Genomic DNA, 56726 nt, shown 5'->3' with positions numbered 1-56726 from the left:
GGGTTCGAGGTCTCCGCCCGGCGCGTGGTGCAGCTGCTCGCCGAGGTTCGTGACGAGCACGGCGTCGAGCTCCCCGAGATCGACCTCGGCGGCGGCCTCGGCATCGCGTACACCTCGGACGACGACCCGCGCGAGCCGCACGAGATCGCCAAGGCGCTCAACGAGATCGTGACGAGGGAGTGCGAGGCCGCGAAGCTGCGCACCCCGCGCATCTCCGTCGAGCCCGGCCGCGCCATCGTCGGCCCGACCGCCTTCACGCTCTACGAGGTCGGCACCATCAAGCCGCTGGAAGGGCTGCGTACGTACGTCTCCGTGGACGGCGGCATGTCCGACAACATCCGCACCGCGCTGTACGACGCCGAATACACCGTCGCCCTGGTCTCCCGCTCCTCCGACGCCGAGCCCATGCTGGTGCGCGTCGTGGGCAAGCACTGCGAAAGTGGTGACATCGTGGTGCGTGACGCGTTCCTGCCGGCCGACCTGGCGCCCGGCGATCTGATCGCCGTGCCCGCGACCGGCGCGTACTGCCGCTCGATGGCGAGCAACTACAACCACGCACTTCGCCCGCCCGTCGTCGCCGTGGGCGACGGCGCCGCGCGGGTGATCGTCCGGCGTGAGACGGAGGAAGATCTCCTGCGTCTCGACGTCGGCTGAAGAAAAAGATGAAATAGATGTCTCACGATCCGGACAATGGACAGAAAGTCCGTTCCGGTGGGTGAGACTTGTTCCACCGTAGATGTAGGAGAAGTGAGGTCGGATGATGCGTACGCGTCCGCTGAAGGTGGCGCTGCTGGGCTGTGGGGTTGTCGGCTCAGAGGTGGCGCGCATCATGACGACGCACGCCGATGACCTCACAGCGAGGATCGGCGCCCCGGTGGAGCTCGCCGGGGTCGCCGTCCGCCGCCCGTCGAAGGTGCGGGACGGGATCGACCCCTCCCTGGTCACCACCGACGCGACCGCGCTGGTCAAGCGCGGCGACATCGACGTCGTGGTGGAGGTCATCGGCGGGATCGAGCCCGCGAGGACGCTCATCACCACCGCGTTCGAGCACGGCGCGTCGGTCGTCTCCGCGAACAAGGCGCTCATCGCCCAGGACGGCGCCGCGCTGCACGCCGCCGCCGTCGAGCACGGCCGCGACCTGTACTACGAGGCCGCCGTCGCCGGTGCCATCCCGCTCATCCGGCCGCTGCGCGAGTCCCTCGCCGGCGACAAGGTGAACCGCGTCCTCGGCATCGTGAACGGGACGACGAACTTCATCCTCGACGCCATGGACACGACGGGCGCGGGCTATCAGGAGGCCCTCGACGAGGCCACCGCGCTGGGCTACGCCGAGGCCGACCCGACCGCCGACGTCGAGGGCTTCGACGCCGCCGCGAAGGCCGCGATCCTCGCCGGCATCGCCTTCCACACGCGTGTACGTCTCGACGACGTGTACCGCGAGGGCATGACCGAGGTCACCGCCGCCGACTTCGCCTCCGCGAAGCGCATGGGCTGCACCATCAAGCTGCTCGCCATCTGCGAGCGGGCGGCCGACGGCGGCTCCGTCACCGCGCGCGTGCACCCCGCGATGATCCCGCTGAGCCACCCGCTGGCCTCGGTCCGCGAGGCGTACAACGCCGTCTTCGTCGAGGCGGAGGCCGCGGGACAGCTGATGTTCTACGGCCCCGGCGCCGGTGGCGCGCCCACCGCGTCCGCCGTCCTCGGCGACCTCGTCGCGGTCTGCCGCAACAAACTCGCCGAGGCCACCGGCCCCGGCGACTCCGCGTACACCCAGCTGCCCGTGGGCGCCATGGGCGAGGTCGTCACGCGGTATCACATCAGCCTCGACGTGGCCGACAAGCCGGGCGTGCTCGCCCAGGTCGCGACGGTCTTCGCCGAGCACGGCGTATCGATCGATACGGTCCGTCAGACGGGCAAGGACGGCGAGGCCTCCCTCGTCGTCGTCACCCACCGCGCGCCCGACGCCGCCCTCACCGGCACCGTCGACGCGTTGCGCAAACTCGACACCGTGCGTGGTGTCGCCAGCATCATGCGGGTTGAAGGGGAGTAAGCAGCAATGACCCACCAGTGGCGCGGAATCATCGAGGAGTACCGGGACCGGCTCCCCGTCTCCGCTACGACACCGGTCGTCACCCTCCGCGAGGGCGGCACGCCCCTCGTGCCCGCGCAGGTGCTCTCCGAGCGCACGGGCTGCGAGGTCCACCTCAAGGTCGAGGGCGCCAACCCCACCGGGTCCTTCAAGGACCGCGGCATGACGATGGCGATCACCAAGGCCAAGGAGGAGGGCGCCAAGGCCGTCATCTGCGCCTCCACCGGCAACACGTCCGCGTCCGCGGCCGCCTACGCCGTACGCGCGGGCATGGTCTGCGCGGTCCTGGTGCCCCAGGGCAAGATCGCGCTCGGCAAGATGGGCCAGGCGCTCGTCTACGGCTCGAAGATCCTCCAGGTCGACGGCAACTTCGACGACTGCCTGAACCTCGCCCGCGGCCTGTCCGAGAACTACCCGGTGGCGCTGGTCAATTCGGTCAACCCGTTCCGCATCGAGGGCCAGAAGACCGCGTCGTTCGAGATCGTCGACGCGCTCGGCGACGCGCCCGACATCCATGTCCTTCCCGTCGGCAACGCCGGCAACATCACCGCCTATTGGAAGGGCTACAAGGAGTACGCGGCCGACTCGGTGTCGACGCACACTCCCCGGATGTGGGGCTTCCAGGCCTCCGGCTCCGCGCCGATCGTGCGCGGCGAGGTGGTCAAGGACCCGTCGACGATCGCCACGGCGATTCGCATCGGCAACCCCGCGTCGTGGGACCACGCCCTCGCCGCGCGCGACGAGTCCGGCGGCTTCATCGACGAGGTGACGGACCGTGAGATCCTGCGCGCCTACAAGCTGTTGGCCTCCCAGGAGGGTGTCTTCGTGGAGCCCGCGTCGGCCGCCTCGGTCGCCGGTCTGCTGAAGGCCGCCGAGCAGGGCAAGGTCGACAAGGGCCAGCGGATCGTCTGCACGGTCACGGGCAACGGCCTCAAGGACCCCGACTGGGCCGTCGCGGGCGCCCCGCAGCCGGTCACCGTCCCGGTCGACGCGGCCACCGCGGCCGAACGCCTCGGCCTGGCGTAACAGCGGGGAAACCCGGCAACTCCGTACAGGGGGTGCACAGGGGGCTTACGACACGCATCGTGCGCCTCCTGTGCGCCCTATGTCGCCACAGAACCTTCCTTCGATAGGCTGTACCCAACCCGCCCCGCCGCATATGCCGCGGTGCCGCCGTCGTTCGCGGCCTTCGGGTGTTCCGTACATGTGGCACGTACTGAAAACACGCAGCCTCAAAAACACGCAGCTCAAGGAGAGTCATCGAGCGATGGCCGGTCCCGCCTTCCGCGCCGCCGCCGTCCGGGTGCGCGTCCCCGCCACCAGCGCCAACCTCGGTCCGGGCTTCGACGCCCTGGGCCTGTCGCTGGGTCTGTACGACGACGTGGTCGTCCGGGTGGCCGACTCCGGGCTGAACATCGACATCGCCGGGGAGGGCAGCGAGAACCTCCCGCGCGACGAGTCGCATCTGCTCGTGCGCTCCCTGCGCACCGCCTTCGACCTGCTGGGCGGTCAGCCGCGCGGACTCGAGATCGTCTGCGCCAACCGCATCCCGCACGGCCGCGGCCTCGGCTCCTCGTCCGCCGCCATCTGCGCCGGCATCGTCGCCGCCCGCGCCGTGACCATAGGCGGGGAGGCCCGGCTCGACGACGCCGCGCTGCTGGAGCTCGCCACCGAGATCGAGGGCCACCCCGACAACGTCGCCGCCTGTCTGCTCGGCGGTTTCACGCTCTCCTGGATGGACGGGGGAGCGGCGCGCGCGATCAGGATGGACCCCGCCGATTCCATCGTTCCGGTGGTTTTCGTCCCCGGAAAGCCCGTCCTCACCGAGACGGCCCGCGGCCTGCTCCCGCGCACCGTCCCGCACGTGGACGCGGCCGCCAACGCGGGCCGGGCGGCCCTGCTCGTCGAGGCCCTGACCAGGCGCCCCGAGCTGCTGCTCCCCGCCACCGAGGACCGGCTGCACCAGGAGTACCGCGCCCCGGCCATGCCGGAGAGCGCCGCCCTGGTCGAGCGGCTGCGCGCCGACGGCGTGCCCGCGGTGATCTCCGGCGCGGGCCCCACGGTCCTCGCGCTGGCCGAAGACAGTGCGGCCGACAAGGTCGCACGCCTGGCGGGCGAGGGCTGGGCGGCCAACCGCCTGGCGCTCGACGTCACAGGAGCGAGCGTGCTGCCGCTTGCGCCCTGAGGCAGACAACGCAGTGAATTCGGGGTGTCCGGATTCGGAGAGGGGGAATGTTTGTTGGATCCGGTAGTGTTAATCTCAAGTCTGCACCCGACCCATCCATGGCGAGGTGCTTTGTGTCCCCGTCCGGGACAACCATTCTTCCGGGAGCCTCCCAATCTGCTTCGTGCCCCGCACTGAGCGGTCCTGAGCACGCTCCGGAACCGGCGTGACCGAGCCGAGTGACACCGCACATCAGTGGCACCGCACCGGGAATCGCCATCACCAATGAATTCTTCCGCCGCCATGGCGGACCACCGCCCCGGCACGGTCCACAGAACAGCAAGGACCGCCGGACAGCACAACCGGTCGCCGAGCCAGACAGGCCGACGTCCGCTCCAGGGAAGGACCCTTCGTGAGCGACACCACCGATCTGATGGGCGTGACTGCCGACACGCCCGCCACGGACGCCTCCGCGGCGCCTGCCACCGGTGCTTCGGCCGGGTCCCGGCGGCGCCGCGGCACCGGCCTCGAGGGCATGGTGCTGGCGGAACTGCAGCAGGTCGCATCGGGCCTTGGGATCAAGGGCACCGGGCGCATGCGCAAGAGCCAGCTGATCGAGGTCATCAAGGAGGCGCAGGCCGGCGGCGGAGCCCCGGCGAAGAGCGCCGCGGCGTCCGGGGACGCTGCTGAGACCAAGCCCAAGCGCCGGGCCACCTCGAAGGCCCGTACCGGCGAGGACGCCGCCGACACCGCCGCCAAGGCGAGCAAGGCGGACAAGGCGGAGAAGGCCGAGGGCGGCAAGGCCGAGAAGGCCCCCGCCCAGCAGCAGATCGACATCCCGGGCCAGCCGGCCAGCGACGACCAGCCGGCCGGCGAGCGCCGCCGGCGCCGGGCCACCGCCGACGCGGGCAGCCCGGAGACGGTCACCGCCGAGGCGAAGGGCGAGGCGAAGGCCGAGGCCAAGGGCGACGCCGAGGCCAAGGGCGGCGAGGGCGACAACAACGCCGAGGGCCGCCGTGACCGCCGTGACCGGCAGGGCCGTGGCCGCGACCGCGACCGCCGCGGCAACAAGGGCGACGACCAGCAGGGCGGCCGCCAGGACCGTCAGCAGGGCGGCGGCCGTCAGGACCGCCAGGACCGCCAGGACCGTCAGCGGGACAACGGTCCGCAGGACGACGACGACTTCGAGGGTGGCCGCCGCGGCCGCCGCGGCCGTTACCGGGACCGTCGGGGCCGTCGCGGCCGCGACGAGGGCTTCGGCAACGAGCCGCAGGTCTCCGAGGACGACGTCCTGATCCCCGTCGCGGGCATCCTCGACATCCTCGACAACTACGCGTTCATCCGTACGTCGGGCTACCTTCCCGGCCCGAACGACGTGTACGTCTCGCTGGCCCAGGTCCGCAAGAACGGTCTGCGCAAGGGTGACCACGTCACCGGTGCGGTCCGTCAGCCCAAGGACGGCGAGCGCCGCGAGAAGTTCAACGCGCTCGTGCGCCTCGACTCGGTCAACGGCATGGCGCCCGAATCCGGGCGCGGGCGACCGGAGTTCAACAAGCTGACGCCCCTTTACCCGCAGGACCGGCTCCGCCTGGAGACCGACCCGGGCGTGCTCACCACCCGCATCATCGACCTCGTCTCGCCCATCGGTAAGGGCCAGCGCGGTCTGATCGTGGCCCCGCCGAAGACCGGCAAGACCATGATCATGCAGGCGATCGCCAACGCGATCACGCACAACAGCCCCGAGTGCCACCTGATGGTCGTCCTCGTCGACGAGCGTCCGGAAGAGGTCACCGACATGCAGCGGTCGGTGAAGGGCGAGGTCATCTCCTCGACCTTCGACCGTCCCGCCGAGGACCACACCACGGTCGCCGAGCTCGCCATCGAGCGTGCCAAGCGTCTGGTGGAGCTGGGCCACGACGTCGTCGTGCTGCTCGACTCGATCACGCGTCTGGGCCGTGCGTACAACCTCGCCGCCCCGGCCTCCGGCCGCATCCTGTCCGGTGGTGTCGACTCGACGGCCCTCTACCCGCCGAAGCGCTTCTTCGGTGCGGCGCGCAACATCGAGGACGGCGGCTCGCTGACCATCCTGGCCACCGCGCTGGTCGAGACCGGCTCGCGCATGGACGAGGTGATCTTCGAGGAGTTCAAGGGCACCGGCAACATGGAGCTCAAGCTCGACCGGAAGCTCTCCGACAAGCGCATCTTCCCGGCGGTGGACGTGGACGCGTCCAGCACCCGCAAGGAGGAGATCCTGCTCGGCAGCGACGAGCTCGCCATCACCTGGAAGCTGCGTCGCGTGCTGCACGCGCTCGACCAGCAGCAGGCGATCGAGCTGCTCCTGGACAAGATGAAGCAGACGAAGTCGAACGCCGAGTTCCTGCTGCAGATCCAGAAGACGACGCCGACGCCGGGCAACGGCAACGACTAGTCGTCCTCAGCAGTCGCAGGGGCCGCCCCCGTCACCTCGGTGACGGGGGCGGCCCTTTTGTGCCGCTCCCACGCCGACCCGGGCGCCGAACGAGACCGAAGCGAGACCTTGGCCACACACATAAGAGATTCTCACGGTCACGGGCAGTAGCCCGGATCCCCGAGAAAGCGCAGGTAGGAAGCCGAAAGGCCGAAAAGAGCGGACACGGGGAGTGACCGGCGCACGCCGGGGCGCGCACGGCCCGCTGTGCAACCCTTCAAGCGGTTTCCACGTCTGACAAGTGAACGACGAACCAAAACCTGGCCCTGAAAGCAGGGGGTAACCGACCGCGAGGACTGAGGAGCACATGGCCGACGAGAGCACGCCGGCGGATCCGACCGATCCGGCCGACACGAAGACCAGGCGCCCGCGCGGCGGTGGCGGCCGACGCCGCAAGCCCCGCAAGCGCAGCAAGGTGCTCGTCGTCACCGCATGGACCGCGGCCTCCGTGGTCGTCCTCGGCGGAGCCGGTCTCGGCTTCGTGTACTTCAAGCTCAACGGCAACATCAAGGGCGTCGACATCAACGCCGCGCTCGGCACGGACCGCCCCATGGACGTCGACAACGGCTCCCAGGACATCCTCGTCCTCGGCTCCGACTCGCGCTCCGGCGACAACTCCAAGTACGGCAAGGACGAGGGCGCGGCCCGCTCGGACACCGCGATGATCGTCCACGTCTACAAGGGCCACAAGACGGCCAGCGTCGTCTCCATACCCCGCGACACCCTGATCACCAGGCCCGAGTGCAAGACCGAGGACGGCAACACCGACCCCGGCGGCCAGCGGCAGATGTTCAACACGGCGTACGAGGTGGGCGGCCCCGCCTGCGCCGTCAAGACCGTCGAGAAGATGTCCGGCATCAGGATGGACCACTACGTCGAGGTCGACTTCACGGGCTTCAAGAAGCTCATCGACACCCTCGGCGGCGTGGACATCACCACGAAGAAGGCCATCCACGACAAGGACAGCCACCTCGACCTGGAGGCCGGCACCCACACCCTCGACGGCGAGCAGGCCCTCGGTCTGGTCCGTACCCGGCACGGCGTCGGCGACGGCAGCGACCTCGGCCGCATCCAGCTCCAGCAGGCGTTCATCAAGGCCCTGCTCGACCAGGTCAAGGACGTCGGCGTCTTCAGCAACCCGAAGAAGCTCTTCGACCTCGCGGACGACGCGACCAGCGCCATCACGACCGACTCGGACCTGAACGACGTGAAGTCCCTCGCGAGCTTCGCCAACGGGCTCAAGGGCATCGGCGCGGGCGACATGAAGATGGTCACGCTGCCCATCCAGTACGACCCGAACGACCCCAACCGCGTGCTGCCCCTCGAAGAGGCCGACCAGCAGGTCTGGGACGCGCTCAAGGCCGACAAGCCCATCCCCAAGTCCGCCACGGAGAAGTCCGCGGGCGACAAGGGCTCCGCGGGCGACGTGGTCAGCAGCCACTAGCGGCCACCGGCAGCCACCGGACGGGTGCGGGGAGTGCGCTCCCCGCCCGCCAGGAATAGATCGGCCCCCACCCCGGTTTTGGGAGATACGGCCGGTCCTGGCAGACTGGTACGTCGGCCCCGGTTCACGTACGAGCAATCCGCGCGTACGACCCGGTGCCCTCCCGAAACTAGGAGACACCTTGAAGCGCGACATCCACCCCGAGTACGTCGAGACGCAGGTCAGCTGCACCTGTGGCGCGTCGTTCACCACCCGCAGCACGATCTCCAGCGGCACCGTCCGTGCCGAGGTCTGCTCCGAGTGCCACCCGTTCTACACGGGCAAGCAGAAGATCCTCGACACCGGTGGCCGCGTGGCCCGCTTCGAGGCCCGCTTCGGCAAGGCTGCAGGCTCCGCCAAGAAGTAGCGAGCCACTGCGCCGGTCATCGGCCGTCCTCGGAAGGGGGCGGCCGGGACCGGCGCTTTTGCCGTCCCGCAGCCAATTCGCGTAGATCCACCGCGTAGAAAACCAGGAGCCCCCGATGTTCGAGGCGGTCGAGGAACTGATCGGCGAGCACGCCGGTCTGGAGCAGAAGCTCGCCGACCCGTCGGTCCACGCCGACCAGGCCAACGCGCGCAAGCTCAACAAGCGCTACGCCGAGCTGACCCCGATCGTCGCGACGTACCGCTCCTGGAAGCAGACCGGGGAGGACATCGAGACGGCCCGCGAGTTGGCCGCCGACGACCCCGACTTCGCCGCCGAGGTCAAGGACCTGGAGCGGCAGCGCGAGGAGATCACCGAGAAGCTGCGGCTGCTGCTCGTGCCCCGGGACCCGTCCGACGACAAGGACGTCATCCTGGAGATCAAGGCGGGCGCGGGCGGCGACGAGTCGGCGCTGTTCGCCGGCGACCTCCTTCGCATGTACCTGCGGTACGCGGAGCGCGTGGGCTGGAAGACCGAGATCATCGACTCCACCGAGTCCGAGCTCGGCGGCTACAAGGACGTCCAGGTCGCCGTGAAGACCAAGGGCGGCCAGGGTGCCACCGAACCGGGCCAGGGCGTCTGGGCCCGGCTGAAGTACGAGGGCGGCGTGCACCGCGTGCAGCGGGTGCCGTCCACCGAGTCCCAGGGGCGCATCCACACCTCCGCGGCCGGTGTCCTGGTGACGCCCGAGGCCGAGGAGATCGACGTCGAGATCCACGCGAACGACCTGCGCATCGACGTCTACCGCTCCTCCGGACCCGGCGGCCAGTCCGTCAACACCACCGACTCCGCGGTGCGCATCACGCACATTCCCACCGGAGTCGTCGCTTCCTGCCAGAACGAGAAGAGCCAGCTGCAGAACAAGGAGCAGGCGATGCGTATCCTGCGCTCCAGGCTCCTCGCGGCGGCCCAGGAGGAGGCGGAGAAGGAGGCCGCGGACGCCCGCCGCAGCCAGGTCCGCACCGTCGACCGCTCCGAGAAGATCCGCACGTACAACTTCCCGGAAAACCGGATCTCGGACCACCGCGTCGGCTTCAAGGCGTACAACTTGGACCAGGTGCTCGACGGCGAACTCGACGCGGTCATCCAGGCCTGTGTCGACGCGGACTCCGCCGCCAAGCTCGCCGCCGCGTAAGCCCACCCCTTCGTACGACCCGTCCCGGAGGACCAGCGTGAACCTGCTGCTCGCGGAAGTGGCCCAGGCCACCCAGCGGCTGGCCGACGCCGGCGTGCCCTCGCCGCGCAACGACGCGGAGGAGCTCGCCGCCTTCGTGCACGGCGTGAAGCGGGGCGAGCTGCACTCCGTCAAGGACGCCGACTTCGACGCCCGCTACTGGGAGACGGTGGCGCGGCGCGAGGCGCGCGAGCCGCTCCAGCACATCACCGGGCGGGCCTTCTTCCGCTATCTGGAGCTCCAGGTCGGGCCCGGTGTCTTCGTGCCCCGCCCCGAGACCGAGTCGGTCGTCGGGTGGGCCATAGACGCCGTGCGCGCCATGGACGTCGTCGAGCCGCTCATCGTCGACCTGTGCACCGGCTCCGGCGCCATCGCGCTCGCCATGGCCCAGGAGGTGCCGCGCTCGCGCGTGCACGCCGTGGAGCTGTCCGAGGACGCCCTGAGGTGGACGCGGAAGAACGTCGAGGGGTCCCGGGTCAAACTCGCCCAGGGCGACGCCAGGGACGCCCTTCCGGAGCTCGAAGGACAGGTCGACCTGGTGATCTCCAATCCGCCGTACATCCCCCTCACCGAGTGGGAGTACGTCGCCCCGGAGGCCCGCGACTACGACCCCGAGCTCGCCCTGTTCTCCGGCGAGGACGGGCTCGACCTGATCCGGGGCATCGAGCGCACGGCGCACCGCCTGCTCCGCCCCGGGGGAGTCGTCGTCATCGAGCACGCCGACACCCAGGGCGGCCAGGTCCCCTGGATCTTCACCGAGGAGCGTGGCTGGGCCGACGCGGCCGACCACCCCGACCTGAACAACCGCCCCCGCTTCGCCACCGCCCGCAAGGCGATGCCGTGAGCAACCAGACGTCACGTCAGCAGTACCTGTACGAGGAGGCCCGCTAAATGGCACGGCGATACGACACCAACGACGCGACCGACCGTACGACCGGTCTGCGCGAGGCCGCGTCCGCCGTCCGCCGTGGCGAGCTGGTCGTGCTGCCCACCGACACCGTCTACGGCATCGGTGCCGACGCCTTCTCGCCGGAGGCCTGCGCCGACCTGCTCGACGCCAAGGGCCGCGGGCGCAACATGCCCACCCCTGTCCTGATCGGCTCGCCGAACACGCTGCACGGCCTGGTCACGGACTTCTCCGAGATGGCCTGGGAGCTCGTCGACGCCTTCTGGCCGGGCGCCCTCACCCTCATCGCCAAGCAGCAGCCGTCCCTGCAGTGGGACCTCGGCGACACCCGCGGCACGGTCGCCATCCGCATGCCGCTGCACCCCGTCGCCATCGAGCTGCTCACCGAGGTCGGCCCGATGGCCGTCTCCTCGGCCAACCTCACCGGCCACCCGGCCCCCGAGGACTGCGACGCCGCCCAGGAGATGCTCGGCGACTCCGTCTCCGTCTACCTGGACGGCGGTCCGACCCCCGGCATCGTCCCGTCGTCGATCGTCGACGTCACGGGCAAGGTGCCGGTGCTGCTCCGCGCCGGCGCGCTCGACGCGGACGAGCTGCGCAAGGTCGTCCCCGACCTCGAGGTGGCGAATTGACAGCCCCTGAGACGGGGCGTGGCATAGCGGGCTTCCCGGGCTCTGCGGGGACCTTCCGCATCCTCCACGTCAGCACCGGCAACGTGTGCCGCTCGCCGATCACCGAGCGGCTGACCAGGCATGCCCTGGCCGACCGCCTCGGCGACCCCGCCACCGGCGGCCTCATCGTGGAGAGCGCGGGCACCTGGGGCCACGAGGGCGCGCCCATGGAGACCAACGCCGAGACGGTCCTCGCCGACTTCGGCGCGGACCCCACCGGCTTCATGGGCCGCGAGCTCCTCGACGACCACGTCATCCGGGCCGACCTCGTCCTCACCGCGACGCGCGACCACCGGGCCCAGGTCATCTCGATGGGGCACTCGGCGGGCCTGCGCACGTTCACCCTCAAGGAGTTCACGCGGCTCGTGCGGGCGATAGACCCGACGACCCTGCCGGACCCCGACGGGGACGGCGTCGTCGAGCGCGCCCGCGCGCTGGTGCGGGCCGCGGCGGCGCTGCGCGGCTGGCTGCTCGCGCCCAGCGTGGAGGCCGACGAGGTGTACGACCCGTACGGGGCGCCCCTGCCGTTCTTCCGCTCCGTGGGCGACGAGATCAACCAGGCGCTCGACCCCGTGGTGACGGCGCTGACCGGGGTGCCCGCACACATGTAGCGGCGGGCCCGCGCGGGCCCGCCGCCACGGGCCTACATTGGATCTGAGGTCACCCCTGCGAGGCCCCGGAGCCCACGATGACGGTCAGCACGGCAGCCAGCCACGCCCCCGCGGCGTACACGGATCTCGACGCGCTGCGCCGACAGGACCCCGAACTCGCCGACGTCCTCGCCGGTGAGGCCGCCCGCCAGTGCGACGGGCTCCAGCTGATCGCGGCCGAGAACTTCACTTCGCCCGCCGTCCTCACCGCCCTCGGCTCCCCGCTCGCCAACAAGTACGCCGAGGGCTACCCCGGCGCGCGCCACCACGGCGGCTGCGAGCTGGTCGACGTCGCCGAGCGCATCGCCGTCGACCGGGCCAGGGCCCTCTTCGGCGCCGAACACGCCAACGTGCAGGCGCACTCCGGGTCCTCCGCGGTCCTCGCCGCGTACGCCGCGCTGCTGCGGCCCGGCGACACGGTCCTCGCGATGGGCCTGCCGCACGGCGGGCACCTCACGCACGGCTCGCCCGCGAACTTCTCCGGCAAGTGGTTCGACTTCGTCGGCTACGGCGTGGACCCCGAGAGCGGCCTCATCGACTACGACCAGGTGCACGCCCTGGCCCGCACCCACCGCCCCAAGGCGGTCGTCTGCGGCTCGATCTCCTATCCGCGCCACATCGACTACGCGGCCTTCCGGGAGATCGCCGACGACGTGGGGGCGTACCTCATCGCCGACGCGGCGCACCCGATGGGGCTGGTCGCCGGGGGAGCGGCGCCCAGCCCCGTGCCGCACGCCGACGTCGTCTGCGCCACCACGCACAAGGTCCTGCGCGGGCCCCGGGGCGGCCTCCTGCTGTGCGGCGCGGACCTCGCGGAGCGCATCGACCGGGCCGTCTTCCCCTTCACCCAGGGCGGCGCCCAGATGCACACCATCGCCGCCAAGGCCGTCGCGTTCGGCGAGGCGGCGACACCGGCGTTCACCGCGTACGCCCATCAGGTGGTCGCGAACGCGCGGCTGCTGGCGGAAGGGCTGGCCGCCGGCGGCTTCGCGATCACGACCGGCGGAACGGACACGCATCTGATTCTGGCCGATCCGGCACCCCTGGGAGTGGACGCGCACACCGCCCGCCGCCGGCTCGCGGCGGCCGGGATCGTCCTCGACGTGTGCGCCCTGCCGCACGGCGAGGCACGCGGCCTGCGCCTTGGTACGGCGGCGGTCACGACCCAGGGCATGACCGGCCCCGACATGGTGCGCGTCGCCGGCCTGCTGGTCGACGCGGTGCGCGAGGAGTCGCACGTACGAGAAGAGGTACGCGAACTGGTGGGAAGATTTCTGCCGTATCCGGGCTAGGACCGGGCAGGTGCGTCGGGAACCGGAGAGCACTCGTGCAACCATCGTCGCTACCCGGAAGTCCCCAACCGTATGCGCGCAAAGCTAGGGTGTGGGGCTGAGATGGCCAGCGAGACCTGTGGGGAAGCCCGTGCGTGAATACCTGCTGACGCTCTGCATCACGGCCGCGGTGACCTATTTGCTGACCGGCCCGGTGCGGAAGTTCGCGATCGTGGCCGGCGCGATGCCGGAAATCCGCGCTCGTGACGTACACCGGGAGCCCACGCCCCGGCTCGGCGGGATCGCGATGTTCTTCGGCCTGTGCGCGGGCCTCCTGGTCGCCGACCACCTGCCCAACCTGAACGCGGTCTTCGAGAACTCCAACGAACCGCGGGCGCTGCTCTCCGGAGCGGCGCTCATCTGGCTGATCGGCGTCCTCGACGACAAGTTCGAGATCGACGCGCTGATCAAGCTCGGCGCCCAGATGATCGCCGCGGGCGTCATGGTCATGCAGGGCCTGACGATCCTGTGGATCCCGGTGCCCGGCGTGGGCACGGTGTCGCTGACCTCGGGCCAGGGCACGCTGCTCACCGTCGCGCTCGTCGTCATCACCATCAACGCCGTCAACTTCGTCGACGGCCTCGACGGCCTCGCGGCGGGCATGGTCTGCATCGCCTCGGCGGCGTCCTTCATGTACGCGTACCGCATCTGGTACGGCTACGGCATCGAGGCCGCGGCCCCCGCCACCCTCTTCGCCGCCATCCTCATGGGCATGTGCCTGGGCTTCCTGCCGCACAACATGCACCCCGCCCGGATCTTCATGGGCGACTCCGGCTCGATGCTCATCGGCCTGATCCTGGCGGCGGGCGCGATCTCCGTCACCGGCCAGGTCGACCCGGCCGCGATGAAGCTGAACTTCGGCACCGGCCGCGATGCCACGCACGCGATGCTGCCGGTCTTCATCCCGCTCCTGATGCCGCTGACGATCATCGCCATCCCCTTCGCCGACCTGGTCCTCGCGATCGTGCGGCGCACCTGGAACGGCAAGTCGCCGTTCGCCGCCGACCGGGGCCACCTGCACCACCGGCTCCTGGAGATCGGCCACTCGCACAGCCGCGCGGTGCTGATCATGTACTTCTGGTCGGCGCTCATCGCCTTCGGCACGGTCGCGTACTCGGTGCACTCGACGAGCATGTGGATCCTGCTGCTCATCGTCGCGCTCAGCGCGGTCGGCCTCGTGCTGCTCCTGCTGCCGCGCTTCAGGCCGCGCATCCCGCGGTGGGCCGAGACCTTCGTGCCGCCGCGCTACCGGCGCAGCCAGGGCGGCACGGTCGCGGCGCGCGGCGGCGCGGGGACGACCTCCGGCGGGGCCGCCGCGGACACCGAGCGGACGGCGGCCGACGGGCGGACGCCGGCCGGTGCCGGGGCTCCGGCGCGCGAGCCGGTCGCCCTGAACCTGCACGGCAGCACCGCGCTGTCCGAGCGTGCCCGGGTCCGTTCGCACGAGCGTGAGTAGCGCGTGGCGGGGGAGCGGGAGGCTCCGTGGGGGCGCGCTTCGGTGCTGCTCAGCGCCGTCACCCGTCCGGGTGGCACCCCTCGGCCACTCTGTTCGACGGGAACCGCCCTCATGATCGACAAGGCCGAAAATCCGCTGTCATCCGTTGATCCATTCGTGTGACGGTCGGCACACTTTCGGGTAAAGACTGCATCAAATAGTTTGTGATACGGTTCACGAGAACCCGAGATATATTGAGGCGGCCCACGCGAGACCGGTCGCCCTGATGAGGTGCGCCTCGTCCGTGTCCGGGCCAGGTCCCGCTCGACGACCGCAATGCAACGTCCCCAAATTTCGCCGGAGGAGCTGCCGTCATGCAGTCCAACGACGCCCGCACTCTCCTTCACTGCGCCCTGCCCACCGCTGCCGCGGGCGTGGCGGGAGTCGCGGTCAGTGCCGCCGTGGCCGGTGGCAAGGGTGCGCTCGGCGCCACCTTCGGCATGCTTCTCGTCCTGCTCTTCATGGGCGGAGGCCTGGTGATCCTGCAGAGGAGCGCGCGCTCCTTCCCGCATCTGTTCCAGATGATGGGCCTGCTGGTCTACACCGTGCAGATTCTGTTGCTGATGGTCGTCCTGACGGCACTGCGCGGCACGTCCGCGTTCAACCACAAGGCCTTCGCGTTCACGCTCCTCGCCGCCACGTTGGTGTGGATCGGGGCGCAGCTGCGCGCCCACATGAAGGCCAAGGTTCTGTATGTGGAGCCGGAGTCGACCCGGGCGCAATCGTGACCTGTAGGGCCGACGTAAGGAGGCCTCTGCTCATTTGCTATGGTCTCGCCACAACTGCGGCAGAGCTGGCGCGGGCGGCAGCCGTGCCTGTGACGCCTTACGGCTCGGAGCCCAGCCGCCGCCCCCAAATCCGCAAGTCCAGTCCAGTGCCGTTCCGCGGACATCGACCGCGCCGACACATCGAGGTTGCCGTACCCATGCGCCACGTTGAAGGAGCTCGCGGTGAGTAACGCCCAGACGCTCGCCTTCGAGACCGATTGCCACATTTTTGAAGGGTGCGGTTTCCCGACCCCCGGCCTGCACTCCTTCCTCTTCGAGCCGATTTTCACCGTCGGTGGCATTGAGTTCAACAAGCCAATGCTGCTCGCGTTCCTGAGCTCGATCGTCGTCATCGGCTTCTTCTGGGCGGCTTTCAACAAGCCGAAGCTGATCCCCGGCAAGCTGCAGATGGTCGGCGAGGCCGGTTACGACTTCGTGCGGCGTGGGGTCGTCTACGAGACGCTCGGCAAGAAGGAGGGCGAGAAGTACGTCCCTCTCATGGTCTCGCTGTTCTTCTTCATCTGGATCATGAACATCTGGTCGATCGTTCCGTTCGCCCAGTTCCCGGTGACCTCCGTCATCGCCTTCCCGGCGGGACTCGCGGCCATCGTCTACATCCTTTGGGTAAGCCTGACCTTCAAGAGGCACGGCTTCGTCGGCGGCTTCAAGAACATCACCGGCTATGACCGCTCGCTCGGCCCGGTCTTCCCGATGGTCATGTTCTTCGAGTTCCTGTCGAACATGATCATCCGGCCCTTCACCCACGCGGTCCGGCTCTTCGCCAACATGTTCGCGGGGCATGTCCTGCTGGTGATCTTCACCATCGCGAGCTGGTACCTGCTGAACGGCATCGGCATCGCCTACGCGAGCGTCTCGTTCGTGATGGTCATCGTGATGACGATCTTCGAGCTGTTCATCCAGGCGCTCCAGGCCTACGTCTTCATCCTGCTGTCCTGCAGCTACATCCAGGGCGCGCTCGCCGAGCACCACTGAGCACGTTCCTCCCCCCGATTCATCCGGTGGCCAACCCCCACCGGCCCGTGAAAAGAAGGAAGTTACGGCATGTCCGCTCTCGAGACCCTCGCCGCGGTCAACATCCAGGGCAACTTCGGCGCGATCGGCTACGGCCTCGCCGCGATCGGCCCCGGCATCGGCGTCGGCGTCATCTTCGGTAACGGTACGCAGGCCCTCGCCCGTCAGCCCGAGGCCGCCGGCCTCATCCGCCAGAACCAGATCCTCGGCTTCGTGCTCTGTGAGGCCCTGGCGCTGATCGGTCTGGTCATGGGCTTCGTTTACCCGGTTCCTTCCTGACCCGGTCTCGTTGACGAGAAACTTCAACGGAAGGCACTGATGTGATCTCCCTGGTACAGCTGGCGTCGGAGGAGCCCCAAAACCCTCTGATTCCGCCGATCCCTGAGCTCGTCATCGGCCTGATCGCGTTCGTCATCGTCTTCGGTTTCTTCGCCAAGAAGTTCCTCCCGAACATCAACAAGGTTCTGGAAGAGCGTCGCGAAGCCATCGAGGGCGGTATCGAGAAGGCCGAGGCCGCGCAGACCGAGGCCCAGAGCGTGCTCGAGCAGTACAAGGCTCAGCTTGCCGAGGCTCGGCACGAGGCCGCGCGCCTGCGCCAGGAGGCGCAGGAGCAGGGCGCTCAGCTCATCGCCGAGATGCGGGCCGAGGGCCAGCGTCAGCGCGAGGAGATCGTCGCCGCCGGCCACGCGCAGATCGAGGCCGACCGCAAGGCCGCTGCTCAGTCGCTGCGTCAGGACGTGGGCCAGCTGGCCACCGACCTGGCCGGCAAGCTCGTCGGTGAGTCCCTCGAGGACCACGCCCGGCAGAGCCGCACCATCGACCGCTTCCTCGACGAGCTCGAGGAGAAGGCCGAGGCGGCTCGATGACAGCGCACGGAGCCAGCCGCGAGGCCCTGGCCGCCGCGCGCGAGCGCCTCGACGCACTGACGGACAGCACCTCGGTCGACGCCAAGCAGCTCGCGGACGAGCTCGCCGCCGTCACCGCGCTGCTCGGCCGTGAGGTCTCGCTGCGTCGGGTCCTGACCGACCCGGCGCAGTCCGGCGAGGCCAAGGCCGAGCTCGCGGGACGCCTGCTGGGCAACCAGGTGGGCGGCGCGACCGCCGACCTGGTGGCCGGCATGGTGCGCTCGCGCTGGTCGCGGTCGCGTGACCTGGTCGACGCCCTCGAGGTGCTCGCCAATGTCGCCGACCTGACCGGTGCGCAGAAGGCCGGCGTGCTGGACAACGTCGAGGACGAACTCTTCCGGTTCGGCCGAATCGTCTCTTCCAGCACCGAGCTGCGGGCCGCGCTCGTCGACCGCTCCGCCACCGGCAAGGCCAAGAGCGAGCTGCTGCGCAGCCTGCTCGGCGGTCGCGCCGAGGACGTCACGGAGCGGCTCATCGAGCGTCTTGTGACCGTGCCCCGTGGCCGTAGCCTGGAAGAGGGACTCGAGTCCCTCTCCAAGCTGGCTGCGGACCGTCGCAACCGCATGGTCGCCGTCGTCACTTCGGCCGTTCCGCTCACGGACCAGCAGAAGCAGCGTCTCGGCGCCGCCCTTGCCAAGGTGTACGGACGCCCGATGCACCTGAACCTCGACGTGGACCCCACGGTCCTCGGCGGGATCACGGTCAAGGTGGGCGACGAGGTCATCAACGGCAGCATCGCGGACCGCATCGAGGAAGCCGGCCGCCGCGTGGCCGGCCAGTAACTCAACAAGCATTACCGACGGCCCTAGTTGGGCCGTGCAGAGGATTCCTGGGGGTCGCCCCCAGACCCCCAAAGAAACTTCGGGCCCAACAAGGAGAGCAGGGAACCCAGATGGCGGAGCTCACGATCCGGCCGGAGGAGATCCGGGACGCGCTGGAGAACTTTGTCCAGGCGTACAAGCCGGACGCGGCCTCGCGCGAGGAGGTCGGTACGGTCACCCTTGCCGGCGACGGCATCGCGAAGGTCGAGGGCCTGCCCTCGGCCATGGCCAACGAGCTGCTGAAGTTCGAGGACGGGACCCTCGGTCTCGCGCTGAACCTGGAAGAGCGCGAGATCGGTTCGATCGTCCTCGGTGAGTTCAGCGGCATCGAGGAGGGCCAGTCGGTCAGCCGTACCGGCGAGGTGCTGTCGGTCGCCGTGGGCGAGGGCTACCTCGGCCGCGTCGTCGACCCGCTCGGCAACCCGATCGACGGCCTCGGCGAGATCGAGACCAGCGGTCGTCGCGCCCTCGAGCTGCAGGCCCCCACGGTCATGCAGCGCAAGTCGGTGCACGAGCCGATGGAGACCGGCTACAAGGCCGTCGACGCGATGACCCCGATCGGCCGTGGTCAGCGTCAGCTGATCATTGGTGACCGCCAGACCGGCAAGACCGCCCTGGCCGTCGACACGATCATCAACCAGCGCGACAACTGGCGCTCGGGCGACGTGAACAAGCAGGTCCGCTGCATCTACGTCGCCATCGGTCAGAAGGGCTCCACCATCGCCTCCGTGCGCGGTGCCCTGGAAGAGGCCGGCGCCCTGGAGTACACGACCATCGTCGCCGCCCCGGCGTCCGACCCGGCCGGCTTCAAGTACCTCGCGCCGTACACCGGCTCGGCCATCGGCCAGCAGTGGATGTACGAGGGCAAGCACGTCCTCATCGTCTTCGACGACCTCTCGAAGCAGGCCGACGCCTACCGCGCCGTGTCCCTGCTCCTCCGTCGCCCGCCGGGGCGCGAGGCCTACCCGGGTGACGTCTTCTACCTGCACTCCCGCCTCCTCGAGCGCTGCGCGAAGCTCTCGGACGAGATGGGCAAGGGCTCGATGACCGGTCTCCCGATCGTCGAGACGAAGGCGAACGACGTGTCGGCGTTCATCCCGACCAACGTCATCTCCATCACCGACGGCCAGTGCTTCCTGGAGTCGGACCTGTTCAACGCCGGTCAGCGCCCCGCGCTGAACGTCGGTATCTCCGTCTCCCGAGTCGGTGGTTCCGCGCAGCACAAGGCGATCCGTCAGGTGTCCGGCCGACTCCGCGTCGACCTCGCCCAGTTCCGTGAGCTGGAGGCGTTCGCCGCCTTCGGTTCCGACCTGGACGCCGCGTCGAAGGCGCAGCTGGAGCGCGGTCAGCGCATGGTCGAGCTGCTCAAGCAGGCGCAGTACGAGCCGATGGCGACCGAGGACCAGGTCGTGTCCGTGTGGTCCGGTACCACCGGCCGCATGGACGAGGTGCCGGTCAAGGACATCCGCCGCTTCGAGCGCGAGCTCCTGGAGTACCTGCACCGCAAGGAGCAGGGCCTCATGACCTCCATCAAGGAGGGCGGCAAGATGTCCGACGACACGATCACCGCCATCGGTGACGCCGTGGCGGAGTTCAAGAAGCAGTTCGAGACCTCGGACGGGAAGCTTCTCGGCGAGGACGCTCCGGCCGCCGCCGGTAAGTGACGACGGAAGGGACCTGACTCATGGGAGCCCAGCTCCGGGTCTATAAGCGTCGCATCAAATCCGTCACCGCGACCAAGAAGATCACCAAGGCGATGGAGATGATCGCCGCCTCGCGTGTCGTCAAGGCGCAGCGCAAGGTGACGGCTTCCACGCCGTACGCGACCGAGCTCACCCGCGCGGTCTCGGCGGTCGGCACCGGCTCGAACACCAAGCACCCGCTGACGACCGACGCGGAGAACCCGACCCGTTCCGCGGTCCTGCTCCTCACGAGCGACCGCGGTCTGGCCGGCGCCTTCAACTCCAACGCCATCAAGGCCGCCGAGCAGCTCACCGAGCAGCTCGAGGCCGAGGGCAAGGAGGTCGTCACGTACATCGTCGGCCGCCGTGGTCTGGCCCACTACAACTTCCGCGAGCGCAAGGTCGCGGAGTCGTGGTCGGGCTTCACCGACGAGCCGACGTACGCGGACGCCAAGAAGGTCGCGGTGCCGCTGATCGAGGCCATCGAGAAGGAGACGGCGGAGGGCGGTGTGGACGAGCTCCACATCGTGTACACCGAGTTCGTCTCGATGATGACGCAGACGGCCACCGACAGCCGGCTGCTGCCGCTCAGCCTCGAAGAGGTCGCGGAAGAGGCGCCCGCCAAGGGCGAACTCCTTCCGCTGTACGACTTCGAGCCGTCGGCGGAGGACGTCCTCGACGCCCTTCTGCCGCGCTACGTCGAGAGCCGTATCTACAACGCGATGCTCCAGTCGGCTGCTTCCAAGCACGCCGCCACGCGCCGCGCGATGAAGTCGGCCACCGACAACGCCGGGGATCTGATCAACAGCCTCTCCCGGCTTGCCAACGCGGCCCGCCAGGCCGAAATCACCCAGGAAATCAGCGAGATCGTCGGCGGCACCGCAGCCCTGGCCGACGCGACCGCGGGGAGTGACAAGTAATGACGACCACTGTTGAGACGGCCGTTGCCACGGGCCGCGTCGCCCGGGTCATCGGCCCGGTCGTCGACGTGGAGTTCCCCGTCGACGCGATGCCGGACATCTACAACGCGCTGCACGTCGAGGTCGACGACCCGTCGACCGAGGGTGCGAAGAAGACGCTGACCCTCGAGGTCGCCCAGCACCTGGGCGACGGCGTGGTCCGCGCGATCTCGATGCAGCCCACCGACGGCCTGGTCCGCCAGGCTCCGGTCACCGACACCGGCACGGGCATCTCGGTGCCGGTCGGCGACGTGACCAAGGGCCGCGTCTTCAACACCCTGGGCGAGGTGCTCAACGACGACCCGTCCACGGTCGCCGACTCCGAGCGCTGGACGATCCACCGCAAGGCCCCGGCCTTCGACCAGCTCGAGTCCAAGACCGAGATGTTCGAGACCGGCCTGAAGGTCGTCGACCTCCTCACCCCGTACGTCAAGGGTGGAAAGATCGGTCTGTTCGGTGGTGCCGGTGTCGGCAAGACCGTGCTGATCCAGGAAATGATCGTCCGTGTGGCCAAGCTGCACGACGGTGTCTCCGTCTTCGCCGGTGTCGGCGAGCGCACCCGTGAGGGCAACGACCTCATGGTCGAGATGGAGGAAGCCGGCGTTCTGGACAAGACCGCGCTGGTCTTCGGCCAGATGGACGAGCCGCCGGGCACGCGTCTGCGCGTCGCCCTGGCCGGTCTGACCATGGCGGAGTACTTCCGCGATGTGCAGAAGCAGGACGTGCTGTTCTTCATCGACAACATCTTCCGCTTCACGCAGGCCGGTTCCGAGGTCTCGACCCTGCTCGGCCGTATGCCCTCCGCGGTGGGCTACCAGCCGAACCTGGCCGACGAGATGGGTCTCCTCCAGGAGCGCATCACCTCGACCCGTGGTCACTCGATCACCTCGATGCAGGCGATCTACGTCCCCGCGGACGACCTGACCGACCCGGCCCCGGCCACCACCTTCGCCCACCTCGACGCGACGACGGTTCTCTCCCGTCCGATCTCCGAGAAGGGCATCTACCCGGCCGTGGACCCGCTGGACTCCACGTCCCGCATCCTGGACCCGCGCTACATCGCGCAGGACCACTACGACGCCGCCATGCGCGTCAAGGGAATCCTGCAGAAGTACAAGGACCTCCAGGACATCATCGCGATCCTCGGTATCGACGAGCTCAGCGAAGAGGACAAGCTCGTCGTCGCCCGTGCCCGTCGCGTGGAGCGCTTCCTGTCCCAGAACACCCACGCCGCCAAGCAGTTCACCGGCGTGGACGGTTCGGACGTGTCCCTCGACGAGTCGATCGCGGCCTTCAACGCGATCTGCGACGGCGAGTACGACCACTTCCCGGAGCAGGCCTTCTTCATGTGCGGTGGTCTCGACGACCTCAAGAAGAACGCCAAGGAGCTCGGCGTCTCCTGAGCCCAGTAGCTCTCATCGGAGAGGGGCGGGTGCACCCCGCGCAGGGGCCGTGTCCCGCCCCTCTTCGTACGCCCACTAGAATTTGACCCAACACCCGGCTGAACCGCCGGGTGGTGACCCGAGGAGCCACCCTTGGCTGCTGAGCTGCATGTCGAGCTGGTCGCAGCGGACCGCAGTGTCTGGTCCGGTGAGGCCACCCTGGTCGTCGCGCGTACTACGTCCGGCGACATCGGCGTCATGCCCGGTCACCAGCCGCTGCTCGGTGTGCTGGAGTCGGGCCCGGTGACCATTCGTACGAGCGACGGCGGCACGGTCGTCGCCGCTGTCCACGGCGGATTCATTTCCTTCGCGGACGACAAGCTGTCGCTGCTGGCCGAGATCGCGGAGCTGTCCGACGAGATCGACGTCCAGCGTGCGGAGCGGGCGCTGGAGCGCGCGAAGTCGGAGGCCGACGCCTCCGCGGAGCGGCGCGCCGACGTCCGACTGCGTGCGGTGGCGACGCGCTGACCCCAGCGCGCGGCGTAACGTGACTCAGCCGCGGCCAGGTCCGGGAACAAAACCGGACCGGGTCGCGGCTGAGGCAATGCGGGTGCAATGTAGTGGTCCGTTTTCGAAGAGGCGAGGAGGTCGGTGCCGATGATCCTCACTCTGCTCGTGTGCGGACTTGCTGTGATCGCGCTGGTGTTGGTGGGACTCTTCGTCTTCGGGCTGCGCCGCCGGCTGATCCAGCGGTCCGGGGGGACCTTCGACTGCAGCCTGCGCTGGAACGCCCCGGAGAAGGGCGACACCTCCGGCAAGGGCTGGGGCTACGGAGTCGCCCGCTACAACGGTGACCGGATCGAGTGGTTCCGTGTCTTCTCGTACGCTCCCCGGCCGCGCCGGGTTCTCGAGCGTTCGGCCATCGAGGTCGTCGACCGTCGCGCACCCGACGGCGAGGAGGAACTGGCCCTGCTCTCCGACGCCATCGTCCTGGGCTGTCTGCACCGGGGCGTCCGCCTCGAACTGGCGATGAGCGAGGACGCGCTCACGGGTTTCCTGGCCTGGCTGGAGGCGGCGCCTCCGGGGCAGCGGGTGAACGTGGCGTAGTCGCCGTACGGCATGAAGAAGCCGGGGGAGACAGGGGGCGATCCTGTCTCCCCCGGCTTCGTTCGGGGGGGGGGCGTACGGGCTACTTGAGCCCGTCGTTGATCGCGCTCACCAACTCACCGTTGGCCGTGTCACCGCTGAACTCCCAGAAGAACGCGCCGCCGAGGCCCTGGTTCTTGGCCCAGGTCATCTTGGCGCGGACCGTGGCCGGGGTGTCGTAGGACCACCAGTTGGTGCCGCAGTGGGCGTAGGCCGTGCCGGCGACGGTGCCGTTGGACGGGCAGGAGTTCTTGAGGACCTTGTAGTCCTCGATGCCCGCCTCGTACGTACCGGGCGCCGCGCCGGTCGCCGTGCCGCCCGGCTCCTTCTGGGTGACGCCGGTCCAGCCGCGGCCGTAGAAGCCGATGCCGAGCAGGAGCTTGGCCGAGGGCACGCCCTTGGCCTTCAGCTTGGCGATGGCGTCGGCCGAGTTGAAGCCCTCCTGCGGGATGCCCGCGTAGGACGTGAGCGGGGAGTGCGGGGCCGTCGGGCCCTTGGCCGCCCAGGCGCCGAAGAAGTCGTACGTCATGACGTTGTACCAGTCGGCGTACTGCGCGGCGCCGCCGTAGTCGGCGGAGTCGATCTTGCCGCCGTTGGAGGCGTCGGCGGTGATGGCGGCCGTGACGAGGTTCTTGGCGCCGAACTCGTTGCGGAACGCCTGCATCATGTTCTTGAAGACGGCCGGGCCCGAGGTGTCACAGGACAGGCCGCAGGCGTTGGGGTACTCCCAGTCCAGGTCGATGCCGTCGAAGACGTCGGCCCAGCGCGGGTCCTCGACCAGGTCGTGACAGGACTTCGCGAAGGCCGCCGGGTTCTTCATGGCGTCGGTGAAGCCGCCGGACCAGGTCCAGCCGCCGAAGGACCAGAGGATCTTGATGTTGGGGTACTTGGCCTTGAGCTTGCGCAGCTGGTTGAAGTTGCCGCGCAGGGGCTGGTCCCAGGTGTCGGCGACGCCGTCGACGGACTGGTCGGCGGTGTAGGCCTTGTCGGTCGCCGCGTAGGCGTCGCCCATGGTGCACTTGCCGCCCTGGACGTTGCCGAAGCTGTAGTTGATGTGCGTGATCTTGTCGGCCGAGCCGGAGGTCGCGATGTTCTTCGCGTGGTAGTTGCGCTGGTAGACGCCCCACTCCGTGAAGTAGCCGAGCTTGACCTTGTCGCCGGGGCCGGGACCCGGGTCAGTGCCGCCCTCGGTGCGGACCTTGACGGCGCCGCTGGCGGGTCCTGTCTGGTCGGCGGTGTCGCGGGCCTGGACCGTGTACGAGTAGTCGGTGCCGGCGGTGAGGCCGGAGTCGGCGTACGTGGTGCCGGTGACCGTGGCGACCTTCGCGCCGTCGCGCAGCACGTCGTAGTTCTTGACGCCCTTGTCGTCGGTGGCGGCCTTCCAGTCGAGCTTCACCGAGGTCTTGGTGATCTCGGAGGCGACCGGGGTGCCGGGGGCCGAGGGCGGGTTGTCGCCGGGGACGCTGCCGCCGTCACAGCTGCCGCCGTTCAGGGTGCACTTGGACGGGGCGCCGGGGCCGGTGCCGTTGAAGCCGAAGGAGACCGAGGCGCCGGGGGCGAGCGTCCCGTTCCAGCCGAGGTTCTTGCCGGTCCAGCGGGTGCCGGAGTTGGTGACGGTGGCGTCCCACGCCGAGGTCACCTTGGTGTCGGCGGGGAAGTCCCACTGGACGTTCCAGGAGCTGAGCGTGGTGGTGCCGGTGTTCTTGATGGTCCACTTGCCCTCGAAGCCGTTGCCCCAGTCCTGGGTCTTGGCGTACGTGGCGGTGGCCTCCGGGGCCGCTTCGGGGGCCGCTTCCGCGCTGCCGCCGAGGGCGACCAGCGTGGCGAGCGGGAGCAGCAGGGTGGTGACTCCCGCCACCGCTCTGTGTCTGAATCCGATTCTCGAACGTGCCTTGCTCTTCGTGAAGCGCACGGAGTGCTCCTCGGGTGAGTTCCGGGGGTTAGGGGTGGGACCCTGCGCCGCCCGTGAGCACGTGGACACGTGGGGGAGTGCTCACCGCAGTGCGGTGAGAATAGAAAGGTCTGGACCAGCGGTCAAGAGGTCTGAACCAATGGCCGAATTGTGTTCCTCTGGTGCCCCATGCGCCCCTCGCGGACACCGTCGCGAGCCGGGACCGGCCTTCTCGGGTGCCCGATCCGGCCGCGTTTCAGATGCCCAACTCCTGTGCGAGCACGGCCGCCTGGACCCGGCTGCGCAGCTCCAGCTTCCCCAGCATCCGGCTCACGTGCGTCTTCACCGTCGCCTCCGCCATGGTCAGGCGGGCCGCGATCTCCGCGTTCGACAGGCCCTCGCCGATGCAGGAGAGCACCTCGCGCTCGCGCCGCGTCAGGCTGTCGACGACGGCCGGGTCCGGCGCGTTCTCCCTGCGTACGGCCTGTACGGGCGCGGCGAACTCGGCGATCAGGCGGCGGGTGACGGCCGGGGCGATCAGGCCCTCGCCGCGCGCCACCGTGCGCACGCCCTCGATGAGGTCCTTGGCCTCGGTGTTCTTCAGGAGGAAGCCGGACGCGCCCGCGCGCAGCGCCCCGAACACGTACTCGTCGAGGTCGAAGGTGGTCAGGACGAGGACGTCCGCAAGCCCCTCGGAGACGACCTGGCGCGTTGCCGACACCCCGTCCAGGCGCGGCATCTGAATGTCCATCAGGACCAGGTCGGGGCGGAGCTCGCGGGCGAGCGCGACGGCCTGCTCGCCGTCCGACGCCTCGCCGACCACCTCGATGTCGGACGCGCTGCGCAGGATCAGCACGAGTCCCGCGCGCACGGCTGACTGGTCTTCGGCGACAAGCACCCGGATCATTCCTTGGCTCCTTCGTCTGCGGGGTCGACGGGCAGGGTCGCGAAGACGCTCCACACCTTGCCGCCGTGGCTGCTCTCGGGGCCCGCCTCGAAGGTGCCGCCGAGCAGTTCGGTGCGCTCGCGCATGCCGACGACGCCGGCGCCCGAGCCGGGCGCGCGGGGCCCCGACGGATCTCCGTAGGGACTGGTCACGCTGATGATCAGGGCGCGCGGCTCCTGGACCAGGGTCACGGAGACGAGGCCGGGCGAGGCGTGCTTGAGCGCGTTCGTCAGGGATTCCTGGACGATGCGGTACGCCGCGAGCTCGACCGGCGCTGGCAGCTTCGGTCCGTCCGTGGGGCGGGCGTCGTCCAGCGTGACGTCGAGGCCGTTGGTGCGGGCGCCCGCGATCAGCGCGCCGAGGCCGTCGAGGGTGGGCGCGGCGGTCGGCTCCAGGTCGCCGCTGTCGGAGCGCAGGATGCCGATGAGGCGGCGCATCTCGGCCAGCCCCTCGACGCTGTTCTCGCGGATGACGGCGAGCGCCTCCTTGCTGGTCTCGGGGTTGTCCAGGGAGAGCGCGGCCGTGGAGTGGATGGCGATCGCCGAGAGGTGGTTGGCCACCATGTCGTGCAGTTCGCGGGCCATCCGGGCGCGCTCGGCCACGACGGCCTGGACGCGGTCCATCTCGGCGAGCAGCGCGGTCTGCTCGGCCCGCAGCTTGGCGGCCTCGGTGGCCTCGCGGTGGTTGCGCACGAGGACGCCCGTGGTGGCGGGTCCGAAGGAGACCACGCCGGTGAGGACGCCGATGAGGACGGCCTCCGGCTTCTGGAACCAGGCCACGAAGCCGATGGTGACCGCGACCGACACCAGGCCCGTGGTCACCGGGATGCGGCGGGCGGCGGCCGGGGTGCCGTACACGACCGCCGCGTACACGAGGTCCGTGAACATCATCAGCGACGCGAGGTTGCCCTCGGTGAACTGGTCGGCGACCAGCGCGAGCGTGCCGAAGGCCAGGGCGACCTGGGGCGCCGTCCTGCGCACCAGCTCCAGACAGGCGAGGACGAACAGCGGGATCAGGGCCCAGGTGGCGTCCAGCAGGCGGCCCGGCGAGCTGTGCAGACCGAGCGCCCACAGCACGAGCCCGCAGAACAGGCTGACCGCGGCGATGGAGACGTCGACGCGGTGCGGGCGGGGCAGGGACAGGGCCATGCCCCCATCCAACACGGTCCGCCGGGCCGACTGCCTGGTCCTGGGGGAGGAACCGGCCCTTGGCGAGTACATCGAACTGCCTACCGCGGCCGTGGCACGGGCGCGGCTACATCGAAGGATGCAGTCCCACTTCGTCACTGACGACGACGATTCAGGACCGGTGCGACGCGAGCCTTGAAGGGTGATCGAGAAAGCGAACCAGAGGAGCGAGCCGTGGTCGTCGCGCTGATCGTCATCTGCGAGGTGGGCTTCTGGGTCCTGCTGGCCGCCGGCCTCGCCACCCGCTATCTGCTGCGGATGCCGCGGCTGGGCGCCGCCATCCTGCTGTGCGAGCCGCTCCTTGAGGTCCTGCTCCTGGTGGTCACCGCCGTCGACCTGAAGAACGGCGCCGACCCGAGCTGGAAGCACGGCCTCGCCGCGGTGTACATCGGCTACACCGTGGGCCACGGCCACCGCACGGTGAAGTGGCTCGACGGCCACGCCGCCCACCGCTTCCAGGGCACTCCGGTGCCGCGCCCGCCGCGCTACGGACGGCCCCGGGCCCTGCACGAGGCCAAGGTCTGGCTCGGCACGGTCGTCGCGGCGGCCGTCGCGAGCGGGCTGCTCCTGATCGCCATGTGGTACGTCGACGACCCGAGCCGCACGTCGTCCCTGGAGAGCTGGATGTACACGGCCTGGCGGGCGGCGGGCATCCACGGCCTCATCGCGCTCAGCTACACGCTGTTCCCGAAGAAGGCCCCGGCGGACGAGTCCGGGAAGTCCGGGGACGCCGAGCGCCGGGACTCCCTGACCAAGCTCTGACCGAGCCGGGGAACGTCGTGCGCGGACCCTGGCCGAACGCCCGCGCCTGCCCCACCATGCGTCCATGGACAGCACGCTGCTGGCCGCGCTCATCGCGACCGCGGGGGCCGGCGCCGTCGCGGGGCTCGGGGCGTGGCTGCGGACCCGGGCGAGCGTACGGACGGCCGCCCGGCTGATCTACGCCGAGCTGACGCTGGACAGCGCCGCCGTCGCGTACTTCCGCCGCACCGGCCACTGGGTGGTCCCGAGCCTCACCCGGGAGGCGTGGAACAGCCACGGCGCCGCGCTCGCCCACCACCGCGACAGCGCGTCCTTCGAGGCGGTGCACCGCGGCTACCAGGCCCTGGAGATCGTGCCGTTCCTGGCCAACGGCCGGCTCACACCGGCCGACCGCGACCAGTGGCTGCGGGCCGAGACCGGGCGTCTGGTCGCCGCGATCAAGGAGGTCGGGGCCATGGCGGGGATGCCGAAGGACCGGGTCGCGGTCTGGACGACGTTCCTGGCGGGCACCGACGGCTCCCCGCCCCTGCTCCCCAACCCGCTGCTCACCGGCATCGGCGCGCTGCCGCTCCTGGAACGGATGGCCGAGGGCACGGCGCCGCCCCTGACGTACGACGGGCCCGGTCTGGTGCTGCGCGAGGGCGCGGTCGAGCCGCTGCCCGGCGCGCGGGACGTGGAACGGGTCGAGCAGATCGTCTTCGACGCGGGCGGCGGCAAGGAGCAGGACGGGCTGCCCGCGGTCCGCTGGACCGGGCGGCCGCCGACGGGCGACGCCGCCGTCGACGAGGCGTACGACGGACTGGTGGCGGCCACCCGGTTCGTGCGCGAGGTGCTGGGGCGCGCGGAGGTGACGGTGGCGGGCCGCGCGACCGCGGCGGTCGTCCACTTCGACCGGGACCTCAACAACGCCTGGTGGAACGGCGCCGTCCTGGTCCTGGGGGACGGCGACGGCGAACTCTTCGGGCGCTTCACACAGTGCCTGGACGTGGTCGGCGCCGAGGTGTGGCGCGGGCTGCCGGAGATCATGAGGTTCTCCTACGAGGGAGAGAACGGCGCGCTCGGCACCTCGCTGTGCGACGTGTTCGGCGTGCTGATCAAGCAGTACGCGCTGGGGCAGGCCGTGGCGGAGGAGGCCGGCTGGGTCCTGGGGGAGGGGCTGCTCGGGCCCCGTGTGGAGGGCGTCGGGATGCGGTCCCTGAAGGCGCCGGGCACGGCGTACGACGACGACACCCTCGGCAAGGACCCGCAGCCGGCGCACATGGACGGCTATGTGCGCACCGGCCGGGACAACGGCGGCATCCACATCAACAACGGCATCCCCAACCACGCCTTCTACCGCCTCGCGGTCGCTCTGGGCGGTCCCGCCTGGGAGCGGGCGGGCCTCATCTGGTGGGACGCCCTCACCGGCGGAGAAGCGGGCGAGGAGACCCGCTTCGCCGGCTTCGCCCGGCTGACACTGCGGGCGGCGCGGGAGCGCTACGGCGCGGACGGCGCGGAGTGCCGGGCCGTCCGCGCGGCCTGGACGGCCGTCGGGATCGAGCCCGGCTAGCGCTCGCCGCCCGGCACCCACAGCACGTCGCCGACCTCCTTGTTGGCCGCCCTCGCCAGGATGAACAGGAGGTCGGAGAGGCGGTTGAGGTAGGTGGCGGTGAGGGGGTTCATGACCTCCCCGTGCACCTCGAAGGCCGCCCACGTCGAGCGCTCGGCCCGGCGCACCACCGTGCACGCCTGGTGCAGCAGCGCGGCGCCCGGGGTGCCGCCCGGCAGGATGAAGCTGCGCAGCTTCTCCAGCTGTTCGAGGAAGCGGTCGCAGTCGGCCTCCAGCTTGTCGACGTAGGCCTGCTCGACGCGCAGCGGCGGGTACTCGGGGTTCTCGACGACGGGTGTGGAGAGGTCGGCGCCCACGTCGAAGAGGTCGTTCTGGACCCGGACGAGGACCTTCACGACCTCCGCGTCGAGGTTCCCGAGCGCGATGGCCGAGCCGATGGCCGCGTTGGCCTCGTTGGCGTCGGCGTACGCGGCGATCCGCAGATCGGTCTTGGCGGTGCGGCTCATGTCCCCGAGGGCCGTCGTCCCCTGGTCGCCGGTCCTGGTGTAGATGCGCGTCAGATTGACCATGCGGCCAGCGTAGTTACGCCCCGGCCCTGCGGAAGACACGTGTGCCCACCGTCACGGACAGCAGCACGAAGGCGATCGCCACCAGGACGCCGTAGAGCATGGTCGTCGTCGCGTACTGGCCCACGTACCCGGCCCGCACCGCGTCCACCAGATAGCGGAACGGCATGAAGTGGGAGAGCACGTCCAGCCAGGTGGGCGCGAGCGCCATCGGCAGCATCAGGCCCGACAGGAGCATCGCGGGCATGCTGATGGCGTTCACCGCCGGGCCGAACTCGTGCGCCTTGGCGACCTTCATGGCCAGCGCGTACGAGAGCGCGGCGAGCCCCGCGGCCAGCAGCGCCACGAACGCGAAGCCGATGAGGACCCCGGCGAGCGGCGCCCGCAGCCCCATCACCACCGCGGCGAGCACCAGCAGCACCGACTGGAAGACGAAGAGGGCGGCGTCGCGCAGGATCCGCCCGAGCAGCAGCGCGAGCCGGCTGACGGGCGTCACGCGCATCCGCTCCACCACGCCGAACTGCTTCTCGATGATGAGCGCGAAGCCGCTGAACGTGGCGCCGAACAGGCCGAGTTGGAGCAGCAGCCCCGGCACGAGCACCTGCCAGGAGTCACCTCGCGAGGCGAGCGGCAGATCGGTGAGCAGCGGCCCGAAGAAGAGCAGGTAGAGCAGGGGCGTGAGGACGCCGAAGAGGATCTGGAACTTGGAGCGCAGGGTCTGCCGGGCGTACCGCCCGAAGATCAGCGCGGTGTCGGAGAGCAGTGCGGGCATGGAGTCGGTCCTGGGGTCTCAGACGGCGACGGGCGCCGTGTCCTTGGGGGCGATCGCGCGCCCGGTGATGGCGAGGAAGGCGTCCTGGAGCGAGGCGTCGATCGAGCCGCCGTACCGGAGCTTGAGCGCGCCGGGTGTGCCCTCGGCGGCGACGACGCCCTGGTCGACGACGACCAGGCGGTCGGAGAGCGCGTCGGCCTCGTCGAGGTAGTGCGTGGTGAGGAGGACCGTCGTGCCGTGCTCGTCGCGCAGCTGCCGCACCAGGCGCCACAGGTCGGCCCGGCTGCCCGGGTCCAGCCCCGTGGTCGGCTCGTCCAGGAAGAGCACCTCGGGCCGGTGGGTGAGTCCCATGGCGATGTCGAGCCGCCTGCGCTGGCCGCCGGAGAGTGCCGCGCAGGGCCGCTCCAGCAGGTCGGTGAGGCCGAGGTCGACGGCCAGCTCCTCGGCGCGCGCGAGCGCCTGAGGCTTCGTCAGGCGGTAGAGCCGGCCCTGGGTGATGAGTTCCTCGCGTACGGAGACGCTCAGGTCGACGCCTCCGGACTGGGCCACGTAGCCGATCCTGCTCCGCACGCCGGCCGGGTCAGCGGCCAGGTCGTGCCCGGCGACGGTCGCGGTGCCGCCGGTCGGCGGGAGCAGCGTGGTCAGCATCCGCAGCGTGGTGGTCTTGCCCGCGCCGTTCGGCCCGAGGAGGCCGAGGATCTCGCCGGGCTCGACGTGCAGGTCGATGCCGCGCACCGCCTCCACCGGGCCCGTCTTGGTCTGGAAGGTCCGGGCGAGCCCGGAGGTCCTGATGATTGCCATGACGACCACAAAAACAGAGTCGCTAAAATTTTGCAATGCCACCAAGTTTTCATGTGAGGCAAAATTTGGGGATGGCCAATGACGCCTACGATGGGCGCATGACTGAAGGGCTCAGGGAGCGCAAGAAGCGCCAGACCAAGCAGCGGATCTCGGACGTCGCGACGGGGCTCTTCCTGGAGCGCGGCTTCAACGCGGTGACCATCGCGGAGATCGCGGAGGCCGCGGACGTCTCCGTCAACACGGTCTACAACTACTTCCCGGCGAAGGAGGACCTCTTCCTCGACCGGGGCGGCGACATCGTCGACCGGCTCTCCCGTCATGTGCGCGGCCGCCGCGCGGGCGAGTCCGCCGCCGCCGCGGTCCTGCGCGAGCTGCGCACCGACGTGGAGTGCGTCTCGCCGGCCGTCGGGCTCTTCCCCGGCTGGGCCGACTTCATGAAGGTCATCACCGAGGCGCACGCCCTGCGCTCCCGCCTGTGGGCCATCCAGCAGGAGGCCCTCGACAACCTCACCACGACCCTCGCCAAGGAGACGGACGCGGCCGACGGCGACCCGCTGCCCGGCCTGATCGCCGGCCAGCTCTCCTGGGTGCACAGCACCCTCATGGCCTGGATCGGCGACGAGATGTCCGAGCGCCGCGCCCCCGCCGAGGTCTCCCGCGAGGCCCTCGGGCTGCTGGACGAGATGGAGGAGCTCCTCAGCGAGAAGGTCCTCAACTACGCGGTGCGCGGCGCCGAATGAGCCGTACCAGTGTGATGTCCGTCATCTGAGACGTGACGCGCATCTCTTCACGGTCACAGGCGCGCTCACGACCGCTAACGTGCGCCGAAGAGGCAAACGTAAACAGCGTGTAAGCCAAGCGTGATAAGCGGTAGGGGAGTCGGAACAGTGGCACGGAAGCTCGCCGTCATCGGAGCCGGACTCATGGGGTCCGGCATCGCTCAGGTCTCCGCCCAGGCGGGCTGGGACGTCGTCCTGCGCGACGTCACCGACGAGGCACTGACCCGTGGCACCGACGGGATCAAGGCGTCGTACGAGAAGTTCGTGAGCAAGGGCAAGCTCGCCGCCGACGACGCCGAGGCCGCCCTCGGCCGCATCACCACCACCACCGACCTGGACGCCGTCGCCGACGCGGACGTCGTCGTCGAGGCCGTGTTCGAGAAGCTGGAGGTCAAGCACGAGATCTTCCGCACGCTCGACAAGCTCGTGCGCGACGACGCCGTGCTCGCCTCCAACACCTCCGCCATCCCGATCACCAAGATCGCGGCCGTGACGGAGCGCCCGGAGCGCGTGGTCGGCGCCCACTTCTTCTCGCCCGTGCCGATGATGCAGCTCTGCGAGCTCGTCCGCGGCTACAAGACCAGCGACGAGACCCTCGCCCGCACCCGGGAGTTCGCCGAGTCCGTCGGCAAGACCTGCATCGTCGTCAACCGCGACGTCGCCGGCTTCGTGACGACCCGTCTGATCTCCGCGCTCGTCGTCGAGGCCGCCAAGCTCTACGAGTCGGGCGTCGCCACCGCCGAGGACATCGACATCGCCTGCAAGCTCGGCTTCGGGCACGCCATGGGCCCGCTCGCGACCGCCGACCTCACCGGCGTCGACATCCTGCTGCACGCCACCGAGAACATCTACACGGAGTCGCAGGACGAGAAGTTCGCGCCGCCGGAGCTGATGCGCCGGATGGTTGACGCCGGTGACATCGGGCGCAAGAGCGGGCAGGGGTTCTACAAGCACTGAAACAGCACTGACGTACGCCGTCTGACGCCTCGTCTGACGTTGAGACGCCTCGTGGGTCACCCCTCGGAGTGAATTCGGTATCGGTTCGCTTACAGACGGCAACTTCCTTGCCCACGCGGCAGTCAGTTGCAGTGACATACGCAGACGCCATACGGAACACACGTCACAGCAGACTCAGCACTCTCGGGGAGCGCATATGCACATCAGGGGCGACCAGGCCCAGCTGGTCGTCGGGGGACGCCTCGACGTACGCAGCGCGGCGGACGCCCGTACGGTCCTGCACTCGGCCGTCGACGACGGCGCCGGCGACCTGGTGCTCGACCTCTCCGAACTCGACTCGTGGGACGCCACGGGACTCGGCGTGATCATGGGCGCGCACCGCCGCGCCGGGCGGTGCGGACGCAGACTCGTCCTGCGCCACGTGCCGCCGCAGATGCAGCGCCTGCTCGTCGCGACGAGGCTGCACCGCATCCTCGCCATCGAGGGCGGCATCGGAGTCGAATCACTCCCCAGGGTCTGAGCGGGTCGGCCCACAAGGGCCGAGAGCGCACAATCCTCACGAACCTGTGACGTCTCGGACGGGGCGGTACCCCGCCCTCTCGTAGATACTGAGCGAAGGTCTAGGGTTCGGTCGCCCACCGATATACGAACCCGCACGGGGGCGCCGGACCAGAAGCGACAGCGCAGTGTGCACGAAGGCCGGAGGGGGCTCTGCACACCACGCATCTGGGGGGCTAAGACCATGGACCCGATGAACCGGGGACCGGAAGAGTACGGCCACGACGGCATCGACGACGACGATGCGGCGCGCCCCGGGCAGCCGCCGCGCGAACCCATGACGCCCGACTTCGGCCAGCCCGCACCCGCACTGGCCCGCACCGTCCAGCTCGTCTCGGGCGACTTCCTGCTCACGGTCAATCCCGTCGACGGCAGCGAGATCGAGCCCTGCCCGCCCGGCGAGCGGCCCGCGCGCCCCACCAAGCGCACCGGCGCCGAGCGCGCCGAGCTGCGCCGCGCCTCGCTGCCGCCCGTGCCGCCGGGGCCCGCGCTGCCCCGGCTGCCGCTCCTGGAGCGCCAGGAGGAGCGTGAGCGCCTCGTGCGGCTCCTCGCGCGCGGCCGCTCCGTACGACTCACCGGGCCCGCCGGATCGGGCCGCACGACGCTCCTGAACGCCGTCGCCGATGACTGCGCGGACCTCGCGCCCGACGGCGTCGTGCGTCTGTCCGGGTACCGCAAGACGCCCGCCGAACTGCTCCACGACCTCTTCGCGACCGTCCACAACGCGCCGCTGCACCGCCCCGACCGCGCCCTCCTGCTCGAATTCGTCCACGAGATCGGCGCCGTCGTCGTCCTGGACGACCTGGAGTTCGGCGGCGCGGCCCTTCAGGAGCTGCTCGACGCCACCCCCGAGTGCGCGTTCCTCGTCTCCGCGACGCCCGACGTCGCCGCGCCCTCCGCCGACTGCCACCTCGAAGAGGTCTTCCTCGGCGGCCTCGGCCGCGGCGGCGGCCTCGAACTCCTGGAGCGCGCCGTCGGCCGGGTCCTCGACGACGAGGAGGCCAACTGGGCGGGCGACCTGTGGTTCGAGTCCGAGGGCCTGCCGCTGCGCTTCGTGCAGGCGGGCGCCCTGCTCCGCCAGCGCGACCAGCTGAGCGCCGACCCGCACGCCTTCGAGGAGCACGGCTACTTCGGCGACACCCCGGTCGACGCGCCCTTCGACGCCGAGGCCGGGCACGCCATCCCGCTGCCCTCGCTCGCCGACGGAGCCGCGCCCGCGGCCCTGCTCGCCTCGCGCCTGAGCCCGTCCGCCCGCGCCACCCTCAAGTTCGCCGTCGCGCTCGGCGGCGAACTGCCGCACCAGGCCCACCTGCCGGCCCTGGTCGGCGACACCCACGCGGACGCGGCCCTCGCCGAGCTGGTCGGCTGCGCCCTGGTCACCCCGGTCGGCGCGCACTACCGCCTCGCCGCAGGCGTGCGCACCCAGCTGGAGACCGCCGGGTACGCGGACGACGCCGCCGACCACGCCCGCACCGCCGCCCAGCACTACGCCTGGTGGGCCGGACACCCCTCCGTCACCCCGGAGCGGGTCGCCGCCGAGGCGGACGCCGTGCAGGCCGCGCTCAGCGCTCTGGTCACCCCGGAGAGCGGCACCGCCGTGCTGCTGGCCCGCACCGCCGCGCCCGCCTTCGCCGGCGGACTCGACTGGGGCGCCTGGGAACGCGCCCTGCGGTCCGGCCAGGAGGCGGCGCGCAACGCCGGAGAGGTCGCCGAAGAGGCGTACTTCCACCACGAGTTGGGGATCCTCGCGCTCTGCGGCGGACAGCTCGACCGGGCCCGCGCCGAGCTGGAGGCCTCCATAGGTCTGCGCGGCGCGCTCGCCGACAAGCGCGGCATGATCTCCGGGCGCCGGGCCCTCGCGCTGGTCGCCGACCGCTCGGGCGGCGCGCTGCCCGGCGGGAGCACGGCCGGCGCCGAAGAAGTCCCCGACGCGCGCTACGAGGAGTCGGCGTCGCCCCCCGGCGGCGTCCCCGCGGCCTTCGCGCAGCCCGAGCCGCCCGCGGAACCGGACACCCTGGTCACCAGCCGCGTCACCCCCGCCGCCGCGGCGGGTGCCCGGCAGGGGCAGGGCGCGGCACCGAGCCGCCGCTCCATCATCAGCGGCACCCGGCGCAACCTCGTCGCGGCGGGTGCGGGAGCCCTGCTCGCCGCCGTCCTCGGCACCGTCGTCACGCTCGGCGCCACGTCCGACAACGACGACCCGCCCGCGAGCGACAAGGTCAAGACGGAGCAGTCGGCGAAGGAGGACCGCGACGGCGGCGGACTGACCGCCGACAAGCCGCAGAAGGACTCCACGAGCCGCCCCGACGACCCGGGCAAGGACGGCGTGGTCGGCACGTCGGACGACCCGGAGCCGACCGAAAGCGGCGAGCCGTCGGACGAGCCGAGCGGCAGCGGGGAGCCGTCGGGTCAGCCGTCCGACAAGCCCACTCAGAAGCCGACGGACAAGCCCACCGACAAGCCGACGCACAAGCCGACCGACAAGCCCACGGACAAGCCGACGGAGCCGACGGACAAGCCCACCGAGCCGACGGACAAGCCGACGGAGCCCACGGACAAGCCCACGGAGCCGACGGACCAGCCGTCGTCCCCGCAGACGAGCAACCTCCCGCCCTCCTCGCCGAACACCTCGACCTCGGCGAGCGGCCCGGCGGACTCCCCGAGCGGATCGGGGTCTTCGGCGTCGGCTTCGGCCTGACACGCGGCAGCACGAAGGGGGCCGGGTCCATCAGGACCCGGCCCCCTTCTCTGTCGTACGCCCCTCCGCGCGGAGATCAGAACAGCCGCAGCTTGTCGTCCTCGATGCCGCGCAGCGCGTCGTAGTCCAGGACGGCGCAGCCGATGCCGCGGTCCGTGGCGAGGACGCGGGCCTGCGGCTTGATCTCCTGGGCGGCGAAGATGCCCTTGACGGGCGCCAGGTGCGGGTCGCGGTTCAACAACTCCAGGTAGCGGGTGAGCTGTTCGACGCCGTCGATCTCGCCGCGCCGCTTGATCTCGACGGCGACGGTCTGCCCGTCGGCGTCGCGGCAGAGGATGTCCACCGGGCCGATCGCCGTCATGTACTCGCGACGGATGAGTGAATATCCCTCTCCCAGTGTCTCGATCCGGTCGGCCAGGAGCTCCTGAAGGTGTGCTTCCACGCCGTCCTTGATGAGGCCCGGGTCCACGCCCAGTTCGTGCGAGGAGTCGTGCAGGATCTCCTCCATCGTGATGATGAGTTTCTCGCCCGCCTTGTTCACGACGGTCCAGACGCCGGCGTCGTCCCCCGAACCCTCCTTCAATGTGCAGGGCGGTGACATCCAGTTCAGGGGTTTGTAGGCCCTGTCGTCGGCGTGGATGGACACACTGCCGTCCGCCTTCACAAGGATCAGACGGGGGGCCGACGGGAGGTGGGCGGTGAGCCGGCCCGCGTAGTCCACGGAGCAACGGGCGATGACGAGACGCATGGGGCGCAACGCTACTCGACTCGGGGCAGTGCACGCGATTCCCCCGTCCACCACCCTCCACCCCCGCTCCGGGGGCACGCGACTTGTCCGTCGATGGCCGTGTTCGATCCTGGCCGGTTGTGTGCCCAATCTCCTGGTGCGGTCACCGCCCGATGCCTACCGTAGTAAGCGGGAGGTCGTCATCCGTGCACGCTGCGTATGCGATTTCCCTCCCTGTCCGTAAGCCCCCGCTCCGCGGGGGTGCGAGAGGAGAACCCATGTCGCTCGACGTCTCACCGGCACTGTTGGAACAGGCCGAGCGAGGCGAGGTGGACGAAGCAGCATTCGTCGACTGCGTCCGGACCTCCCTGCCCTACGCGTGGGAGATGATCAGCTCCCTGGTGGCTCAGCTGAAGGTCGACGGCGGAGAGTTCGCCGACAACCAGACTCCGCCGCCGGACGAGCAGGCACGTGGCCAGCTGCTGCGCGCGCTCGCGAGTGACGCGATTCGCGGAGCTCTGCAGCGGCACTTCGGTGTGCGTCTGGCATTCCAGAACTGTCACCGTGTAGCGGTGTTCCCGCTCGACCCGGCGGTTGACGACCGGCTCGCCCGCTTCACCTCGATCAGGGGCCAGCTGCTCAATCAGTCGCCCGAACTGCGGGACTGCTGACGCTTGTTGCTGCCGCTCCGTACGCGGGAGGTGGTTCAGTCCGGAGCGGCAGCTCCGCAGGACGACAGTGGGTTCTCAGGCGAGCTGGGGCAGCACTTCCGCGCCCAGCCTCCGTACGTTCTCCTCCGTGGCCGCGAGGTCGCCCGAGCCCTCCACGAGCAGCGCGAAGCGCGTGATGCCGGTGCGCTCCGAGGTGGCGGCGATGCGGTCCGCGCACACCTGCGGGGTGCCCACGGGGTGCAGCCCGCAGAGCAGCTCGGTGTAGGCCTGCGGGTCCCGCATGGCGCGGTGGCGGCCGTCGACCGTCACATGGGCGTCCAGCCCCTGCTTCAGCCAGCCGGGCATCGCCTTCTGTAAGGTCTCGGCGGCCTCCACGCGCCGGTCGGCGATCTGTGCGACGCCCGCGGACACGTGGGCGGCGCCGGCGATCTCCTCGGGTGTGTGCCCGGCAGCACGCGCCCGCCGATTCCACAAGGCCACCATTTCGGCCTTCTCGTCGTCGCCCACGTGCATGCCGAGCAGCATGGGAAGACAGCGCTCCGCCGCGAGCCGCACGCTGGACGGCGAGGTGCACGCGACGACGACTTCGGGGCCGCTGTCGCCCTGGCCGTTGAGCGCCTCCTGCGGGCGGGGCACGACGGCCACCTCGCGGAAGGAGTACCGCTCGCCCGAGCCCTCGACCCGGGGCTCGTTCAGCCACTTGAGCAGCAGGTCGAGGGATTCCGGGAACCCCTTCTCGTACGCCTCCAGACTGGACCCGAAGACCTCCAGGTCCACCCAGGGGCCGCCGCGTCCGACACCGAGCGAGAACCGCCCGCCGGACGTGACGTGCAGCAGCGCCGCCTGTTCGCCGAGGGCGACGGGGTGCGCGGTCGGGAGCACGCTCACGGCCGTGCCGACGCGGATCCGCCGCGTCCGCCCGAGCAGCAGCGCCGCGAGGGTCACCGCCGAAGGACATGTGCCGTACGGCACGAAATGGTGCTCGGCGAGCCAGACCGAGTCCAGCCCCGCCTCCTCGGCCACCTCGGCGGACCGCACCGCCCGGTGCAGTGCCTCCCCCTGCCCCTGTCCGGGGAACTGGGCGGCCAGAACAAAACTACCTACACGCATCGAACTCCTGCCTCCTTGACGCCGACGCAGGCACTCCCCCTACGGGCAACAACGCATGACACGTGCCAAAGGCACGGCCTGGCATGAAGATTGTTGGATTTTCCGTGCAGCGGGGCGGAGTCGGGGCGGGCGGCGGGCAACGAGTACCCCTCGACAGGGCGCGTAGGCTGGTCACACCCCTGACCGCCGTCCAGCCCGTGAGGTGTTCTGTGTCCCCCCGTCGCAACCGGCCCAAGGGCGCCGGAGAGCCGAGGACGTCCGCGGACGCGGAACCGTCGGGCCGCTACGGCGGCTTCCAGAACAGCGAGAGCTGGCAGGGCGAGGAGTGGAGCGTGCGCCATGTCGCGGGCGCGAGCGCGGCGGGCAAGCGGTACCGCTGCCCCGGCTGCGACCAGGAGATCCCCTCCGGGCTCGCGCACGTGGTGGCCTGGCCCGAGCACTCGGGCGTCGACGAGCGCAGGCACTGGCACAAGGCGTGCTGGAACGCGAAGGACCGCCGCACCACGCGGGTGCAGCGGTCCCGTAACGCGCCGAGGCACTAGCCCTCGCACGGCGAGGCGTCGCGCCTATACGTCGCGCTTCTCCAGGAGCGCGAAGGCGCCCGCGACGGCGACGGCCGTGACGACCACGAGCAGCACCAGCTGCGAGGTGCCGTTCGAGTCCGCGCCGTCCGCGCCGAAGATCATGGCGAGCGAGTTGATCGCGTTGTAGTCCGACATCTTCTCGCCGAGCTTCTGCGTGCTCTCCCAGATCATCAGGAACGCGGGCAGGATCGCCGGCACCAGGACCACGCCGAGCATCGCGGTGATGGCGCCCGCCGAGTGCCGCAGCATGGAGCCGACCGCGAGCGCGAGGACGCCGAGCAGCGAGACGTACAGACCGCCCTTGAAGACCGTGCCGATCCAGGGGTTGTCGCCCGACTCGGGGCCGCTGTGGGCGCCCGACGCGGCCAGGCCCACCAGCAGGATGGCGCCCGCGGAGACGACGAAGGCGACCACGAAGAAGATCAGGATCTTCGCCAGCAGGACGCGGTGGCGCTGCGGGGACGCGGTGAACGTCGTGCGGATCATGCCCGTGCCGTACTCGGACGAGGTGACCAGGACGCCCAGCGTGATCAGGCAGATCTGGCCGAGCATCAGGCCGAAGAAGGCCGGCACGGTGAACGGCATGTCCTGGTAGTCGCTCGACTGCGTGTTCGCCACGGCGAGCAGGCCGATGCCGACGACCAGGAGCAGGAAGATGCCCAGGGTCCACATCGTCGAGCGGACCGACTTGATCTTCGTCCACTCGGACGAGAGTGCGTTGCCGAGGTGGGTCTTCTTGACCGGGATCGGCGAGGTGTACGCGTTGTTCATCGCCTGCTGCCAGGCGGAGGGCGGCGCGGGGGCGGCCGGCGCGGGGGCCGCGGGGACGCCGTGCGCCGGACCGCCGGGAGCGGGGACGCCCGCCTGCGCGTACGCCTGCTGGGGCTGTGCCTGCGGCTGCGGCTGCTGCTGCGGAGTCGGAGGCGTGGTCATCGCTGGTCCTCGCTGTCGCGCTTGGTCATGTCGGGGGCGGCGGCAGGCGCGGCGGCCGGGGCCTGCTGGTGGGGCGCCGGGGCCTGCGGGGGCGCCGCGGCGTAAGGGTTCTGCCCGTCCGGCTGCGGCATCGCGAAGGGCTGACCGCCCTGCTGGGGCGGCGGCGGGGCGTACCAGCCCGGCTGGCCCTGACCGGGCATCGGCATCGGCGGCTGGCCCTGGGGCGGCATCCCGGGCGGCATCTGCTGCTGCAGGCCCGCGCGCTGGTCGATCGTGGAGCGGTAGTCCACGGCGCCCTGCGTCATCCGCATGTACGCCTCCTCCAGCGAGGCCTGGTGCGGCGAGAGCTCCCACAGCCGGACGTCCGCGCCGTGCGCGAGGTCGCTGATGCGGGGGAGCGGCAGACCGGTCACACGCAGCGCGCCGTCCTGCTCGGGCAGCACCTGGCCGCCCGCCTCGGTCAGCGCGGCGGTCAGCTTCTCGCGGTGCTGCGGCTCGCCGTCCGGTGTCCGCACCCGCGCGAAGTCGGCGGAGTTGTGCGAGATGAAGTCCTTGACGCTCATGTCGGCGAGCAGCTGGCCGCGGCCGATCACGATCAGGTGCTCGGCGGTGAGCGCCATCTCGCTCATGAGGTGCGAGGAGACGAAGACCGTCCGGCCCTCGGCGGCGAGCGACTTCATGAGGTTGCGCACCCAGAGGATGCCCTCGGGGTCGAGGCCGTTGACCGGCTCGTCGAAGAGCAGCACCTGCGGGTCGCCCAGGAGCGCCGCGGCGATGCCCAGGCGCTGGCCCATGCCGAGCGAGAAGCCCTTGGAGCGCTTCTTCGCCACGTCCTGGAGGCCCACGACGCCGAGCACCTCGTCGACCCGGCGGGCCGGGATGCCGGAGAGCTGCGCCAGGCAGAGCAGGTGGTTGCGCGCGTGCCGGCCGCCGTGCACGGCCTTGGCGTCGAGCAGCGCGCCGACCTGGCGGGGGGCGTTCGGCAGCTTCCGGTAGGGGTAGCCGCCGATCGTCACCTGCCCGGCGGTGGGCGCGTCGAGCCCGAGGATCATGCGCATGGTCGTCGACTTGCCGGAGCCGTTCGGCCCGAGGAAGCCGGTGACGGTACCGGGTCGCACCTGGAAGGAAAGGTTGTACACGGCTGTCTTGTCGCCGTAGCGCTTCGTCAGGCCGACTGCCTCGATCATTCTCCGCACCCATCGAATGGTTCAGGACGTCGGGGCACACGCCCCCGTAAGGGTTAGGAGGATAACGGGGAGCTGACGGTTCCAGCCAAGAGCGAGTAAAACCGCAGGGGCCTCGGATGCCGTGCCATGGGGCGGGCGGGGCCACCGGGTTCAGCGCAGCGGCAGCTCGGTCCACGGCAGCACCCAGCCCTCGTCGGCGAAGATCCGGGTGCCCCGCGCCCGCAGTGCGGGGTCGGCGGCGGCCAGCCGCACCCAGGCCGCCGGGTCGGGCCCGAGCAGTTCGTACAGCGCGGGGGACGCGCCCAGGAGCTCGCCGAGCAGCGCCGCCTGGTCGCCGCCGCCGGGCCGCGGCAGACCGGTCGCCGGGTCGGCGAGGACACCGCGCGCGCCGACGTAGACGTACGCGTGGTCGAGCGTCTCCCCGGACGGCAGGACCATGCCGTACGCGACGCCCGGCAGCCGCACGCGCCGGTACTGGGGGAGCTCCGTGGCGTCGACCGCCGCCAGCTGTGCCGCGTCCAGCCAGGAGACGACGAGGGAGGTCCGGGCCGCGGGGTCCGGATAGGGGGCGGCCGCCACGTATCCGGCCCGGCCGATGTGCGCGGAGCAGCCCACGCCGATGCCGCGCAGCCGCACGGGGACCATCGGCACGACGGCCGGCAGGCCGGGGCGGGTGAGCTTGTGGGACACCTGCCCGGGGGAGGCGTTCGAGCCCACGGCGATGACGGCGTGCCGCCCGGCGACCGGCGCCCGGCCGAGCCCGGCGAGGACCTCGTCCAGACAGGTCGCCGCGCCGTCGACGGACCACGCCCCCAGGCCGCCCGGCCGCGCACGGAGCGGCAGCAGCTCGGTGCCGGTCAGCAGCGAGGGCTCCGTGACCGGGACGCCCGGGTAGGTCAGGGGCCGCAGCGCGGGCACCCCGTCCAGACCGAGCGCCGCGAGCCCGCGGTCCTGCGTCGTCACACGCCCCCCTGTGGTGCGGCCGCGGGCTACGCGTCCCGCTTCTTCAGCAGTACGTACCCGCCCAGCAGCACCACGACCACCCACGCCACCATGATCGCGAGCCCGCCCCAGGGCCCGTAGGGGGTGTCGTCGTCGAACGGCGTCTTCACCTGCATGATCTTGTTGCCGGCCTGGTCGGGCAGGAAGCGGCCGATCTTCTTCGTCGCCGACACGTTGCCGAGGATGTTGGAGATCAGGAAGAAGAACGGCATCAGGATGCCCAGCGACAGCATCGGGCTGCGCAGCATCGCGGCGACGCCCATCGAGAACATCGCGATGAGCGTCATGTAGAGCCCGCCGCCGATGACGGCGCGCAGCACGCCGGGGTCGCCGATCTGCGCCTTGTACGGACCGAGCATCGCCTGTCCCACGAAGAACGTGACGAAGCTGGTGGCCAGGCCCACCACAAGGGCGAGCAGCGTGGCGACGGCGACCTTGCTGAACAGGAAGCTGCCGCGCTGGGGGACCGCCGCGAGCGAGGTGCGGATCATGCCGGTGCTGTACTCGTTCGAGACGACGAGCACCCCGAAGACGATCAGCGCGAGCTGCCCGAGGGACATCCCGGCGAAGCTGATGTACGTCGGGTCGAAGGTCAGCTTGTCCTTGGCGTCGAGCTTGTCGTAGTCGTTCTTCGACAGGATGCTGATCAGCAGCCCGAGCGCGATCGTGACGACGGCGGCGAGGCCGAGCGTCCAGAGGGTCGACGACACCGAGCGGATCTTGGTCCACTCCGACTTCAGTACCTGCGTCGCGGCCATCGCTCAGGCCTCCTTCCGCTGCTGCTGCCAGCCGTCGCCCCAGCCCGCCGAGGGCGGGGCGGGCGGCGGGGTGCCCGCGCCGCGGCCCGGCTCCGAGTGCGCGTGGTACTCGACGGACTCCGCGGTGAGCTGCATGAAGGCCTCCTCCAGGGAGGCCTGCTGGGGGCTCAGTTCATGCAGGACGAGCTGATGGGCCGCGGCGAGCTCGCCGAGCCGTTCCGCCGGTGTGCCGTCCACTTCGAGCGTGCCGTTGCCCGCCTCGACGGCGGTGATGCCCGCCTCGTGCAGCACGTCGAGGAGCCGCTCGCGCTGCGGGGAGCGCAGCCGGACGTACGAGCGCGAGTTCTGCCGGATGAACTCCGACATGGAGGTGTCGGCGAGGAGCCGCCCCTGGCCGATGACGACGAGGTGGTCGGCGGTGAGCGCCATCTCGCTCATCAGGTGGGAGGAGACGAAGACCGTGCGGCCCTGTGCGGCGAGGGACTTCATCAGGTTCCGGATCCAGTGGATGCCCTCGGGGTCGAGGCCGTTGACCGGCTCGTCGAACATCAGGATCTCGGGGTCGCCGAGCAGGGCGCCCGCGATGCCCAGGCGCTGGCCCATGCCGAGCGAGAAGCCCTTGGCCTTCTTCCTGGCGACGGCGGTCAGGCCGACGGTGTCGAGGACCTCGTCGACGCGGGCGCGCGGGATGCCGTTGCTCTGGGCGAGGCAGAGCAGATGGTTGAAGGCGCTGCGGCCGCCGTGCATCGCCTTGGCGTCGAGCAGGGCGCCGATGTACTTCAGCGGGTCCTTCAGCTGGGAGTAGTGCCTGCCGTCGATGCGGACCGCGCCGGCCGACGGGTTGTCGAGCCCGAGCATCATGCGCATGGTCGTGGACTTCCCCGCGCCGTTCGGGCCGAGGAAGCCGGTGACGATGCCGGGGTGGACGGTGAAGGTCAGGTTGTTGACGGCCACCTTCTCGCCGTACCGCTTGGTCAACCCCTCGAGCTCGATCATGCGGCCACGCTAAAACGGGACGAAGCCCCCTGCCACTTAGGAGTGGCAGGGGGCTGGGGCGCCCCTGAAAGGGGCGCGGGGAACTGCGCGATCAGCCACAGCGGACCGGCAGACCCCCCACGACCTCAGCGAGTCTGCTGCGCAGGCACCCCGCGGCTGATCGGCTCGTCCTCCGCGGGCGTCCCGGCGGCAGCCACAGCCGCACCGGTGAGCGTCGCCAGCATCTCGCGCACGTTGGTGAGCTGCGCGTTGATGGAGTCGCGACGGTTGGTGAGCGCCGCGAGCTCCCGCTCGGACTCCGAGCGGATGCGGTCCGCCTTGGCGTTCGCGTCGGCGACGATGTCCTCGGCCTGACGCTGCGCCGTCTCGACGGTCTGACGGGCGCGGCGCTCCGCGTCGGTCCGCAGCTTCTCGGCCTCCAGACGCAGCTGCTCGGCGCGGTGCTCGATCTCCGCGAGCCGCTTCTCCGCCTTCGCCTGCCGCGAGGCCAGGTCGCGCTCGGACTGCTCACGGCGCTTGGCGAGGTTCGTCTCGAAGTCCGCGGCGGCCTGGGCGGCCTTGGCGCGGGTCTCCTCGAAGAGGGCGTCCGCCTCCTCGCGCTTGGACTGCGCGTCCTTCTGGGCCTCGGCGCGCAGCGCGCTCGCCTCGCCCTTGGCCTTCTCGACGATCCGGACGCCCTCGTCCTCGGCCTTGGCCTTGCGCTCGGCGGCGAACGACTCGGCGTCGTTGCGGACCTGCTGGGCGGCGGACTCGGCGAGCTCTCGGTGCTGCTCGGCGGCGCGACGGGCCTCCTCGCGGAGGTCCTTCGCCTCCTCCTCGGCGAGGCGGAGGATCTTCTCGACGCGGGCGCCGAGACCGGCGTACGACGGCTCGGCGTCGGCAACCTGGGCCTGGGCGTTCTGCGTCTCGAGGTGCAGCTCCTCGATGCGCTTTTCCAGAGCAGTGATACGAGCAAGAGCGCTGTCACGGTCGGAGACGAGCTTGGAGATACGTTCGTCCACCTGAGCGCGGTCGTACCCACGCCGCACAAGCTCGAAGCCGTAGGGGGAAGTGTCGCTCATGGGGTTCCTGTCGAAAGAGACCGGTGAGGTGATAGAGGGAATCCTAGGGGTCAAGGCGGCGTGTCATCGAGCAGATGCCCGTTTGATCTGGAGAATGACACCCCTTTTGAGTGGCTAACCGCCGGAGCACTTGCCAGCGACAGGGCCAAAGGTCCTTGCGGAGCACGGTAGATGCGCTTTGGCTAGCCCTCTGACTGCTTGCCACCCGAACGAGTAGAGCCTGCCGCCGCCCCGGCCTTGACGCCGCCGTCCTTCGCACCGCCCGACGGGGCCTCGAAAGACTCCAACGCCTCCAGGACGTCCTGGACACGGGAGATCTCCGCATTGATGTCCTCGCGGCGCCGCACCAGCACCTCCAGCTCGCGCTTGCCCTCCTCGACGATGCGCGTCGCCTCGGCCTCCGCCTCGGACTTGATCCGTTCGGCCTCGGTCACCAGAGAGGTCTTCTTCGTCTCGGCCTCCTTCAGGAGGGCCTCGGCCTTCTTGACGGCGGCGATACGGACCTTGCCGGCCTCGGAGTTGGCGTCCGACACCAGCTCCTTGGCCTTCGCCTCGGCCTCCGCGAGCTGCTCCTCGGCGGCCTTGACCAGCGCGTCGCAGCGCTCGCCCGCGGACTTCATCGCCTCGGCGGACTCGCGGCGGGCGCGGTCGTGCAGCTCCTCGATCTCCGAGGTCAGCCGGTCGCGCTGCTCCTCGGAGCGCTCCCTTATGGCGGTCGCGTCGCGGCGGGCGCCGACGAGCAGCTCGTCCGCGTCCGTACGCGCCTTCTCCACCAGGGAGTTGCCCTCGACCGTCGCCTCGGAGACCAGGCGCTCGGCCTCCTTGCGGGCCGCGCCGACCATCGTGTCGGCCTGCGCCTCCGCGTCCGTCGTCGCCTTGAGGGCCTTCTCCTGGGCGTCCGTGGTCAGCTTCTCGGCCTCGGCCGCGGCCTCCGTGATGAGCGTGTCGACCTGCTCGGCGGCCTCCTGGCGGCGCTTGTTGGCCGCCTGACGCGCCTCGTCGAGGGTCCGCTCGGCCTCGCCGCGCGCCTCGGTCGTGACCCGCTCGGCCTCCCGGGCCGCGTCCGCCTTGACGCGCTCGGAGTCGCTGCGGATCCGCTCGGCGTGCTGCTGCGCGGAGTTGACCGTCTCGGAGGCCTCGGCGCGCAGCCGCTCCGCGTCGCCGGAGGCGTCCGAGATGAGCTTCTCGGCCTTCGCCACGGACTCCGCGCGCAGCCGCTCGGCCTCGGTGGTGGCCTCGGTCGTGACGCGCTCGGCCTCGGTGGTGGCCTCCGTCGTGACCCGCTCGGCCTCGGCGGTCGAGTCGGCGCGCAGCCGCTCGGCCTGCTCGGTGGCCTCCGTGCGGACGCGCTCGGCCTCGGTGGTGGCCTCCGTGCGGACGCGCTCGGCCTCCGCCACCGTCTCGTTCTGCAGCAGTTCGGCCTCGCTGCGGGCCTCGCCGATCAGCTGGTCGGCCTGGCCCGCCGCGTCGCTGCGGATGCGGTTGGCGTCCTCGCGGGCGTCGGCCCGCGTGCGGGAGGCGTCCTGCTCGGCCGACGCGATGGTGTCGGAGGCCTCCGTGCGCACCCGCTGGGCGTGCTCCGAGGCGTCCGAGCGCATCCGCTCGGCCTCCGCGATCGCGTCCGAAACCGTGCGCTCCGCCAGCGACTTGGCGGCCTCGGAGGCCTCCGAGGCCTCGCGCCGGGTGCGGTTGGCGTCCTCGGTGGCGCGCTCCCGCTCGGCGTAGGCGTCCGCGCGGACGCGGTCGGCCTCCTCCTGCGCCTCCGTCTTCGTGCGCTCCGCGGCGTGCTCGGCGGCCGAGCGCAGGCCCGCGACCTCCTCCTGCGCGCTCTCGTGCAGACCGGCCACGGAGTCGCGTACGGACTGGGCGGTCTGTTCGGCGGCCGAGACCATCTCGGTCGCGCGCCGGTCGGCCTCCTCGACCAGGCGCACGGCCTCGGCCTGCGCCTCCTCGACGCGCTTGCGGGCGGAGGCGAGGAGCTCCTCGCTCTGCTCGCGGGCCCGCTCGCGCTCCTGGTCGGCCTCGCCGCGCGCGGAGCCCAGGGTCTCCTCGGCCTCGCGGCGGCGCCGTGCGGCCTCCTCCTGGGCGGCGGCCAGGGCCTCGGCGGCCTCCGCGCCGACGCGCTCGGCGGCGGCCGCCGCCTCCGCGCGGACCCGGTCGGCGGACTCCTGTGCCTCGGTCTTGAGCCGCTCGGCCTCGGCGGCCGCCTCCGTGCGCAGGCGTACGGCGACGGACTCGCCCTCCGCCCGCGCCTGCGAGGCGTCGGCGGCGGCCTCCGTGCGCAGCCGCTCCGCCTCGGTCTCGGCCTGCGACTGGAGCGTGCGGATCCGCTCGGCGGACTCGCCGCGCAGCCGGTCGGTCTCGTCCGTGGCCTCCTTGCGGATGCGCTCGGCCTCGGCGCGGGCGTCGGTCAGCGCCTGCTCGGCCGAGGTCAGCCGCTCCTCGGCCTCCGTGTGCAGCCGCGTCAGCTCCTCGGCGGCCTCCGCCTGCCGCGCCGCGAGCGCCTGCTCGGTCTCCTCGCGCAGGGTCCGCGCCGCGTCCTCGGCCTCGGACTTGGTGGTCTCGGCCTGCTCGGCGGCCTCCTCGCGGTGCCGCTCGGCCTCCGCGCGGGTGCGCTCCAGGGTCTCCTCGGCCTGCTTGCGCAGCGACGTGGCCCGCTCGATGGCCTCGGTGCGGACCCGCTCGCTCTCCGTCGTCGCGGCCGTGCGCAGCTCGTCGGCGTCGGCCTTCGCCTTGGCGAGCAGCTCCTCGGCGGACCTGGCCGCCTCCTCGATCTGCTGGACGGCCTCGCGGCGCGCCTCGCCGCGGATGCGCTCGCCCTCGGCGACCGCGTCGGCCCGCAGCTGCTCGGCCTCGCCGCGCAGCCTGCGCGCCTCCTCCTGCAGCTCGACGGTCTTGGCGCGGTATTCCTTGGTGTCGTCCTTCGCCGCGCCCTTGAGCTCCTCGGCGATGTCGTGCGCCTCGGCGCGCAGCCGGTCCGCCTCGGACTCCGCCTCGGTGCGGATCCGCTCGGCCTCGTCGGCGGCGGCCTTCGTGGTCTCCTTGGCGGTCTTCGAGGCCTTGTCGAGGACCTCCTCGGCGGTCCGCGCGGCCTTCGCGAGCTGGCCCGCGGTCTCCTCGGCGGTGATCGTGCGCGCCTTCTCGGCGGCGTCCGCGATCAGCTTCTCGGCCTCCGCGCGGGCGTCGGCGACCAGCTGCTCGGCCTCGGACTTGGTCGCCTCGGCCTCCTTGGTGGCCTCGCCGACCAGACGGGCGACCTGCTCCTTGGCGGTGCGCGTGCGCTGCTCGTTGGCCGCCTCGGCGGACGAGAGCTGCTTGGCGGCGGCGTCCTTGGCCTCGGCGACCACCTTGTCGGCCTCGGTGCGGGCCTCGCGCAGCGCCGTCTCGGCCTGCGCCATCCGCTGCTCGGCGGTGCGGCTCGCCTCGGCGGCCTGGCGGCGCGCCTGCTCCGACTCGGTCGCCGTGGTGGAGCGCAGCTGCTCGGCGTGGTCGGTGGCCTCCTGGGCCTGGGTCGAGGCGGCGTTCAGGAGGCGCTCGGCGTCCGTGCGGGCGCGGCGCAGGATCGCCTCGGCCTCGGCGCGGGCGGCCTCGGCGTCGCCGGCGACGCGCTGGCGGGCCTCCTCGGCGACCCGGGCGGCCTCGGTGCGGGCGGCGGCCAGGGCCTGGTCGGCCTCGGCACGCGACTCGTCGAGCAGCCGGCGGGCCTGCTGCTCGGTGCGGGCCCGGAGCTGCTCGGCCCACGCCACGTTCTCGTTGACGTGCGACTCGACGGTCTGGCGGCGCTCGTTCAGCTCCTGGTCGAGCTGCTGGCGCCGGGTGACCGCCTCGGTGTGCAGCTCGGACTGGAGGCGGGCCTGCTGCTCCGCGTGCTCCTGGAGGATGCGCTGGGTCTGCGCACGGGCCTCGCGCAGCTCGCGCTCGGCGTCGGCGCGCAGCTGCTCCGCCTGGATCTGGGCATTCCTGAGCAGCTGCTCGGCCTGGTAACCGATGTCCGCGCTGTCGTAGGCAGGGCGGGACGCGAGGTTGCGGCGCGCCTCGTGCAGCTTGGCGCGCAACACCTCGACCTGGTAGCCGAGGTCCTCGGCGTGCTGGACGGCCTTCTCCCGCTCGGTCCTCAGCCGGTCCATCTCGGCCTCGAACCGCGAAAGACTGTCGGTCTCAGCCCGCGAGTTCTCTTGGCGTTCGTAGCCCCGCACTGCGCGGTCCCATCCTTCCCCCGGCTCTCGGCTCCGCTCGAGCAGGGGATGCCCCACTCCTGGTCGGAAGTCTCTCCAACGAGCCCCGTCCATCCGCCGAACGGGGCCCCCGGGGAATGGTGTCAGATCAACAGCGGAGCAGGGGCTGCTGCCCCGACGCTCGTCCCCCGAAACCCGGACCCCGGCATGTGGCCGCCCCGACATCGGGCGGCCGCCGCTAAGCCTACCGGCCCAGATATACGGAGGTCAGTGCTCCAGTGACTCGGAGGGCGCCGAAGTGACAAGTTCCGTGAGCACGCCGTGGCAGTCCTTGGGGTGCAGGAAGGTGATGCGCGACCCCATGGAGCCAATGCGCGGCTCTTCGTAGAGGACACGCACGCCCTTGTCCTTGACGGCGGCGGCGTCGCCGTCCACGTCGGCCGTGCCGAAGGCGATGTGGTGCACGCCCTCACCGTTCTTCTTCAGCCACTTGCCCACCGCGGAGTCGTCCCGGGTGGGTTCGAGAAGCTGCAGGTAGGAGGCGCCTCCGTCACTCGTCTCGTTGATCTTGAGCATGGCCTCGCGCACGCCCTGCTCTTCGTTGACTTCGGTGTGGAAGACCGTGAAGCCATACGTCTCCCGGTAGAACTCGACGGTCTTGTCGAGGTCGAAACAGGCGATCCCGATGTGATCGATTCGCGTCAGCATGCTTCAAGTGCAGCGCTTGTTGCGGTGATTACGCAACGTGCGCGCGATCACACTCGCGGCCCGGTGACGCGTGGGGTACCGCTCAGTACATTCAGATAAACCCTCGTTAACTCCTCTCCTCCCAAGGGGCCGTGCCACATGTCTGGAACGACCGGTACCACCTCAGTGATCGTCGCGGGCGCGCGCACGCCCATGGGCCGTCTGCTCGGCTCCCTGAAGTCCTTCTCGGGTGCGGACCTGGGCGGCTTCGCGATCAAGGCCGCGCTCGACCGTGCCGGCATCGGCGGCGACCAGGTGCAGTACGTGATCATGGGGCAGGTGCTCCAGGCCGGGGCAGGGCAGATCCCGGCGCGCCAGGCCGCCGTCAAGGCGGGCATCCCGATGAACGTCCCCGCGCTCACCGTCAACAAGGTGTGCCTCTCCGGCCTCGACGCCATCGCGCTCGCCGACCAGCTGATCCGCGCCGGCGAGTTCGACGTCGTCGTCGCAGGCGGCCAGGAGTCCATGACCAACGCGCCGCACCTGCTCCCCAAGTCCCGCGAGGGCTACAAGTACGGCGCGATCGAGATGCTCGACTCCATGGCGTACGACGGCCTGACCGACTCCTTCGACGGCGTCGCGATGGGCGAGTCCACCGAGAAGCACAACACCCGCCTGGGCATCGCGCGCCCCGAGCAGGACGAGCTCGGCGCCCTCTCCCACCAGCGGGCCGCCGCCGCCCAGAAGAACGGCCTGTTCGAGGCCGAGATCACCCCCGTCGAGATCCCGCAGCGCAAGGGCGACCCGGTCCTGTTCGCCAAGGACGAGGGCATCCGCGCCGAGACCACCGCCGAGTCCCTCGGCAAGCTCCGCCCGGCCTTCGCCAAGGACGGCACGATCACCGCGGGCACCGCCTCGCAGATCTCCGACGGCGCCGCGGCGGTCGTGGTCATGTCCAAGGCCAAGGCCGAGGAGCTGGGCCTCGCCTGGATCGCGGAGATCGGGGCACACGGCAATGTGGCGGGCCCCGACAACTCGCTCCAGTCCCAGCCGTCCAACGCGATCCTGCACGCCCTCAAGAAGGAGGGCCTCCAGGTCGAGGACCTGGACCTGATCGAGATCAACGAGGCCTTCGCCGCCGTCGCGGTGCAGTCAATGAAGGACCTCGGGGTGTCCTCGGAAAAGGTGAACGTCAACGGCGGGGCCATCGCGCTGGGTCACCCGATCGGGATGTCCGGCGCGCGCCTGGTCCTCCACCTCGCCCTGGAGCTGAAGCGCCGGGGCGGCGGCGTGGGCGCGGCCGCGCTGTGCGGTGGCGGCGGTCAGGGCGACGCCCTGATCGTGAAGGTGGCCAAGGCCTGATCCCCGGCCGGTTCCCGTCCCCCTCAGGCAAGTCCCGTACCGGGTGGGTGTGCGTACGTCCCGTACGCGGCCGCACACCCGTCCCGTACGCGTAGTGAACGGAGCTGTGATGCAGGACGTCCCCTCCCTGGTCGCGCAGGCGCGCGAGGGCAGGCCGCGGGCCGTGGCCCGGCTGATCTCACTGGTCGAGGGGGCGTCGCCGCAGCTGCGCGAAGTGATGGCCGCGCTGGCTCCGCTCGCGGGCCACGCGTACGTCGTGGGGCTCACGGGATCGCCCGGTGTCGGCAAGTCGACATCGACGTCCGCGCTGGTGAGCGCCTACCGGCGGGCCGGGAAGCGGGTCGGGGTGCTCGCCGTCGACCCGTCCTCGCCGTTCTCCGGCGGCGCGCTCCTCGGCGACCGGGTGCGGATGTCCGACCACGCGTCCGACCCCGGCGTCTACATCCGCTCCATGGCCACGCGCGGTCACCTCGGCGGGCTCGCCTGGGCCGCGCCGCAGGCGATCCGCGTCCTCGACGCGGCGGGCTGCGACGTGATCCTCGTGGAGACCGTCGGCGTCGGACAGTCCGAGGTGGACATCGCCGGGCAGGCGGACACCTCGGTCGTCCTGCTCGCACCCGGCATGGGCGACGGCATCCAGGCGGCGAAGGCCGGAATCCTGGAGATCGGCGACGTGTACGTGGTCAACAAGGCGGACCGCGACGGCGCGGACGCCACCGCGCGCGAGCTCAACCACATGCTGGGCCTCGGCGAGTCCCGCGGCCCCGGGGACTGGCGGCCGCCCATCGTCAAGACGGTCGCCGCGCGCGGCGAGGGCGTCGACGAGGTCGTCGAGGCGCTGGAGAAGCACCGGGCCTGGATGGAGGAGCGGGGCGTGCTCGCCGAGCGGCGCGCCGCCCGTGCCGCCCGCGAGGTCGAGACGATCGCCGTCACGGCACTGCGCGAGCGGATCGGCTCCCTGCACGGCGACCGCCGCCTGTCCGCTCTCGCGGAGCGGATCGTGGCGGGCGAGCTCGACCCCTACGCGGCGGCGGACGAGCTGGTCGAGGGCGTCACGTCCTCCTGACGGCGCCCTGACCCGCGCCCGGCGGTCCGGGGCACCCGAACCGCCGTGGCCCGGCGCCGCCCCCATTCGCGCGGGGGCTGACCGATCACCGGTCCAGCGGATATCGTCACTCTCATGTTCCTCCTCTTGGCATAGGGCCCGCCCCACCCGCGCCCGCCACGAACTGCCGTGGCCCACACGGGTGTTCGGCGTACCCTCATGTCGCTCTGACTCCAGAGGAACATCCCCATGTATCTCGCCGTGCTGCGGACCCCGCATGCCCTGCGCACCTTCTCCACCGCCCTGGTCGCCCGTCTCTCGTACGGGACGGTCTCCCTCTCCCTGATGCTCGCGGTCAAGGACGCCACCGGCTCGTACGCCGTGGCCGGGACCGTCGCCGCGCTGTTCGGGGCGACCAGTGTCTTCCTCTCGCCCGTCCGTGCCGCGCTCGTCGACCGGCACGGCCCGCGCCGCGTCCTGGCGCCGATGGTCTCGGCGTACGCGGCGCTGCTCACCGTCCTCGCCGTGGTGACGTGGCGGCCCGGCACGGCCCCGGCCGTCCTCGGCGTCCTCGCCGCGCTCGCCGGTTCCTGTACGCCGCCGCTCGGACCCGTCATGCGTACGGTGTGGGCCGAACTGCTCGACGGCGACCGGGAGTCGCTGCAACGCGCGTACAGCCTGGACGGGGTCGCCGAGGAGCTGCTCTTCGTCTCGGGACCGCTGCTCGTGGGGCTGATCGTGGGGATCGGACCGGCTGCCGCGGGCATCGCGCTGAGCGCCGCGCTGATCTGGGGCGGCACGCTCGCCTTCCTCGCCTCGCCCGCGGTGCGGGGGCGGCGGGCCGGAAGCCGGGCCGGAAGCCGTGCCGGGGGCAAGGGCACGGGCACGCGGCGCGGCGCGTGGCGGGGGCTGCGGCAGCCGGTGGCGGCCGTCGCCGGGGTCGGACTCTGCCTGGGTGCCCTCGACCTGCTCTTCGTGGCCTTCGCCGAGGACGCGGGACGCCCGGAAGCGGTGGCGTGGGTCCTGGCCGCGCTCTCGGTGGGCAGCGCGGCCGGCGGGCTGCTGCACGGCGGCATCACCTGGCGCTCCTCGGCGCGTACGCGGCTGCCGGTGCTCGCCGTGGGCCTCGGCGCGACGACGCTGGTCGCGGGCCTGGCGCCCGGACTCCTCGCCCTCGCCGTCGCGGCGGCCTGCGCGGGGGTGTTCGTGGCCCCGGCGCTGACGACCGCCTATCTGATCGCGGACGAGTCCGTGGCCCCCGCGTCCCGCACGCAGGCCGGCGCCTGGGTCAACACCGCGGTGAACGCGGGGCTCTCGGGCGGCACGGCCGCGGCCGGCGTTCTGGTCGGCAAGGTCCCACTGGCCTGGTGCTTCGCCGGGGCCGCGCTCGCTCCGGTGCTCGGCGCGCTGGCGGGCCTGCGCTCGGCGGCACGCGCCGAGGGCGGCGTCGGTGACGCCGCCCTGGCGGGGGGAGCGGGGGAAGGGACGGGGGTGGCGGTCGCCCAGAGGGCTTCCGGGGCCGTCGCTCAGTCGTCGGAGCCGTCGTCGTCCTGACCGTCGTGGTCGTCCCGGCCGTCGTGGTCGTCGTGGTCGCCCGTGCGGTCCGCGGTGACCTTGCCGGTCTTCAGGTCGACGTGCCAGTCGGACTCGGCGCCCTTGGCGGACGTCGTCTCCACCTCCCACGCGGTCGCCGTGCCGTCGTCGTCCAGGTCGACGGAGGTCACCTCGCCCTTGGCGGCGGCGGCCCGCGCGGCGTCCTCGGCGCTGGTGGAGGCGCCCTTCAGCGCGGTGTTCAGGCGGGCGGTGTCGGCCGCGTCGTCGGCGTCGTCGTCCTTGTCGACCCAGGTGCCGAGCACCTTGCCGGTGCCGGGGTCGACCTCGACGTCGTGCCAGGTGCTGCCCTTCAGGACGTCCACGCCCCAGACCAGGCCGCCGTCCTCCTCGTCGAGCTCGGCGGAGACGGCGGTGCCGCCGGTCTTCGCGAGGGCCGCCTTGATCGCGTCCGCCGCCGTCACCTTCGCGGCCTTCGCCTCGACGGTGTTCTCCGCGGCGTCGTCGCGGCCGTCGTCCTTGAGCTGGACGCTCGACTTCTTGGCGGCCGACGACTCGTCGTCGCCGGTGACCGCGAGGGCGGTGGCGGTACCGCCACCGATGAGGGCCACGGCGGCGACGGTGGCGATGACGATGTTGCGCTTCATGAGGGTTCCTCCCGAGTCGTGTCGGCTCTGGTGCCGAGTGGTTCGGCGCTTGGGCCGGTCTCCGTCGTCCGGCGCCGGGCCGTTCGCTTTCGACGAGGACCAATCTGGCGGACCGATCCTGAACCGGACCTGAAGCCGCCTGAAGAACTCTTCAGCTTCGCTCTGCCACCCTGAACGCATGCGCCTGTTGATCGTCGAGGACGAAAAGCGCCTCGCCCTGTCCCTGGCCAAGGGCCTGACCGCCGAGGGCTACGCCGTCGACGTCGTCCACGACGGCATCGACGGACTGCACCGCGCGAGCGAGGGCACGTACGACCTGGTCGTCCTGGACATCATGCTGCCGGGGATGAACGGCTACCGCGTCTGCTCCACCCTGCGCGCCGCGGGCAACGACGTGCCGATCCTCATGCTCACCGCCAAGGACGGCGAGTACGACGAGGCGGAGGGGCTCGACACGGGCGCCGACGACTACCTCACCAAGCCCTTCTCGTACGTCGTACTGGTCGCCCGGGTGAAGGCGCTGCTGCGCCGGCGCGGCTCCGCGGGGCCCTCCCCGGTGCACACCCTGGGCGACCTCAAGGTCGACACGGCCGCGCGCCGCGTCTTCCGCGGCGAGGCCGAAGTCACCCTCACCGCCAAGGAGTTCGCGGTCCTGGAGCAACTGGTGCTGCGGGCCGGAGAGGTGGTCTCCAAGGGCGACATCCTGGAGCACGTCTGGGACTTCGCGTACGAAGGGGATCCCAACATCGTCGAGGTGTACGTGAGCACGCTGCGGCGCAAGCTCGGCGCGGCCCTCATCAAGACCGTGCGCGGCGCCGGCTACCGTCTGGAGGCCCCGCGATGAGGCGGCTGTTCGGCTCCGTGCGGGCCCGCGCCACGCTCGGCGCGAGCCTGGTCGTCGCCCTCGCGCTGGTCGCCGCGGGCGCCGCCGTGCTGCTCGCGCTGCGCGCCAACCTCACCGACCAGGCGGACTCCCGGGCGGACGCCGCCGCCCGCAAGGTCGCCCTGCAGCTCGCGTCGGACCGCCCCTACGCCGACCTCGACCTGCCCGACGACGAGGACACCCCCGTCCAGGTCGTCGACGACAACGGCAGGCTGGTGGCCGCCAGCGACGACCTGGAGAAGATCAGCGGCACCGGTGTCGACGCGGTCACGCCCGGCTCCGCCGCCGGGAAGCCGCCCGCCGACGACGACGGCGACGGCGAGGACAAGAGC

Annotated in this window: 53 protein-coding genes (2 of these 53 running past the window's edge); 36 read left to right on the top strand and 17 right to left on the bottom strand. The window is 71.0% G+C overall.

The annotated features are described in order from the left end of the window. From lysA to AB0L89_RS09095, 23 genes are all read left to right on the top strand, one after another. Window positions 1-654, top strand: the 3' end of a protein-coding gene (gene lysA / locus AB0L89_RS09205) for a diaminopimelate decarboxylase (RefSeq protein ID WP_365136730.1). The gene continues 738 nt to the left of window position 1, outside the view; only the last 654 of its 1392 coding nucleotides appear in the window; its start codon lies beyond the left edge, outside the window; it ends in the stop codon at window positions 652-654. A gap of 106 nt (window positions 655-760) precedes the next feature. Then, window positions 761-2050 carry a homoserine dehydrogenase gene (locus AB0L89_RS09200; protein WP_365137216.1) on the top strand — a complete coding sequence of 430 codons (1290 nt, stop codon included), beginning with the start codon at window positions 761-763 and terminating at the stop codon, window positions 2048-2050. Between the two features lie 6 nt (window positions 2051-2056). Then, on the top strand, window positions 2057-3115 hold the full coding sequence (gene thrC / locus AB0L89_RS09195; RefSeq protein WP_365136727.1) for a threonine synthase: 1059 nt from the start codon (window positions 2057-2059) through the stop codon (window positions 3113-3115). Window positions 3116-3356: 241 nt separating this feature from the next. Next, window positions 3357-4274 carry a homoserine kinase gene (gene thrB, locus AB0L89_RS09190; RefSeq protein ID WP_365136724.1) on the top strand — a complete coding sequence of 306 codons (918 nt, stop codon included), beginning with the start codon at window positions 3357-3359 and terminating at the stop codon, window positions 4272-4274. A 391-nt stretch (window positions 4275-4665) separates the two neighbouring features. Next, the gene (gene rho, locus AB0L89_RS09185) at window positions 4666-6681 is read left to right on the top strand and encodes a transcription termination factor Rho (protein WP_365136721.1); all 2016 of its coding nucleotides are present in this window, start codon (window positions 4666-4668) and stop codon (window positions 6679-6681) included. Between the two features lie 346 nt (window positions 6682-7027). Beyond that, window positions 7028-8164, top strand: coding sequence for an LCP family protein (locus AB0L89_RS09180; protein WP_365136718.1), 1137 nt, complete (start codon window positions 7028-7030; stop codon window positions 8162-8164). A 181-nt stretch (window positions 8165-8345) separates the two neighbouring features. After that, complete coding sequence (gene rpmE, locus AB0L89_RS09175) at window positions 8346-8570, top strand: 50S ribosomal protein L31 (RefSeq protein ID WP_055696813.1); 225 nt, start codon at window positions 8346-8348, stop codon at window positions 8568-8570. 115 nt (window positions 8571-8685) lie between these two features. Further along, the gene (prfA, locus tag AB0L89_RS09170) at window positions 8686-9762 is read left to right on the top strand and encodes a peptide chain release factor 1 (protein ID WP_365136715.1); all 1077 of its coding nucleotides are present in this window, start codon (window positions 8686-8688) and stop codon (window positions 9760-9762) included. Between the two features lie 37 nt (window positions 9763-9799). Further along, window positions 9800-10645, top strand: a complete 846-nt coding sequence (prmC, locus tag AB0L89_RS09165) for a peptide chain release factor N(5)-glutamine methyltransferase (protein WP_365136712.1) — start codon at window positions 9800-9802, stop codon at window positions 10643-10645. A gap of 47 nt (window positions 10646-10692) precedes the next feature. After that, entirely contained in the window at window positions 10693-11340 is a 648-nt protein-coding gene (locus AB0L89_RS09160) for an L-threonylcarbamoyladenylate synthase (protein WP_150172252.1), read from the top strand. After that, window positions 11337-11990, top strand: a complete 654-nt coding sequence (locus AB0L89_RS09155) for a protein-tyrosine-phosphatase (protein WP_055696809.1) — start codon at window positions 11337-11339, stop codon at window positions 11988-11990. The genes AB0L89_RS09160 and AB0L89_RS09155 overlap by 4 nt, the downstream gene beginning before the upstream one ends. Before the next feature lie 77 nt (window positions 11991-12067). Beyond that, a complete protein-coding gene (gene glyA / locus AB0L89_RS09150) occupies window positions 12068-13321 on the top strand; it encodes a serine hydroxymethyltransferase (RefSeq protein ID WP_365136708.1) in 1254 nt (417 codons plus the stop codon). Window positions 13322-13451: 130 nt separating this feature from the next. Continuing rightward, on the top strand, window positions 13452-14816 hold the full coding sequence (locus tag AB0L89_RS09145; RefSeq protein ID WP_365136705.1) for an MraY family glycosyltransferase: 1365 nt from the start codon (window positions 13452-13454) through the stop codon (window positions 14814-14816). A 353-nt stretch (window positions 14817-15169) separates the two neighbouring features. Further along, window positions 15170-15583, top strand: coding sequence for a hypothetical protein (locus tag AB0L89_RS09140; RefSeq protein ID WP_365136702.1), 414 nt, complete (start codon window positions 15170-15172; stop codon window positions 15581-15583). Window positions 15584-15805: 222 nt separating this feature from the next. After that, window positions 15806-16615 (top strand): F0F1 ATP synthase subunit A, encoded by an 810-nt coding sequence (gene atpB / locus AB0L89_RS09135; protein ID WP_055696805.1) that lies wholly within the window; start codon window positions 15806-15808, stop codon window positions 16613-16615. Between the two features lie 69 nt (window positions 16616-16684). After that, window positions 16685-16933, top strand: a complete 249-nt coding sequence (locus AB0L89_RS09130) for an ATP synthase subunit C (protein WP_030792134.1) — start codon at window positions 16685-16687, stop codon at window positions 16931-16933. 41 nt (window positions 16934-16974) lie between these two features. After that, window positions 16975-17520: a F0F1 ATP synthase subunit B gene (locus AB0L89_RS09125; RefSeq protein ID WP_362328818.1), complete on the top strand. Its 546-nt coding sequence runs from the start codon at window positions 16975-16977 to the stop codon at window positions 17518-17520. Continuing rightward, window positions 17517-18341 (top strand): F0F1 ATP synthase subunit delta, encoded by an 825-nt coding sequence (locus tag AB0L89_RS09120; RefSeq protein WP_365136697.1) that lies wholly within the window; start codon window positions 17517-17519, stop codon window positions 18339-18341. The genes AB0L89_RS09125 and AB0L89_RS09120 overlap by 4 nt, the downstream gene beginning before the upstream one ends. Before the next feature lie 110 nt (window positions 18342-18451). Further along, on the top strand, window positions 18452-20044 hold the full coding sequence (gene atpA, locus AB0L89_RS09115) for a F0F1 ATP synthase subunit alpha (RefSeq protein ID WP_365136694.1): 1593 nt from the start codon (window positions 18452-18454) through the stop codon (window positions 20042-20044). A 20-nt stretch (window positions 20045-20064) separates the two neighbouring features. Then, entirely contained in the window at window positions 20065-20982 is a 918-nt protein-coding gene (locus AB0L89_RS09110; RefSeq protein WP_365136691.1) for a F0F1 ATP synthase subunit gamma, read from the top strand. Continuing rightward, window positions 20982-22424, top strand: coding sequence for a F0F1 ATP synthase subunit beta (gene atpD / locus AB0L89_RS09105; RefSeq protein WP_365136688.1), 1443 nt, complete (start codon window positions 20982-20984; stop codon window positions 22422-22424). The genes AB0L89_RS09110 and atpD overlap by 1 nt, the downstream gene beginning before the upstream one ends. 132 nt (window positions 22425-22556) lie before the next feature. After that, window positions 22557-22931, top strand: coding sequence for a F0F1 ATP synthase subunit epsilon (locus tag AB0L89_RS09100; RefSeq protein ID WP_055564402.1), 375 nt, complete (start codon window positions 22557-22559; stop codon window positions 22929-22931). Between the two features lie 129 nt (window positions 22932-23060). Next, complete coding sequence (locus AB0L89_RS09095) at window positions 23061-23510, top strand: DUF2550 domain-containing protein (RefSeq protein ID WP_055696800.1); 450 nt, start codon at window positions 23061-23063, stop codon at window positions 23508-23510. Between the two features lie 82 nt (window positions 23511-23592). Here the strand turns inward: AB0L89_RS09095 and AB0L89_RS09090 are convergent, their stop codons facing one another. From AB0L89_RS09090 to AB0L89_RS09080, 3 genes are all read right to left on the bottom strand, one after another. After that, window positions 23593-25428 carry a glycoside hydrolase family 18 chitinase gene (locus tag AB0L89_RS09090; protein ID WP_365137213.1) on the bottom strand — a complete coding sequence of 612 codons (1836 nt, stop codon included), beginning with the start codon at window positions 25426-25428 and terminating at the stop codon, window positions 23593-23595. Window positions 25429-25696: 268 nt separating this feature from the next. Beyond that, window positions 25697-26347 carry a response regulator transcription factor gene (locus tag AB0L89_RS09085; RefSeq protein ID WP_365136685.1) on the bottom strand — a complete coding sequence of 217 codons (651 nt, stop codon included), beginning with the start codon at window positions 26345-26347 and terminating at the stop codon, window positions 25697-25699. Beyond that, entirely contained in the window at window positions 26344-27534 is a 1191-nt protein-coding gene (locus tag AB0L89_RS09080; RefSeq protein ID WP_365136682.1) for a histidine kinase, read from the bottom strand. Before AB0L89_RS09080 ends, AB0L89_RS09085 begins: the two co-directional genes overlap by 4 nt. A gap of 213 nt (window positions 27535-27747) precedes the next feature. Here AB0L89_RS09080 and AB0L89_RS09075 point away from each other — a divergent pair, with 213 nt between their 5' ends. Both AB0L89_RS09075 and AB0L89_RS09070 read left to right on the top strand, forming a co-directional pair. Beyond that, complete coding sequence (locus AB0L89_RS09075) at window positions 27748-28335, top strand: hypothetical protein (protein ID WP_365136679.1); 588 nt, start codon at window positions 27748-27750, stop codon at window positions 28333-28335. Window positions 28336-28399: 64 nt separating this feature from the next. After that, window positions 28400-29884 (top strand): M4 family metallopeptidase, encoded by a 1485-nt coding sequence (locus tag AB0L89_RS09070; RefSeq protein WP_365136676.1) that lies wholly within the window; start codon window positions 28400-28402, stop codon window positions 29882-29884. On the opposite strand, the gene AB0L89_RS09065 is transcribed toward AB0L89_RS09070, so the two are convergent. The 3 genes from AB0L89_RS09065 to AB0L89_RS09055 are packed head-to-tail and all read right to left on the bottom strand — an operon-like array spanning window position 29881 to window position 32023. Then, window positions 29881-30453, bottom strand: a complete 573-nt coding sequence (locus tag AB0L89_RS09065; RefSeq protein ID WP_365136673.1) for a cob(I)yrinic acid a,c-diamide adenosyltransferase — start codon at window positions 30451-30453, stop codon at window positions 29881-29883. The genes AB0L89_RS09070 and AB0L89_RS09065 overlap by 4 nt on opposite strands. Before the next feature lie 13 nt (window positions 30454-30466). Further along, window positions 30467-31222, bottom strand: a complete 756-nt coding sequence (locus AB0L89_RS09060) for an ABC transporter permease (protein ID WP_365136670.1) — start codon at window positions 31220-31222, stop codon at window positions 30467-30469. An 18-nt stretch (window positions 31223-31240) separates the two neighbouring features. After that, window positions 31241-32023: an ATP-binding cassette domain-containing protein gene (locus AB0L89_RS09055; RefSeq protein WP_365136667.1), complete on the bottom strand. Its 783-nt coding sequence runs from the start codon at window positions 32021-32023 to the stop codon at window positions 31241-31243. A 98-nt stretch (window positions 32024-32121) separates the two neighbouring features. Here AB0L89_RS09055 and AB0L89_RS09050 point away from each other — a divergent pair, with 98 nt between their 5' ends. The 4 genes from AB0L89_RS09050 (at window position 32122) to AB0L89_RS09035 (ending at window position 37015) form a co-directional block, all read left to right on the top strand. Then, window positions 32122-32763 (top strand): TetR/AcrR family transcriptional regulator, encoded by a 642-nt coding sequence (locus AB0L89_RS09050; protein ID WP_365136664.1) that lies wholly within the window; start codon window positions 32122-32124, stop codon window positions 32761-32763. Window positions 32764-32910: 147 nt separating this feature from the next. Next, on the top strand, window positions 32911-33759 hold the full coding sequence (locus AB0L89_RS09045; protein WP_365136661.1) for a 3-hydroxyacyl-CoA dehydrogenase family protein: 849 nt from the start codon (window positions 32911-32913) through the stop codon (window positions 33757-33759). A 196-nt stretch (window positions 33760-33955) separates the two neighbouring features. Then, window positions 33956-34279 carry an STAS domain-containing protein gene (locus AB0L89_RS09040; protein WP_055696792.1) on the top strand — a complete coding sequence of 108 codons (324 nt, stop codon included), beginning with the start codon at window positions 33956-33958 and terminating at the stop codon, window positions 34277-34279. A gap of 222 nt (window positions 34280-34501) precedes the next feature. Continuing rightward, complete coding sequence (locus AB0L89_RS09035; protein WP_365136657.1) at window positions 34502-37015, top strand: ATP-binding protein; 2514 nt, start codon at window positions 34502-34504, stop codon at window positions 37013-37015. A 76-nt stretch (window positions 37016-37091) separates the two neighbouring features. Here AB0L89_RS09035 and nucS read toward each other — a convergent pair whose 3' ends face one another. Beyond that, on the bottom strand, window positions 37092-37763 hold the full coding sequence (gene nucS / locus AB0L89_RS09030; protein WP_055696824.1) for an endonuclease NucS: 672 nt from the start codon (window positions 37761-37763) through the stop codon (window positions 37092-37094). A gap of 257 nt (window positions 37764-38020) precedes the next feature. Between nucS and AB0L89_RS09025 the strand changes: the two genes are divergently transcribed. Next, the gene (locus tag AB0L89_RS09025; RefSeq protein WP_062774080.1) at window positions 38021-38413 is read left to right on the top strand and encodes an SCO5389 family protein; all 393 of its coding nucleotides are present in this window, start codon (window positions 38021-38023) and stop codon (window positions 38411-38413) included. Between the two features lie 75 nt (window positions 38414-38488). On the opposite strand, the gene AB0L89_RS09020 is transcribed toward AB0L89_RS09025, so the two are convergent. Beyond that, window positions 38489-39523, bottom strand: coding sequence for an LLM class flavin-dependent oxidoreductase (locus AB0L89_RS09020; protein ID WP_365136653.1), 1035 nt, complete (start codon window positions 39521-39523; stop codon window positions 38489-38491). 209 nt (window positions 39524-39732) lie between these two features. Here AB0L89_RS09020 and AB0L89_RS09015 point away from each other — a divergent pair, with 209 nt between their 5' ends. Continuing rightward, on the top strand, window positions 39733-40065 hold the full coding sequence (locus tag AB0L89_RS09015) for an ATP/GTP-binding protein (RefSeq protein ID WP_365136650.1): 333 nt from the start codon (window positions 39733-39735) through the stop codon (window positions 40063-40065). Between the two features lie 24 nt (window positions 40066-40089). On the opposite strand, the gene AB0L89_RS09010 is transcribed toward AB0L89_RS09015, so the two are convergent. The 8 genes from AB0L89_RS09010 to mce form a co-directional block, all read right to left on the bottom strand. After that, window positions 40090-40878, bottom strand: a complete 789-nt coding sequence (locus AB0L89_RS09010; protein ID WP_365137210.1) for an ABC transporter permease — start codon at window positions 40876-40878, stop codon at window positions 40090-40092. A 158-nt stretch (window positions 40879-41036) separates the two neighbouring features. Next, window positions 41037-42227, bottom strand: coding sequence for an ABC transporter ATP-binding protein (locus AB0L89_RS09005; protein WP_365136647.1), 1191 nt, complete (start codon window positions 42225-42227; stop codon window positions 41037-41039). Window positions 42228-42377: 150 nt separating this feature from the next. After that, on the bottom strand, window positions 42378-43190 hold the full coding sequence (locus AB0L89_RS09000) for a hypothetical protein (RefSeq protein ID WP_365136644.1): 813 nt from the start codon (window positions 43188-43190) through the stop codon (window positions 42378-42380). Between the two features lie 26 nt (window positions 43191-43216). After that, on the bottom strand, window positions 43217-43987 hold the full coding sequence (locus tag AB0L89_RS08995; RefSeq protein WP_365136641.1) for an ABC transporter permease: 771 nt from the start codon (window positions 43985-43987) through the stop codon (window positions 43217-43219). 3 nt (window positions 43988-43990) lie between these two features. After that, complete coding sequence (locus AB0L89_RS08990) at window positions 43991-44983, bottom strand: ABC transporter ATP-binding protein (RefSeq protein ID WP_365136638.1); 993 nt, start codon at window positions 44981-44983, stop codon at window positions 43991-43993. Between the two features lie 125 nt (window positions 44984-45108). Further along, entirely contained in the window at window positions 45109-46044 is a 936-nt protein-coding gene (locus tag AB0L89_RS08985) for a hypothetical protein (protein ID WP_055700062.1), read from the bottom strand. Between the two features lie 182 nt (window positions 46045-46226). Then, entirely contained in the window at window positions 46227-50240 is a 4014-nt protein-coding gene (gene scy / locus AB0L89_RS08980; RefSeq protein ID WP_365136634.1) for a polarized growth protein Scy, read from the bottom strand. A gap of 246 nt (window positions 50241-50486) precedes the next feature. Then, the gene (gene mce / locus AB0L89_RS08975; RefSeq protein ID WP_365136631.1) at window positions 50487-50927 is read right to left on the bottom strand and encodes a methylmalonyl-CoA epimerase; all 441 of its coding nucleotides are present in this window, start codon (window positions 50925-50927) and stop codon (window positions 50487-50489) included. 138 nt (window positions 50928-51065) lie between these two features. On the opposite strand from mce, the gene AB0L89_RS08970 reads away from it, so the two are divergent. From AB0L89_RS08970 to AB0L89_RS08960, 3 genes are all read left to right on the top strand, one after another. After that, on the top strand, window positions 51066-52268 hold the full coding sequence (locus AB0L89_RS08970) for an acetyl-CoA C-acetyltransferase (RefSeq protein ID WP_365136628.1): 1203 nt from the start codon (window positions 51066-51068) through the stop codon (window positions 52266-52268). 109 nt (window positions 52269-52377) lie between these two features. Further along, the gene (gene meaB, locus AB0L89_RS08965; RefSeq protein ID WP_365136625.1) at window positions 52378-53334 is read left to right on the top strand and encodes a methylmalonyl Co-A mutase-associated GTPase MeaB; all 957 of its coding nucleotides are present in this window, start codon (window positions 52378-52380) and stop codon (window positions 53332-53334) included. A gap of 228 nt (window positions 53335-53562) precedes the next feature. Further along, window positions 53563-54867 (top strand): MFS transporter, encoded by a 1305-nt coding sequence (locus AB0L89_RS08960; RefSeq protein WP_365136622.1) that lies wholly within the window; start codon window positions 53563-53565, stop codon window positions 54865-54867. Here AB0L89_RS08960 and AB0L89_RS08955 read toward each other — a convergent pair. Continuing rightward, on the bottom strand, window positions 54840-55511 hold the full coding sequence (locus AB0L89_RS08955) for a PepSY domain-containing protein (protein ID WP_365136619.1): 672 nt from the start codon (window positions 55509-55511) through the stop codon (window positions 54840-54842). The genes AB0L89_RS08960 and AB0L89_RS08955 overlap by 28 nt on opposite strands. 178 nt (window positions 55512-55689) lie before the next feature. Between AB0L89_RS08955 and AB0L89_RS08950 the strand changes: the two genes are divergently transcribed. Both AB0L89_RS08950 and AB0L89_RS08945 read left to right on the top strand, forming a co-directional pair. Then, entirely contained in the window at window positions 55690-56355 is a 666-nt protein-coding gene (locus tag AB0L89_RS08950; protein WP_365136616.1) for a response regulator transcription factor, read from the top strand. Next, window positions 56352-56726: the 5' portion of an ATP-binding protein gene (locus tag AB0L89_RS08945; protein WP_365136613.1), read on the top strand. 1086 nt of this gene lie beyond the right edge of the window; the window shows 375 of its 1461 coding nt (coding positions 1-375); the start codon lies at window positions 56352-56354; its stop codon lies off the right edge, out of view. Before AB0L89_RS08950 ends, AB0L89_RS08945 begins: the two co-directional genes overlap by 4 nt.

It is taken from the genome of Streptomyces sp. NPDC052114 (assembly GCF_040680155.1).
GTDB lineage: Bacteria > Actinomycetota > Actinomycetes > Streptomycetales > Streptomycetaceae > Streptomyces.
This window is presented reverse-complemented; position numbering and strand designations above follow the sequence as displayed.

Coding starts and splice junctions, on each gene's coding strand:
- AB0L89_RS09200 (WP_365137216.1), top strand. CDS start 761: ATGCGTACGCGTCCGCTGAAGGTGGCGCTGCTGGGCTGTGGGGTTGTC.
- thrC (WP_365136727.1), top strand. CDS start 2,057: ATGACCCACCAGTGGCGCGGAATCATCGAGGAGTACCGGGACCGGCTC.
- thrB (WP_365136724.1), top strand. CDS start 3,357: ATGGCCGGTCCCGCCTTCCGCGCCGCCGCCGTCCGGGTGCGCGTCCCC.
- AB0L89_RS09180 (WP_365136718.1), top strand. CDS start 7,028: ATGGCCGACGAGAGCACGCCGGCGGATCCGACCGATCCGGCCGACACG.
- prfA (WP_365136715.1), top strand. CDS start 8,686: ATGTTCGAGGCGGTCGAGGAACTGATCGGCGAGCACGCCGGTCTGGAG.
- AB0L89_RS09160 (WP_150172252.1), top strand. CDS start 10,693: ATGGCACGGCGATACGACACCAACGACGCGACCGACCGTACGACCGGT.
- glyA (WP_365136708.1), top strand. CDS start 12,068: ATGACGGTCAGCACGGCAGCCAGCCACGCCCCCGCGGCGTACACGGAT.
- AB0L89_RS09140 (WP_365136702.1), top strand. CDS start 15,170: ATGCAGTCCAACGACGCCCGCACTCTCCTTCACTGCGCCCTGCCCACC.
- AB0L89_RS09130 (WP_030792134.1), top strand. CDS start 16,685: ATGTCCGCTCTCGAGACCCTCGCCGCGGTCAACATCCAGGGCAACTTC.
- AB0L89_RS09120 (WP_365136697.1), top strand. CDS start 17,517: ATGACAGCGCACGGAGCCAGCCGCGAGGCCCTGGCCGCCGCGCGCGAG.
- atpA (WP_365136694.1), top strand. CDS start 18,452: ATGGCGGAGCTCACGATCCGGCCGGAGGAGATCCGGGACGCGCTGGAG.
- AB0L89_RS09110 (WP_365136691.1), top strand. CDS start 20,065: ATGGGAGCCCAGCTCCGGGTCTATAAGCGTCGCATCAAATCCGTCACC.
- atpD (WP_365136688.1), top strand. CDS start 20,982: ATGACGACCACTGTTGAGACGGCCGTTGCCACGGGCCGCGTCGCCCGG.
- AB0L89_RS09095 (WP_055696800.1), top strand. CDS start 23,061: ATGATCCTCACTCTGCTCGTGTGCGGACTTGCTGTGATCGCGCTGGTG.
- AB0L89_RS09085 (WP_365136685.1), bottom strand. CDS start 26,347: ATGATCCGGGTGCTTGTCGCCGAAGACCAGTCAGCCGTGCGCGCGGGA.
- AB0L89_RS09080 (WP_365136682.1), bottom strand. CDS start 27,534: ATGGCCCTGTCCCTGCCCCGCCCGCACCGCGTCGACGTCTCCATCGCC.
- AB0L89_RS09070 (WP_365136676.1), top strand. CDS start 28,400: ATGGACAGCACGCTGCTGGCCGCGCTCATCGCGACCGCGGGGGCCGGC.
- AB0L89_RS09065 (WP_365136673.1), bottom strand. CDS start 30,453: ATGGTCAATCTGACGCGCATCTACACCAGGACCGGCGACCAGGGGACG.
- AB0L89_RS09060 (WP_365136670.1), bottom strand. CDS start 31,222: ATGCCCGCACTGCTCTCCGACACCGCGCTGATCTTCGGGCGGTACGCC.
- AB0L89_RS09055 (WP_365136667.1), bottom strand. CDS start 32,023: ATGGCAATCATCAGGACCTCCGGGCTCGCCCGGACCTTCCAGACCAAG.
- AB0L89_RS09050 (WP_365136664.1), top strand. CDS start 32,122: ATGACTGAAGGGCTCAGGGAGCGCAAGAAGCGCCAGACCAAGCAGCGG.
- AB0L89_RS09040 (WP_055696792.1), top strand. CDS start 33,956: ATGCACATCAGGGGCGACCAGGCCCAGCTGGTCGTCGGGGGACGCCTC.
- AB0L89_RS09035 (WP_365136657.1), top strand. CDS start 34,502: ATGGACCCGATGAACCGGGGACCGGAAGAGTACGGCCACGACGGCATC.
- nucS (WP_055696824.1), bottom strand. CDS start 37,763: ATGCGTCTCGTCATCGCCCGTTGCTCCGTGGACTACGCGGGCCGGCTC.
- AB0L89_RS09025 (WP_062774080.1), top strand. CDS start 38,021: ATGTCGCTCGACGTCTCACCGGCACTGTTGGAACAGGCCGAGCGAGGC.
- AB0L89_RS09020 (WP_365136653.1), bottom strand. CDS start 39,523: ATGCGTGTAGGTAGTTTTGTTCTGGCCGCCCAGTTCCCCGGACAGGGG.
- AB0L89_RS09010 (WP_365137210.1), bottom strand. CDS start 40,878: ATGAACAACGCGTACACCTCGCCGATCCCGGTCAAGAAGACCCACCTC.
- AB0L89_RS09005 (WP_365136647.1), bottom strand. CDS start 42,227: ATGATCGAGGCAGTCGGCCTGACGAAGCGCTACGGCGACAAGACAGCC.
- AB0L89_RS08995 (WP_365136641.1), bottom strand. CDS start 43,987: ATGGCCGCGACGCAGGTACTGAAGTCGGAGTGGACCAAGATCCGCTCG.
- AB0L89_RS08990 (WP_365136638.1), bottom strand. CDS start 44,983: ATGATCGAGCTCGAGGGGTTGACCAAGCGGTACGGCGAGAAGGTGGCC.
- AB0L89_RS08985 (WP_055700062.1), bottom strand. CDS start 46,044: ATGAGCGACACTTCCCCCTACGGCTTCGAGCTTGTGCGGCGTGGGTAC.
- mce (WP_365136631.1), bottom strand. CDS start 50,927: ATGCTGACGCGAATCGATCACATCGGGATCGCCTGTTTCGACCTCGAC.
- AB0L89_RS08970 (WP_365136628.1), top strand. CDS start 51,066: ATGTCTGGAACGACCGGTACCACCTCAGTGATCGTCGCGGGCGCGCGC.
- meaB (WP_365136625.1), top strand. CDS start 52,378: ATGCAGGACGTCCCCTCCCTGGTCGCGCAGGCGCGCGAGGGCAGGCCG.
- AB0L89_RS08960 (WP_365136622.1), top strand. CDS start 53,563: ATGTATCTCGCCGTGCTGCGGACCCCGCATGCCCTGCGCACCTTCTCC.
- AB0L89_RS08955 (WP_365136619.1), bottom strand. CDS start 55,511: ATGAAGCGCAACATCGTCATCGCCACCGTCGCCGCCGTGGCCCTCATC.
- AB0L89_RS08950 (WP_365136616.1), top strand. CDS start 55,690: ATGCGCCTGTTGATCGTCGAGGACGAAAAGCGCCTCGCCCTGTCCCTG.